Here is a 57,671-nt window from a genome sequence, read left to right on the forward strand (position 1 = left end):
TGTCTAGTTTTTTTGCAGACATTTTTAAAGGAAATTGTTTGAACGTAGGAGTATTACCCGTACAAATAAGTCCCGAGTTTGCACAAAACATTTTCAATGCTATTGAGGCAGATCCAAAAACAGAATTAGAAATTAATCTTCCCGAACAAACCATTACCCTTAAGGCTACGGGCCAAAAAGAATCTTTTGCCATCAACGGCTACAAAAAGAACAATATGTTGCATGGCTTTGATGACATTGACTATTTACAAAACATTAAAGAAGACATTGTCACTTTTGCTGAAAAGCAACTTATTTAAACCTTAAAACAAACCGCTTACTATTGACCTGTTTGCTTTGTGAATGAAATTTGAACCAAATACCTTAACCGACTTTGATTCCCTTTTTGAATTTTATGGTTTAGGAGTTGCTTATCAAAAAACAAATTCAAGAAACATTGGATGTGGTTTTGATTTTTTAGGAGGGATCACCCTGAGTTTGTTTCAAATAAAAACAGAATACTAGCCGCACGATGGCAACCATAACTATTGGCTTAGATATAAAATAATGGAGAAAAGAAAAATTGAAATAATGGACACGACGCTTCGTGATGGGGAACAAACCTCAGGAGTGTCATTTTCTGCCGCAGAAAAACTAACCATTGCACAATTATTATTAGAAGAGTTGAATGTGGACCGTATTGAAATTGCATCGGCACGAGTGAGTGAAGGCGAATTTCAAGGGGTAAAAGGAATTATGTCTTGGGCAAAAGAAAAAGGATATACAAACCGTGTTGAAGTATTAACCTTTGTTGATGGTGGTCTTTCTATAGAATGGATGAAAAAAAGTGGTGCAAAAGTTCAAAATTTATTGACAAAAGGTTCTTTAAACCACCTTACACACCAACTAAAGAAAACACCAGAACAGCATTTTTATGAAATTGCAAAAACAATTAGTCTTGCAAAAGAAAACAATATTGAAACAAACGTTTATCTTGAAGATTGGAGTAACGGCATGCGCAATTCTCCAGAATATGTATTTCAATATCTTGATTTTATTGTTACACAGCCCGTAAAAAGAGTTTTACTCCCAGATACACTAGGAGTGCTTATCCCTGAGCATACTTTTGAGTATTTATCAAAAATTACAACTAAATATCCAGGTATTCATTTTGACTTTCATGCTCATAATGATTATGACTTAAGTATTGCTAACGTAATGGAAGCGCTTAAGGCAGGAGTTCATGGTTTACACGTAACTGTAAACGGAATGGGAGAACGTGCTGGAAACGCTCCTCTTGAAAGTACCGTTGCTGTAATCAATGATTTCATGCCAGAGATCGAAATTAATGTAAAAGAACCTTCTTTATACAAAGTTAGTAAGTTGGTCGAAGCATTTACAGGATATCGAATCCCTGCTAATAAACCCATTGTAGGAGATAATGTGTTTACTCAAACAGCAGGTATTCATGCCGATGGGGACACTAAAAACAATTTGTATTTTAACGATTTATTACCAGAACGCTTTGGAAGAAAAAGGCAATATGCTTTAGGCAAGACATCTGGAAAGGCGAATATCGAAAAAAATCTTCAAGAACTTGGTTTACAACTGAATCCAGAAGATATAAAGTTAGTTACGCAAAGAATCATTGCGTTAGGAGACAAAAAAGAAACGGTAACCAAAGAAGACCTTCCTTATATTATCTCAGATGTTTTACACAGTAAAATTTTTGAAGAGAAAATTATAGTAGAATCCTATATTTTATCCCATGCCAAAGGAATGCGTCCTTCAACAACGCTATGTTTAAAAATGGATGGTGAACTAATTGAAGAGCACGCACAAGGAGACGGGCAATTTGATGCTTTTATGAATGCGTTAAGCAAAATTTACAAAAGCAAGAACTTAGAATTACCTAAATTAATAGATTATGCAGTTCGTATCCCGCCAGGAAGTAGCTCCGATGCATTATGCGAAACCGTGATCACTTGGACCAACAATGCAAAAGAATTCAAAACTAGAGGACTCGATTCAGATCAAACTGTTGCTGCCATTATTGCTACGCAAAAAATGTTGAATGTGGTATAAATAGGTCTGCTTATTTCTTAAAATTAACTTGATATCCCCATAGTGTATTCAATTTATAGTCTTTGGGGGATATCTATTTTAAAAACAAATTAAAATACCAACAACCGACATTGAAGTTTTCTTACATTTGTGTTGTTAAATTAATTATCTATATGAAGCCTCTTCTTGTTAAAATTTTATTGTTTTCGTTTTTTGTAATTCACGGACAAACTTATAAACCTTATGACACTATATCTTTTAGCAAAAGAAAAGAGGTCTTAAAAGAATTCGAAAGCAGACACGAAAAAAAAATAAAAGAAATAAAAAAGGAATTTTCTGGAAAAATAAGTAAAGACATTGTTGCAATACATACTCAACAATTTGAAGATTTTTCTAAAACAGTAAACAACAAAACCCTATATTTTGATGATAAACTACAAGAGTATGCACAAAAAATACAAAGAGAAATTGTAGCTAGCAACCCTAGTTTGGCAAACCAAAACATTAAAATTTATTTTTCTAGAAGCCCAGAACCTAATGCATACAGTATTGGCGATGGTACAATACTATTCAATCTAGAATTACTCAAATATATTGAAGATGAGGCCGAAATTGGGTTTGTTTTTTGTCATGAAATAGCACATTATTTATTAAACCATAGAGATAAAAGCATTCAAAAGAAAGTGCTTTTACAAAATACAAAAGAATATTTAAGTGCCGAAAAAGACATCAAAAGATCCAAATTCAATAGACAAGTTAAATCAGAGAAAATTGCCAAAGAACTGATTTATTCTAGGAAAAGCAAGTCTCGATCTCATGAATTTGAAGCAGACTCACTTGGCGTGCACTATTTTAAAAAAACACATTACAACAATAATTCGATTATAAAACTGCTCGACCACCTGTCTGTTTCAGACATTGAGAAGGATAGTTTGCCCAAAGCTTCTTACCCCAAAAATTTTACGACCAAAAATCAAAAATTCATCAAAGAATGGACTCATATGGAAGATTTTTCAAAATACAGTTATCTAAAAGAGAATAGCTTTAAATGGAATATTGACTCCTTAAAAACACACCCCAATTGTGACCAACGTATTGAGAGGGTTAAAAAAGAAATTAAAGGCAACGTTAAAGATTTTTATGTTGACAAAGCATTTTTTACGACTTTAAAAAAGAATATTTATTATGAGCAAGTTTTTAATAATTACTATTTAAAAAATTACGGCCTAAGTTTATATGATGCTTTAAAGTTAAAAGAGAAAGACCCAAAAAATGTTTTTTTGAAAGAAATGATTACTCATGATTTTGAAGAATTGGCAAAAGCAAAAAAGGAATTAAAATTAAATACTTACATCCCTCTGATTAATCCAAACGAACACACCCAAAGTCAGCAATACTTTTTGGGTTTTATGACAAATTTAACCCAAACAGAACTACAACAATTGGCAGCAGATTATAAAAATTAACAAACAACCAATGAAAAAAACGATTCTATTTTTGTTATTATTTACATCCCTTAGTCGAGCACAAAGCTATACTGTACTAAACAATACTGCTGGAGAGTTAGAAAGATTCTCCCCAATTTATGATCACGAAACGCTTTATGGTTATGTAGAAGTGCGTAAGATGAATGTTGACGAAAATTTGAAAAACACATTCAAATACACCGTTTTAGACAAAAACTTTAATTCCATTTGTGTGGGCGAACTTACAGACCAAGCTTCTAAGTCAAAACGATACCTAAAAGTCTTAGATGTTAATTATGCCAATGGATATTTGCTTTTTGATTTAGTAGAATATGCCAAGAGCGGTGGACAAGAATCTGTTTTTTTGCCAAAAACGTACCAAGTTGTTGATTTGAAAAACAATGTTGTAATCAATAAAGGAGTTCCTATTAATGAGGTGTATTATAATCCTATTTATTCATCTACTTATTCATTAGATAAAACAGGTTTTTTGGCGGTAAATGGAGAGCGCACTATTAAAAATTTCATGGTAAAAACCGTGCCTTTTTGTGCTCTTAGTACCAAAGGGGAGAAAATTTGGGAATATCAAAATCCTCGAAAGTATGAAAAAGCAGTGAATTATTATTCTCTAAAAAGTTATACTGAAAATTATATTGTGTTGTATAACTTTTTTAGAAACGGAAGTCGAAATGAAGTCTTACAAGCAAATGTTGTCGTTTTAGATGCTAAAACAGGTAAAGAATTAGTATACCACCCCCTTGAGAGTGAGTATACCGTTGACTGTGAATATGCCTTTACAGATGAAGATAAATTATATATTGGCGGGAAGTTTTTAAAAAAAAACAAAGATAATTACCCCCATTTTAAAGAGTCCTTAGGTATTTTTCAAAAAGTTATTGATTTGAAAACCAATGCCATTATTAGAGATTCATATAGAAAAAATGAATCCTATAAAGATATAAAAATTAGTGAAGACGGAAGAGTTAGTGGAGATGGCTTTTTAAAATATCAAAAATGCAATCTAAATCCTGATGGAACTTTTTTTGTCTTAGCAGAATCTTTTCGAATAACTCAAACAGGGAAGAATTACACTCAGTTATATACTTTTTTGATGGATAAGGATTTTAATTCGGTTAAAACAACAGAATATAATGTCAAATCAACAATGGGTTATAAATATTATTTTTCACAGCGAATAGCTAATAAAATGGGACGTGCTTATTTCTTCTTTGATAAAAATGACAATAGTAACCTCGAACTTAACATTCTAAATCACTATTATAAATCAAAAAAAGAAACAATTCAAAAAATGCCTTTAACCAATAAAGAGAGTAGTATTAATGTATTTCCAGCTAAAGAAGGTTATGTAGGAATTGCAGAATACTTCAAAGATCCTAAAAAAGAAGGAAAGTATATGGAAATACGTTTAGAAAAACTGAACTTTGAGCGCGAATAAACCTAAAAAAATTAATTCTTGAATACGTATTTATGAAAAAAACTCTTTTAATATTACTCTTTATAGTTCAATTTAGTTTTGGACAATCCTATACGATCCTCAATCAGGCTGAGGGCCGAATAATGGCTTTTCAACCTCTTTATGATAATTACGATTTATTTGGCTACATCGAATTAAGGGAAATGAATATTGACGAAAATTTTAACGTAACGTGCAAGTATACTGTTTTGGATAAGAATATGAACAGATTAACTACGGGAGAATTTAGTCTAAAAAAATTAAATGATAAACAATATAATTTACATGTGAAAGATCTAAATTATGCAAATGGAGTTATTCGAGTTGATTTCTTTCACAGATACAAATATAGCCCTCACACCATGGATATACCTATTTCAAGAGAGGTCCAAGTATATGCAATGTTTAATATAAAAACAAATGAGGTAATTTCAAGTAGAGCTACTAATCCAGACATAATTGAAACTACCTTTAAATTCTCAAAAAAAGATGTTACAACATATGATGCTTTTTCATTGGATAGCACTGGATTTTTAATTTGTGAAAACAAAAGAAAGGAAAGTAAAAAAGATCCTATCAATCAAAAATTTTATGCAATAAATGGCATTGACAAAAAAATCTGGGAATTTAACGGATCAAAAGTAGTAAAAAACCATTTTTTAAATTATGCAGTAGCTTATTATGATTCGGATTATATAATTTTAAAAGGATGGTTAAGTAAGGGAAACAAAAAAAATGATTTACACTATTTAATTCTAGACTCTAAAACCGGAAAAGAAATATATTTTTCTAAAATTCCTATTAATTATACACACAAATACAACTATGCTTTCGTACGTGAACATAAAGCCTATTTAGGAGGAAAATATTATAAAAAAGATAAAAATGAATTCACTGACTACGATGAGTCTTTAGGTATTTTTCAACATATCTTTGATTTGAAATTAAACATAGACCTTGTAAGTAAATATGTGCCCTACGATCAATTTAAAGACATATCAATTAACAAAAATGGAAAAGTGAGAGGAGAAGGGTTTATAGATTTTAAACGAACAAACATCAATCCAGACGGAACTTTTTTCATACTAGCGGAATCTTACTGGGAAAAAACGCAATATCGAGCTTATAACCAATTGTATACTTTTAGAATGGACAAAGATTTTAATCCCATAAAAACCAGCGAATACGACGTAAAAAGAACTAGAGGGTACAAGTACGATTTCTCACAGCGCTTGCCTGACAAATCAGGTAGAGCTTATTTCTTTTTTGATAAAAATGATGCTAAAGACTTAGAATTAAACATAATAAATTATTACTTCAAATCTAAAAAAGAAGTAATTCAGAAAATAGCTATCAATAATGACAAAAGTGCTATTAGTATATTTCCCGCTAAAGAAGGTTATGTAGGAATTGCAGAATACTTCAAAGATCCTAAAAAAGAAGGAAAATATATGGAAATACGTTTGGAAAAACTGAACTTTGAGCGCGAATAAACCTAAAAAATTTAATTTTTGAATACGTATTTATGAAAAAAACTCTTTTAATATTACTCTTTATAGTTCAATTTAGTTTTGGACAATCCTACTCTGTGTTAAATCAGGCAGAAGGAAAAGCAGTGGCTTTTGTGCCAATAGTTGAAAACAAAGAACTATTTGGTTATGTAGAATTACGGGAAATGAATACGGATGAAAACTTGAATGTAACCTTTAAGTATGTCATTTTAGACAAAAACATGAATCAAATTTGTACCGGTGAATTTGTCGAAAAAAAATTAAACCATTCAACGTATACTCCAGAAAAACTAGGTTTATACTATGTTGTTTATACTAAAGGCTTTCTCCGATTCAATTTCAGAATTGTAAATTCTACTACTGGCAAGAGTTCGTTCCTTACTTACAAGGTTTTGAATATAAATAGTAATAAAATAGTGAGTAGCGGTATTTATAATCCCGAAATAAAAGAGGTTTCATCTGATAACGCCAAAAAGGATAAAACCGATTATTTCAGTTGCCCTTTGCATGAGACAGGATTCTTGATTTATGGACATAAAGATGAAAAAGACAAAAGGGATGCAGATGATTATGAAATGTACGCCGTCAATACTAATAATGAAAAAATCTGGGAATATAAAAATTCAATACCTTTAAAAAAGGAAGATTCCCAAATTTATTCCATACATAATTATAATTCTAAATATATAGTATTGCGAGGAGACGTTACCAGTAAAAGTGGAATGAGAATTACTCATTTTGTTGTTTTAGACATCAAGACTGGCAAACAACTTTTTTACACTGAAATCCCAGCGCATTATACCCATTCTTTTGAAGATGTTTTAATACAAGATGATAGATTATATTTAATGGGAAGGTATTTTGAAAAAGTTAAAGGAGGTCTTTATGAATATGATAAATCATTGGGGATTTTTCAATTTGTTTTTGATCTTAAATCTCAATCAATATATAAAGAGAAGTATCTTTCTTATGATAAATTTCTGGACATAAAAATGAACAAATATGGAAAAATAAAAGGAGAAGGATTTTTAAATTTTAATGATTTTTATGTTAATCCAGATGGTTCAACTTTTATAATTTCAGAATCTTTTTTTCAAAAAGGTTTAAATCGAGACTATACACAGTTATATACCTTTACATTAGATAGCAATTTTGATCCAGTAAAAACCAATGTGTATGATGTTAAAACTAGCAAAGAGAGTAAGTTTAAATTCTCACAATATTTACCAAATAAAATAGGTAGGGCTTATTTCTTTTTTGACAAAACCGACAATAGTAATTTAGAGCTAAACATCGTTAATTATTATTTTAAATCTAAAAAAGAAGAAATTAGTAAGCTAACCTACAACACCAACAAAAGCACTATTTCAATTTTTCGAGCTAAAGAAGGCTATGTCGGAATTGCAGAATACTTCAAGGACACTAAAAAAGACGGAAAATACATGGAGATCCGTTTGGAAAAATTAAATTATGAAAGAGAGTAATACCTCTTTCTCGTAAAATTTTCTCAATAAAGATTTTCCTTAAAAAAGACAATTATACTTAAATTTAAACAGCTTACTAAACACTAAAAAACCATGAAATTAAATATAGCCCTTTTAGCAGGAGACGGAATTGGACCCGAAGTGATCCAGGAAGCCGTAAAGGTTTCAGATGCCATAGCCAAAAGATTTAACCACCAAATCACCTGGATACCAGCACTCACAGGAGCTTGCGCCATTGATGCCGTTGGTGTTCCTTATCCGGACGAAACACATGAAATATGCATGAAAGCCGATGCAGTTTTATTTGGCGCAATCGGACACCCAAAATACGACAACGATCCTGCTGCAAAAGTTAGACCTGAGCAAGGATTATTACTAATGCGTAAAAAACTAGGTTTGTTTGCCAATGTGCGCCCAACCTTTACTTTTGCGTCCTTAATTGACAATTCGCCTCTAAAAAGAGAACGTATTGAAGGAACCGATTTGGTTTTTTTGAGAGAACTAACCGGCGGAATATACTTTGGAGAAAAAGGAAGAAGAGACGGTGGAGAAACCGCCTTTGACAACTGTGTGTACACTAGAGCCGAAGTACAACGTTTGGCTAAAAAAGGGTTCGAACTAGCCATGACGCGATCCAAAAGATTGTGTTGCGTAGACAAAGCTAACGTACTAGAAACCTCTCGTTTGTGGAGAGAAACCGTTCAAGCTATGGAAAAAGACTACCCCGAAGTAGCCGTTAGTTATGAATTTGTAGATGCCGTTGCCATGCGATTAGTACAATGGCCAAACTCCTATGATGTATTAATTACAGAAAATTTATTTGGAGACATTTTGACCGATGAAGCTTCGGTAATTTCGGGATCCATGGGATTGATGCCTTCTGCCTCTGTGGGAGAACACACCTCATTATACGAACCCATTCACGGATCGTATCCGCAAGCAACCGGATTGAATATCGCCAACCCATTGGCAACAATTCTATCTGCAGCAATGATGTTTGAAGATGCTTTTGGACTAATCGAAGAAGCAAAAGCCATTAGAGCCGTAGTCAATCAATCTTTAGAACAAGCAATTGTAACCCAAGATTTGGTTGCAAAAGGAGCCACAGCCTACAGCACTAGTGCCGTTGGAGATTGGTTAGCTGCTAACTTATAATAAACAAAAAAGGGAACAATATACATTGTTCCCTTTTTTTATAGTTGTTAAAAAGAATATTAATATCCTCCTCTGTTTCCACCTCCACGGTTGTCTCCACCACGGCTGTTTCCACCACCATAACCACCACGAGAGTCTCCTCCACGGTTGTTATTAAAACTTCTTCTTTCTCCTTCTGGTTTTGGTTCAGATTTGTTAACCACAATTGCACGTCCTTGAACAGTAGCTCCGTTCAATTCGTCAATCGCTTTTTGAGCATCGTCATCATTTGGCATCTCAACAAAACCAAATCCTTTACTTCTTCCTGTAAATTTATCTGTGATAATTTTAACTGAATCAACTGCTCCGTAAGCCTCGAAAGACTCTCTTAAATCTGCTTCCTCAATACTGAATGGAAGGCTTCCAACAAAAATATTCATATGTACTTATTTATAATATGCAACAAATGTAGTCTTATTTTTTTTCTAATACACTATATATTAGCTAATTTATGATTTTATTTTGATTTAAAATCTATTTTAGAGCCTTTCCGAGCCAATACCAACCAAATTAGACCTAAATAACACCCAAAAACTTCTGCAGCCTTTCGGCAAAATTGCCCCAGAAGAAATCCTAAATTCTCAAAAACAACTCTGCTCACTCTGACAACATCTCACTTGCAAAGCCTTCGTTTTTGCGCCAAGCTACCTTTAATAGGTTTGCTATTTAAAAAAAAACTCTAAAACATCTTAAAAAGAGTCTTTTAAAACAAAAAAAGACACTTCAAAGCCTGGAAAAAAAAGCCAAATAAAATACTAAATTAGCATTAGTATTTACCAATAAAAAAAGTATCTTTGCACCCTTAATTAATCGAGGTCGAGTACCTCAAATTTAATCCTATAGATTATGTCAGTAAAAATTAGATTACAAAGACACGGTAAAAAAGGAAAACCTTTTTACTGGGTAGTAGCAGCAGATGCTCGTTCAAAAAGAGATGGTAAATACCTAGAAAAAATTGGTACCTACAACCCTAACACGAACCCAGCAACTATTGACTTAAATGTAGACTGTGCCGTAAAATGGTTAAACAACGGTGCACAACCTACCGATACTGCAAAAGCAATTCTTTCTTACAAAGGCGTTTTGTTAAAGCACCATCTTGAAGGAGGTATCCGTAAAGGAGCCTTAACTCAAGAGCAAGCGGATGCAAAATTTGCAACATGGTTAGACGCAAAAACAGGAAAAGTAGATGCTAAAAAAGACGGCTTGTCTAAAGTACAAGCAGACGCAAAAGCAAAAGCTTTTAAAGCAGAACAAGATGTGAACGCAAAACGTTTAGCAGCTGCCGCTCAAGCAGAAGCAGACGCTATTGCTGCTGCAGCTCCTGCCGCTGAAGAAGTAGAAGCTCCTGCTGCCGAAGAAAACAATGAAGAAACTCAAGCATAATTTAAAAAGCGACGATGCGTAAAGAAGATTGTTTCTATTTAGGTAAAATCGCCAAAAAATTCAGCTTCAAAGGGGAAGTACTGGCTTATTTAGACACGGACGAACCTGAGTTGTACGAAAATCTGGAATCAGTGTTTGTGGAATGCTACAAACACTTGGTTCCTTATTTTATAGAATCCAGTGCACTACACAAAAATGACTTTCTTCGCATTCAGTTTGAAGATGTTGCCTCCGAAGCAGATGCAGAAGCGCTCTTGGGTAATGATCTCTACTTACCTCTAAAAATGCTACCAAAACTCACTGGTAACAAATTTTATTTTCATGAGGTGATTGGTTTTGAGATTGAAGACAAAAGGCTCGGTATTGTGGGCGAAATTCAATCCATAAACGACACCACCGCCCAACCTTTATTTGAGGTTAACAAAGACGGTATTGAAATTTTTATTCCAATGATTGATCCTTTTCTAATTAGCATTGATAGAGAAAACAAAAAAATAATTATGGATCTTCCGGAAGGATTGATCGAGATGTATCTCTAAAAATATTCTCACTACTATCTACACAACCATTCAGGGAAGTAGTAAAACCCAAAGCTCAAATGGTAGAATTAGTTTAAAAATTAATAGTTTGGCACAATTCTGTTTTAAACAATTTTCTGTACAACAAGACCAATGCGCCATGAAAATTGGCACTGACGGCGTTTTACTTGGTGCCTGGACTCCGCTACAAAACAACCCTTTTAGTATTTTAGACATCGGTACCGGCACCGGAATAATCGCATTAATGCTTGCGCAAAGAAGCCATGCCGAACAAATTGATGCCCTAGAGATTGATGCACAAGCCTATGAACAAGCAGTGGATAATTTTGAAAACGCTCCTTGGAACGACCGCTTATTTTGCTTTCATGCTGGTTTAGATGAATTTATTGAAGAACCAGAAGAAGAATACGACTTAATAGTTTCTAACCCTCCTTTTTATAGCGAAGACTACAAAACGCAAAACCAAGCAAGAGACCTTGCCCGATTTCAGGATGCCATGCCATTGGAACAAGTAGCCGAAGCAGCTGATTTATTACTTTCAGAAAATGGTGTTTTTGCCATTATCCTTCCTTTTAAAGAAGAACAACAATTCCTTAAAATTGCCGCTCATTTTGAATTATACCCTTTTAAAATCACTCGTGTAAAAGGAACTCCCAACGCAGAAATAAAACGTAGCTTGTTGGCTTTTAGCCGAAAGGAAGCTGCAACAATTTTTGCCGACGAATTAACCATCGAAACAGCAAGACACGTCTACACCCCAGAATACATCCAATTGACCAAAGATTTTTACTTGAAGATGTAAAATTACTTTAGATGCTCGTTTTGCGGTTCCTACAAAATCCTTCGCTGCGGTATTTTTATCCAGCACAATCCAAAAATTAGCCTTAACCCTGTTTGCCATTAAATAATTAAACCAATCCTGCTGGTTTTGTTATATTTCTTTGCGTAAATTTGTTTAGCACTTAAATCCTTTTAAAGGTCTGAGCCCGCCAAGTGCCAATAACATCCAAAAAAGAAGCATTATGAAACCCGATTTATTTCAATCTCCAGACTATTACAACCTAGACAGTTTATTAACCCCCGAACATATATTAATCCGGGACACTGCGCGTGCTTGGGTCAAAAAAGAAGTATCTCCAATAATTGAAGATTTTGCTCAAAATGCCGAGTTTCCGAAACAAATCATCAAAGGATTGGGCGAAATTGGTGGCTTTGGCCCCTATATTCCTGTAGAATATGGCGGAGCTGGTCTAGATCAAATTTCTTACGGACTAATTATGCAAGAGATAGAACGTGGAGATTCTGGTATTCGTTCTACGGCATCTGTCCAATCTTCCTTAGTAATGTATCCTATATGGAAATACGGAAACGAGCAACAAAAAGCAAAATACCTTCCTAAACTAGCAACCGGAGAACTTGTCGGTTGTTTTGGATTAACCGAACCCGATCATGGATCCGATCCCGCAAGCATGGTAACCCATTTTGAAGACAAAGGAGACCATTATCTATTGAACGGTGCCAAAATGTGGATTTCCAATGCGCCATTTGCAGACCTCGCCATAGTATGGGCAAAAAACAAAGAAGGAAGAATCCACGGATTAATAGTAGAACGTGGCATGAAGGGTTTCACTACACCAGAAACCCACAACAAATGGTCCTTGCGCACCTCATCAACAGGAGAGCTAATTTTTGACAATGTAAAAGTCCCTAAAGAAAATTTGTTACCTAACAAATCTGGCCTTGGCGCACCACTTGGTTGCTTAGACTCCGCCCGATACGGCATTGCTTGGGGAGCAATTGGAGCCGCAATGGATTGTTATGACACCGCACTGAGATATGCAAAAGAACGGGTCCAATTTGGCAAACCCATAGCCGGAACCCAATTACAACAAAAAAAGCTAGCCGAGATGATTACCGAAATCACCAAAGCACAGCTCCTAACTTGGCGATTGGGCGTGCTCAAAAACGAAAACAAAGCTACAACAGCACAAATCTCCATGGCCAAAAGAAACAATGTAGCCATGGCAATTACTATTGCCCGCGAAGCGAGACAAATATTGGGTGGTATGGGGATTACGGGAGAATTTTCAATCATGCGACACATGATGAACCTGGAGTCTGTAATTACTTATGAAGGAACGCATGACATCCATTTATTAATCACGGGTATGGATATTACCGGAATTCCAGCTTTCAAATAACGGCATACCGGAAACTTGAATATGCAATTAAGCTACATCAATAGTACCAATTTAAGATAAAAAAATCAGTTTAAACAATCCTACTTTTATTCCAAAACTACATAGATTAATGTTCTTTAACAATGTTGTTCTATTTTAAACAACTTAATGAATTTAAAGACACATACTTTTTAGTAGTACCTTAAAGCAAATAAAATCTAATATCGTGAGTGAATCAACACCAAATAACAATAATTTTGTCTTATATACTGCTCCAAATGGCAGTATTAAAATAGAAGCTTATATTCAAGAGGAAACTATTTGGCTTACACAACAGAAAATAGCAGATTTATTTGAGGTAGACAGAACGGTAGTGACTAAACACTTGAAAAATATTTATCAAGAGAATGAATTACAAAAAGAGTCAACAAGTGCAAAATTTGCACAAGTTCAAACAGAAGGTAGCAGAGAAGTAAAACGTAACATTGAATACTACAATTTAGTAACAACTATTATCCTGATTTTATACTTTACACTCAAAAAAGAAATCTAGTATTAATTGAAACTAAAGGTGATTTTCTTGATAATGATGATAGTAAGGCAAAAAATGTTTTAGGCAAAAAATGGGCTGAAAAATCAGGTGAAAACTTTAAATACTTTATGGTTTTTGAAAGTAAAAATGTAGATGGTTCTTATACAGCTAAAAATGTTTTAGATATTATTGGGGCGTTGTAAACACTTAACATTAGAAACAAGAATAAGATAAAACGTAAAATCAAACTATCGCGTTGTTTTAACAAAAAACGAAAAACAAAATCGGATTTTGATTAATTATAAAACCATAAATTATTAAACATTTATTTATGGTTTGTTACATCATTTTTCATTAATATTAGTATTTTTGTAAAAATAACCTTCAATTAAAAAGGTATTATACATCTAAAAATAAATGAATTACAAAGATTTTTTTTCAAATCTAGGATTTAACTTCAAATCTGATTTGGAGAATAGCATAATGGAATTTGAAAAAAAAGAAAATTTATCTAAAAAACTGAAAAATTCTGTTCTTTTTTATAAAAGTCCTAACAATACTAATACTTCATTTTATCTCATTACAACTGAATTAAGTTCTACTGAAATTGAAGACATTAGAAAATATATTTGGAATAAAAATGATGCAGATTTAATTTTTTATTACCCAGATGAGGATGCTAAATTAGTAATGTTTTATGCTAAATATTCTCCTAAAATAAGTAATGAAGAAAGCAAATTAGATACTTTTTCAACCTCTGAAAAGGATTTAGAAAAAATTGAGCAAATAAAACTTTGGAAATTTGATAGTGGCGTATTTTGGTTAAATTATTCTAAATTCATTACTAAAGCTAAATATAAAGGAATTGATAAAGAATTAGTTAACACTTTAAATGCTTTAAGAGATCAACTTAATGTTATACTATCAAAATTAATTTTAGATAAAAGAGAATGTAATAAGACTGTTCAAGCATTAATAGACAGAACTTTATATATTAAGTATTTAGAAGATAAACACATCATAAACTCACGTTTCTATGATTATTATTTTAAAGATGCTTCACTTAATTATCAGAAAATATTAGAAAATTATTCTGACGCGGATGTAAATAAATTATTTAAAATTATTCATGAAATCTTCAATAATAATCTATTTGAACAACCTACAATTGATGATAAGTATTTAACTAATGAAATTCGTAACTTAATAGCTACTTCATTTAAAGCAAATACTAATTCAGGACAGTTAAGATTATTTGATTTTCAATTTGATGTCTTGCCTGTTGAATTTATAAGTTACATTTATGAAGTTTTCTTATCTGATAAACAAAAAGAAAACGGCATTTATTATACTCCAAAAAAATTAGCTCAATTAATTGTTGATGACGTAATAAATGAAGATAGAATAGGTTCAATTTTAGATCCTTCAAGTGGTTCAGGAATGTTTCTTATTGTTGGCTATCAAAGACTTTTAGAAATTGCAAAAAAACAAGGATTAGAACCACAAGACAGTATTGGAAAAATAAAATTTAGATCTAAACTATTAGCGGATAACATTTTTGGTATAGAAAAAGAATTAACAGCGCAACGCTTTACTATTTTTTCACTTTCATTACAAATATTTGAAGGAATAGATCCTGTAGATATAAAAGAATATATTACTAATGAATTAAGTCAAAAAGGAAAAGTAGAGTTGTTTTCAGGATTTTCTTTTTTCGAAAATATAAAACAAGCTAACAGTCTTAATATATTAGAAAAAACTTTTGAAAACAAACAATTTTCATACTTGCTAGGAAACCCTCCATTTTTTAAAATCCCAAATACTAATGAATACAGCGATGAAATCTCATTTTTAAATTCTTATGAAGTAAATCAAGTAAAAGAAGATAAAAAATTAATTGCAAAAAATATTGTTGGTACATCTCAAATATCTCAATGCTTCTTTCTGAAAATAAAAGATTGGAGTAATGAAAATACTAGGTTTGGTTTTGTCTCTAATAGTTCTAATTTTTACAATGATAGATCTGAAAGTTTTCAAGAATACTTTTATTCTAAATATGGAATTGAAAAAATTTATGAACTTTCAAGAGTGAAAAAAATTTTGTTTGAAAAAGCAAATGAAAGTGTGATAGCATTGATTTTCACTAATAACTTGAAGAATAACATAATCGAATACTATCCTGTCGATTTAGGATTGTTTTCAGAAAAACCATTTGAATTATTAATTATTCAAGAGGACAAAGTAGTAGAAATTGAGCAAAAAAAATTAATAATTAAAAAAAACAAACTTAGAGATTTTTTAGTAGGCAATTTATTTGATATAAATCTGACCGAAAAACTAGGAGACAATAAAAAACTTATTCATTCTTACTCATCAATCGGTCGTGGCTTTCAAATCTGGGGAGAAACTGCTAGAAAAAAAGAGTTTGGTATTACAAAAGAAATGTGGAGAAGTTTTGATGAGCAAATCAAAAAAACATACTTAAATAGATTTATCAAAAAATTTTTTAATGAATACGAAGACAATACATACAACAAATCTTACATAAAGCCCTCTAATCTAAAACCTTTTGTGAAATTGCCAAGTCAGAAATTCATTAGTGATTTAAGTAACTTTGAAAGACCTATTAGCAATAAAGAAACTTACTTAGGTTCAAAATTGATGTTTACTAGAATTGGAAGTAAGTTAAATTGCGTTTATTCTTCTGACAACGACTACTTTGATTTTTCAATTTACACAATTAAACTTAAAAATAAAAATCTATATTATTTATTTCAGGCGATTTTAAACTCAAATATAATTGAGTATTATTTAGATTTTTACCTTCGGAAAAGAGTATTTGATTCTTTTTCAAGAATTGGTAATGAAGATATATTAAACATTCCCATTCCAAAAAATTTAGATCAAAATTTAATTGATAAAATATCAAATATCAGTAAGGATTTAACGGAACGGAAATTTGAGTTTTCGGAAAAACGACAGGAACTAAATGAACTTATTTATGAATTATATGAATTGTCCTATTGGGAAAAACAAAGAATTAGAGATTACTTCTTACCTAAAAATAAAATAGGAAGAAAGAAAAACAAATTAGACAATTATAAAACTACTATAAATGAAGTATTAAGTTTTTATCTTAAAAATTCCATTACGATTGAAGAAACTCCAACAGATTTTAATTTAATCGTAATGAAAATATCTTTAAATAGTAATTCAGATACCCCGAAAGCAGACGCAACAAAAAGGTTTATTTTAAATGAAGTTTTTGAAAATAATCCAAATGGTAATTTTTTAGCAAGCCAAGAAAAAATATTTGGTCAAGATTGTGTGTATATAATTAAAGAAGATATAAATACAAATTGGTCAGAAACAAAGGCTTTTGAGGACGGACAAGATATTTTAAAACATATTATAACTAGTGAGGATGGAGAGAGAATACATTAAAATATCAAAACCAACCCCTTTTTCAAATCACACCTCTGTTTTGAAAGAATTAGATGATGAATTTTGGAAAAACTGGATATTCTATCATTTGCTAACTTTTTATCAAAATTATGATAGCAAAGAGTTGAAGGAAAAAATTGAAACTGAAAGAAAAAAATCACACCCAAGAGTAGAAAGAGAAATAGCAAAATATATAAGACTTAAACTAAATGCCAATAGAGAATTTGGATATAACTTTAAAGCATTCGGCGAAAACACAAATGATGAAGATGTAGAAGGTAATTATGACATTACAATCCACAGTACTAATTGGAGAAGTAAAGATTTTTATTTTGAATGCAAAAATTTAGATAATAGCCAAGATTTAGTGAATAAATATGTTTGCTATCATAAAGGTCACTCTATTTATGACGGTGGTATCTTGAGATATTTCAACGGAAAATATGCTCAAGAATTAAATTTTGGTGGGATGATTGGATTTATTCTAGAAGGAGACACATTAAATATTAAAAATAAAATAGCCAAAAAACTAACTGAAAACTTAATAACTACTCCGCAAGGCGATTTATTAAAAATTTCAGATAACTCTATTAACCAAAATAATTTTAGTTTTGACAGCTTCCATAAAAGGTTTGATAATGAATTTATTATTCATCATTTATTATTCAACTTTTCTCAATCAAGTAAAATAGTGTAAACTATTCAAAACACTTTAAAATATTAAAGGTTAGAAAAAACTAGCCACCCTTTTGACCACACTTAAAAAGCAAAAAACCTCTTAATCAGAAGATTAAGAGGTTTTTAAGTACCCGGAGCCGGAGTCGAACCGGCACGGTTTCCCACAGGTGTTTGAGACCAGCGCGTCTACCAATTCCGCCATCCGGGCTTAGCAGACAAGAAACAAAAACAATTGTTTCTACGCAATAAAGAACTATTTGGTGGTAGCCAAAGAGTTATTCCTTTAACACGGTGCAAATGTAAAAAATAAAATTAAAAATTCAACTAAAAATACTTATTTTTTTTCCTTTCATAGTGGAATAATTTTTATAAATTTGCACCTCGTTAAAGAGAGTTTACACTAACTAACTACACCCGAGGCGTCTACAATTATTTTAGCTTAAATCAAGCAATCCTTTTTGTAGCGTAGCGGAATAAAACAACAAATTAAATGTCACACCTAGAGCCAGAAGCTAAAATTTTTGCTTGTTCCCAAAGTGTTTATCTAGCCGAAAAAATTGCTGAAGAATACGGTATCCCGTTAGGTAAAGTTACTATGTCCAAATATAGTGACGGAGAGTTCCAACCTTCTTACGAAGAATCCATCCGAGGCTTACGCGTGTTTATTGTTTGTTCTACATTCCCAAACTCAGACAATTTGATGGAATTATTACTAATGATTGATGCCGCCAAAAGAGCCTCTGCAAGGCATATTACTGCAGTAATACCTTACTTTGGTTGGGCAAGACAAGACCGCAAAGACAAACCTAGAGTACCAATAGGAGCAAAATTAACTGCCAAACTACTAGAAACTGCTGGAGCAACACGAGTTATGACCATGGATTTACATGCAGATCAAATTCAAGGATTTTTTGAAAAACCAGTAGACCACCTTTTTGCATCTACCATCTTTTTACCCTACGTAAAAAGCCTAGGATTAGAAAATCTAACCATAGCCTCACCAGACATGGGAGGTTCTAAGAGAGCCTACGCCTATTCTAAATTTTTAGACTCTGACGTAGTGATCTGTTACAAACAAAGAAAAGAAGCCAACATCATTGACACCATGGAGTTAATTGGAGAGGTAAAAGGCAAAAATGTAATCTTAGTAGATGACATGATAGATACCGGAGGAACCCTAGCCAAAGCCGCAGACCTAATGATGGACAAAGGAGCCCTGAGCGTAAGAGCAATATGCACCCACGCAATCCTGTCCGGAAATGCTTACGAGAAGATAGAAAACTCCAAACTATTAGAACTAATAGTTACCGACTCTATTCCACTCAAAAGAGCCTCCAAAAAAATACGCGTATTGAGTTGTGCCCCATTATTTTCTGAAGTAATGCACATGGTACACCATAACAACTCCATTAGCGGCAAGTTCATAATGTAAGTCCCATCTTAACAAAAAAGACAGGCAAGTCACAAGAATCCCAAAAAGACCTTGAGACAATTAATCCGTAGAATATTTAATAATTATATAATTTTTACAATGAAATCGATTACAATTAAAGGATCAGAAAGAGAAAGCGTAGGAAAAGTAGCAACTAAAGCCTTACGTAATGCTGGAGCGGTTCCTTGCGTGTTATACGGAGGAGATCAACCAGTGCATTTTTCAGCAGAAGAAAAAGCGTTCAAAAACTTGATTTACACTCCAAACGCACACACAGTTGTGATTGAGTTAGCAAACGGGAAAAAATTTGACGCCATTTTACAAGACATCCAAGTTCACCCAGTAAAAGACAACATTTTACACTTAGACTTTTTTCAAATCTTTGACAACAAAGAAATCACTATTGAAGTTCCTGTAAAAGTTGTAGGAAACTCCAAAGGAGTTATGGGAGGTGGAGATTTACGTTTAAACAACCGTAAACTTAAAGTAAGAGCATTGCCTAAAAATCTTCCTGATTTTGTAGAAGCAGACATTACACCACTAGACATGGGTAACAAATTGTACGTTACACAAGTCCCAGCAGAAAACTACAAGATCATGCACCCAGACAACACCGTGATTTGTCAAGTGAAGATCTCTCGTGCAGCTATGAAAGCAGCTCAAGAAGCAGCAAAAGCAGCAAAAGCAGGACCTGTAAAAGGAAAGAAAAAATAATATTTTTTTAACCCTCAAAAAAGCATCAGTTTTAAACTGGTGCTTTTTTTTTGCTCTAAAAACACCCTTTACTTTATTTTTAGAAGCACCAACCCCCTTGCTATAAAGAGAATCCCACACCAGCTGTCCATTATATCTTTTATGCCAAACACTGGCACAAAAGGATGCCATTTCCATCTGGGCTAGACAGAAACTATTTTTTTCCAAAACAATAAATTAGCGTATAATTCTAAGCAAATAACCCTATTTTTGCAAGATGTTAAAATGGATTCAAAAACTGTTTATGTCCAGCACAAAAACAGAAAACACAGATTATATGAAGAAATTTCTGATAGTAGGACTAGGCAACATCGGCGCAGAATACGTCAATACCAGACACAACATTGGTTTTAAAGTATTGGATCACCTCAGCAAAAAAGAAGGATTGACCTTTGAAACCGCAAAACTAGGCGCCCTAGCAACCTATAAATTTAAAGGGAAAACCCTACTGCTCTTAAAACCCAATACCTACATGAATTTAAGCGGCAAAGCCGTGCAATATTGGATGGATAAAGAAAACATCCCCCTAGAAAACCTATTCGTAATCACCGACGACTTAAACCTATCCTTCGGCACCATTCGTATCAAACCAAAAGGAAGCGATGGCGGGCATAATGGCCTAAAAAACATCCAATTGGTACTTCAAACCAACCAATACAGCCGATTTAGATTTGGAATCAGCGACGAATTCAAAAAAGGCAAACAAATAGACTACGTATTAGGAGAATGGGATCCATCGGAAAAAGAAAAACTTCCGGAGAGATTAGATATTGCCGCACAAATTATCCAATCCTTTGCCACGGCTGGATTAGAGAACACCATGACGACCTACAACGGCAAATAACAAAACAAATAAAGGGAAAGCCCCAAGAGCCTTCCCTTTATTTGTTTTTGTAAAAAACCCGTCTACAAAACGCCGTAATTTACTCTAAAATGATTTTTTTAACCGTTTTTTTGTTTCCTTCCATTACAGACAACATATAAACCCCTGGAGCAATCCCCTCTAAGGCAATATTCTCTGCAAAACTATTAGCAACATTAAACTGTTTTTCAAAAACTTTTTTACCCTGTATGGTATGCAATAAAAGAGTCACTTGACTAGCCATTGTGGCTTGCATACTAACGGTAAAGTTTCCAGAATTTGGATTAGGATAAACCAATACCTCATGGTTGGATGCTGCAAAATCGTTTGTGCTAAAAACGTATTCTTTAGTACATATAGCAATCGAGGCCGTATTTAAAGTACCCTCGTCTCCAATATAGCCATCTCGAATTCTAAAAGTCCAAACTCCTTCTACTTTTTCTTGATTAAATACTGCCAAATTTTTTGTTGGTGTAATGGTCTGCAAAGTAGTCTTTTGACAATCTAAAATCCCTCCTGCATCATCAAAGGTTAACTCCAAAGTTGTATTTGCTTTACCACAGCTTCCTTCCATTAATTTTACAATAGTCCCCGAAGGACTCACAATTTCCATATCTACATCAGACAAAAAAGCATGCGTAAAATTCACATTAAAATTAACATCGGTTACTAAAGCATTTGTAGCAGGAACTGTAATGGTTACTTCTTTATAAGCTTTGGTTTCAGGTATCGCAAAAGGAGCCGTAAAAACATAATTAGCACAACTAGAAGATACTTTGTACCCTATAGAAAACGGAGCACTATTTATAGCATAATAAATATTATTAGTAGGCTCAATCAAAATCCTACAATCTTTAGCAACCGCCTGAGGCACTATAATGTTCTGGGAACCATCATTGGGGGTAGCCGATGCCAGTTCTATAGGAAAAGTCAGCCCTCCATCTAGAGATAGTTTAATATTTACATTAGACGAACCAGCCAAAGTATTGGTATTGTTGACTGTCCAGGTGATGGTTTTAGATTCTCCTTGCAACCAGCTCGTATCGGTATTGTTTTGCGAAGTTACTGCAAATGGCCCTGCTTTGTCATTTACCTTTACAATCATTTCATCAAAATTGGTTTGTGCAGTTTTGGGCGCACCATTGTCTCTAGCGGTTAAAACAAAATGCAGTGTTCTTGCTACTGTAGCCGCAGATTCCCATTTGTTGGTTAGCTTATTAGAGAGAACATTGCTGTACATTGGCAGGTATCTAACAGGACTAATTACAGGGGGCAAAGAACGAAACAGGGGGCCATCATTTTTTGTGGCAACAGCAAAACTATCCTCGCCCTTGGATGTAATGGCGGTATCGTTTTGCTCCCAACTATAGGTTAAATTGTCTGCCGAAGTAGTTGATCCGGTTCCTTTTAAAACAAAAGCAGTACCCTTAGGGATAACATAATCTGGACCAGCATTGACAATAGGCGCGTCTCTGGGTATAGAAATGGTTACTGGACAACTCTTAGAGGCTAAATTATTTTTTATTTGATAAATACTAATCTGGTTGAAATAATCGTCGGAATTTGGTTGCACATCATAGTTTGAGGTAATCCCAGCATAACCCATAATGGTAGAACCGCTACCTGGCTCTACATTGGCAACTGTACCTTCAATTTGATGCGAAAAAGTATGATTTGCGCCCAATTGATGCCCCATTTCGTGGGCTACATAATCTACATCGAACTTGTCTCCTTCGGGCTTGTTATTGGATGGAGAAGTAAAAGCGCTCCCTTTCCCGAAAGGGTCATAGATTGTTGGCGCTTCACAGACACAACCAATGCAACCTGCGTTTCCACCACCACCAGAGGCTCCAAATAAATGCCCAATATCATAACCATCATTGGTTATTACGCTGGTTAAGTTTTTTTGCAGTTGTTCACTCCAATTTGCATCCGAATTAATATCCGAACCAACAGAAACTTCAGAGTAAGGGTCCGTAGCGGCATCGGTATAAATTAGTTTTTCGTTGTCTGCAATAAGGTTTAGTTGCAAGGATAAATCTTTGTTAAAAACGCCGTTAACTCTAGTCATGGTAGCATTCATGGCTGCCAATGCTCCTGGAACAGTGCCACCAAAATAGGTTGTGTATTCTGCCGTGCAGGATAAGGCCAAACGCAGTGTTTTAAAAACCTTATTTGTAACCGCTGGCTTGGCTGCTGTTGTCTGTAATTTTTTGTTAATACCTTGATCTACCGTCTTACAAACCAAAGGCAAACTTGCATCCGATTTGGTTTTGGAGGTAATGAGGGTATATAATTTTTTGTTTCCTGGATAGGCTTCAATAAATTCAGACTCCTTACCTGCTCTTAAAATCATGGTTTGTACTCCTACTGGAGCTAAACTAAAATGTAAAGAAGCAGTAGGATCCGTAATTCCGACTCCTGCATAAGCTCTAATGTCTGGGTATTTTTCTTGTAGAGCAGGCTCAAAATTAGAAGATTCCCAAACTTTAAATTTCTCAAAAACACCTTCACTATTAGGCACCATCACGGTTGCAAAATTCTCTTTTTTACCTTGAGTGGCAGCCAAGCTATTTCTTAAAAGTATGGGATCTAATTGCAATATAAGCGCAGTATCAGAGGAGGTTTTACTGGTTTTGGTTATACCAGCGGCGTTAACAATACGCCAAGGAGATTGCTCTTGGGCTTTTGCAGCTAAAAAACAAAAAACAAAAAAGAGAAAGTACCGTTTTTTCATGTGTAAGGGTATATATACTTCAAAAGTAACGTTTTAAGCCTAAATAAACAATTGTAGCATCCGATCGGGCAAAAAATGACCCTATAAATAGCCTTTGAAGAGTTTTTTGGGGTAAAAAAAGACAAAAAAAATCAAAATCCATTCTAGATATGGTTTCATTCTAAAATAGATAGTATAAATTTGCAGTATTATAAAACAATTCCTTTGAAGATTTTTCATTCTATAGCAGATTTTAATACCACCAAAAAAACCATCCTTACCTTAGGCACTTTTGATGGTGTGCATATTGGGCATAAAAAAATTCTTGAAAAGATTACTCAAAATACCGAAAACGGAAAATACGAAAGCTTGGTGCTGACTTTTTTTCCGCATCCCAGAATGGTATTACAGCAAAAGTCCGAACTTAAACTACTGAGTACGATTGCTGAAAAAACAGCGCTTCTGGAAAAAACGGGAATTGAAAATGTAATAATCCACCCCTTTGACGAGAGTTTTTCTAGACTAACGGCCGAAGATTTTGTAAAAACAATATTGGTTGAAAAATGCAATATCCAAAAAATAATTATTGGTCATGACCACCGATTTGGCCGAAATAGAACGGCCAATATTGACGATTTAATTGATTTTGGAAAAAAATATGGGTTTGAGGTTGCACAAATTTCTGCTCAAGAAATAAACGAAGTTTCGGTTAGTTCTACCAAAATAAGAAACGCCCTTGCTCAAGGCAACATGCATTTAGCCAATGAATATCTAGGGTATTCATATACAGTACAGGGTAAGGTAATTCGAGGAAAACAGTTAGGACGCACCATTGGGTTTCCTACCGCCAACATACAAATTCCTGAAGATTATAAACTCATCCCAAAAAACGGTGCTTACATTGTGCAGAGTGTTATTCAAGAAAAAACGGTATTTGGAATCCTAAATATTGGATTTAATCCAACGGTAAAATCTGCTGAAATATCCATTGAGGTTCATTTTTTAAATTTGGATGTAGACTTATACAACCAAAATTTATCCGTAGCTTTATTGGAATACTTGCGTCCGGAACAAAAATTTGATTCTCTGGAGCTATTGATAAAACAATTAGAAATAGACAAAGCAGCAGCCATAGCATACTTCAACAAACGTTAATATTAAATGGCTAACCCCTCTATATTTCAATAATTTCCGTAGCTTTGATAGTGAGTACTTATTTTCAAATAGTTAACCTTTAATAATTTAAAATTAAACACATGAAACTAACTAAAGAACTATACAACGGGATTATTATTTGGGTGGGAATTAGCATCTATTTCCTAATCATGAAAGCTCTAAACCTTGCAGATTTGTTTTATCTACGAGCTTTGAACATCCTTTTTATTTATTATGGTGTAAACAGAGTTTTGAGAAGTAATTACAACGATGGGAAAAATAGTTTCCCAGCAAATGCAACCTCTGCCCTTGCCACAGGCCTTATAGGGGTGTTTATTAGTATTGCAGGATTAGTTGCTTATAGCTACATTAAAGGAGGCGACAACTACATTGAATCACTCTCGGCTTCGTTTTTATTTGGCGGAGACCCTACTGTCGTAACCTATGGTATTTCCTTACTTTTTGAAGGCATCGTATCCGCCGTAATAGTAACATTTACTTTAATGTTATTTTGGAAAAAACGCTATCCATCTGACTAACATACTAAAGCTTACCTATTTTAAATGAAAGTTCTGAGTCAATAATAAATCTCTGAACCGACACATAACACATTAACTTTATTCAAAATTAGCTTTTAAGGCCATTGCATTGATTCTTTAGAACTATTTGATTACTTTTGAGGCTTTAAAAATCGTATCGATGAGCATTACAAAACACAATTGGACACAAGAAGAGATTATTGCAATATATAACAAACCAATGATGGATTTGCTTTTTGAAGCAGCATCAATCCACAGAGAACACCACGATCCAAATGTGGTGCAGGTATCCACCTTGTTATCCATAAAAACAGGAGGATGCCCAGAAGACTGTGGCTATTGTCCGCAAGCGGCAAGATACCATACCTCTGTAGAAGGAAATGATTTAATGACCGTAAGCCAAGTAAAAGCACAGGCCTTGAGAGCAAAATCTGGAGGATCCTCTAGAGTATGTATGGGTGCTGCGTGGAGAAACGTAAAAGATGGCCCTGAGTTTGACCAAGTCTTAGAGATGGTTCGTACCATTAACAAGCTAGACATGGAAGTTTGTTGTACCCTAGGTATGATTACCGAAAACCAAGCACAACGACTTGCCGAGGCGGGTTTATATGCCTACAATCATAATTTAGACACCTCTGAGGAGTATTACAAAGAAGTTATTTCTACTCGCGGTTATGAAGATCGTTTGCAAACCATTGCCAATGTTCGTAAAACAAATGTAACGGTTTGTAGCGGCGGTATTATAGGCATGGGAGAAAGCATTGAAGACAGAGCAGGAATGCTTGTAGCACTTTCTACCTTAAATCCACAACCAGAATCGGTGCCAATAAACGCATTAGTTGCTGTAGAAGGCACTCCAATGGAAGAAGAAAAGCCTGTGGAAATATGGGAAATGATCCGTATGGTAGCAACGACCCGTATTGTTATGCCTGAAACACAAGTCCGCTTATCTGCGGGAAGAATGAACATGACCAGAGAAGGACAAGCTATGTGCTTTTTTGCTGGTGCAAATTCTATTTTTGCTGGTGACAAATTGCTTACCACTCCCAATCCAGATGTTAACGAAGACATGAAAATGTTTGAAATGCTAGGATTAAACCCTCAAAAACCATTTACCAAAGTTTCGCAGCCCGCTACCGTAGAGGCGCAAGACTCTCAATTTAGTACTCTCGGCGAAAAACCTAAGTGGACCAGACCTGCCCATACTATTGAGCGCAATCTAGAAGCTTCTGCCAAAGGAAAATAATCTATTTTTTTAGAGATAAAAGCAATGCCTTGTTTTGAAAATCAAAACAAGGCATTGCTTTTTTTAGTATAGTAGTTTTCCTGTTTTAAAACAGAACCTTTTTGGTTACTATTTTATGGTTTTCTAAAATTATTTTTAATACAAATACATTAGTAGTGTTCGAGAAATCTTCTATTACAAAACTAGGTGCATAAATTGCTGTATTGGCATACACTTCTTTGCCCAAAATATCGTATATTTTGATGGCTTCTATACCTTCTTTACTACTTATTTGCAATTGTTTATCTACTACACAAACTGTCGTCTCTAAATTGGATCCCACAACAAAATCAGACGTATTTAGAGTTTCTTTGTCAAAAGCAATCATAAAACGGTCCTCAAAGGTTCCTGCTTCTGTTTCAAAGCTATAATCTCCTTTTTTTAGATCGTGGGTTGTACTAGTGAGTTTGTCTATCAAATACACTTCTTGAGTAACAAACAAACCATCCCTAGTATCTGCTGCAATACTATAAGTGCCCTTTGTTTTAGCATTGTACCCCAATCCTATAGAATCGGATGCTTCAAAAGGCACTCCTTTTGCCTGAATGGTTAGCTTTTTGTCCTGACAGAGACTATAAAAATCTATATTTTCATTACTTTTAAAACTTTCACCATCTAGTGCAGCATCATAGGTATCCGTGGCTCCATCCATATATCCCAATAGCAGTTGCTTAAATACGCCTTGCTCATTGTACATATTTAACCAAATTCGGTGTTTTTCGGCAGTAATTGCTTGGGCTTTGTTTTGCAAAATAGTTGTTCTAAAAAAATGGGTGTTAGCTCCTACAATTCGCATAGAATTATCGAAGTTTACTACTCCTTGGTCGGTAATTGAAGTTACAAAAAAAGATTGCCCTGAAGCAATTTTACCATTTGGCTTGACTGTACTTGCTGTGACACTCTTGGGCGCTGTAGTACCCACGCCACCAAACAAATTGTAAACGGCATAATCATCCGTCAAGTATTTATTATGACCAATAGGTGAGGTATTATGAGACCATAAATAAATGGTTCCGTTGATGGCATTGCTATTTTTTTCTAAAAAAACATCCGCATCTATTGCTGATGGATAGGGATTCCCTACCAAATTATGGCTTGAGGTAGCGCCGAGGGCAACTGTTTTTTGTCCATTATGTGGTATTCCAATAAAATTAGCTTGGTGGATTGCTTTGGCCGTTTGCGAAAAGCTTTGCGGTCCTCTTATGATATATCCTTTTCCTGGTTCCATAGCCAATGCAGGATCGGCAACGGACCAAGAGTTGGTCTCTGGCAAAAAGGAAAAAAAGGTATCCCATGGTGTTTCCGGAGAAGTAGCTAACAATATATGATTTTGGACCGGCGAGGACCAATAGGTGTAATCTAATTGGGCAATGGGTGTTGTTTTGCGTTCTATTCTTGCTGTTGCTGTATTGACAACTGCATCCTCATCTTGGTATAAAGAGGCATTATTTTTTATTATTAAAGTACCCAAACCAGAATAATTAAATGCTAAAGAAAGTGTTGCATTGCCGTTGACGGTCACTTTCTTATCTAAAGCAATACTGCATGAACAGGCGGCAACCGAGGCAGTAAACGTATAATCTTTTTCAAAAAAGGCGTTTTTGCTAATTGTAGGCAATCCATTAGTCCAACTCGCACCATCCCAAATAGTGGTGTCTGTACACAAACGGATCCGGGCCACTCTATGGTTTGCTACTCCGGTAACAGAATTGAAATTACCCGCAATAATCAGTTTTCCATCCACGGTCAAGCTTGTTGCATAAAGGGTACTGTTTAAATCTACATAAAACGAGCTATCATAGGTTCCGTCTGCTAGCAAACGAGCCAATCTTTTGACAGGATTACCGTTGTATTTTCCGGAGAATGTTCCTCCTATCAAAATCCGTCCATCAGGCTGCACCAGTAACGAGCGTACGGTACCGTTACTCAATCCGGTACCAGATTGGAACGAAGTATCTAAACTTCCATCGGCGTTCAAACGCAATAGTCTCTTAAATGGAATACCATTATATGTTTGAAATATTCCTCCCACGACAATTTTGCCATCCAATTGTAAGGCTAGAGTATAAATGTTTTTATCAAATCCAGTGCCAATAGCAAAAGTATTGTCTATACTCCCATCTGGATGTAACCGGACCATTCTGGTGTAATTTTCGCCATTAAAACTTAAAAAATGCCCTGCCAGGACTATTTTTCCATCGGGTTGTAAAACTATAGAATCTATGGTTCCGTCTGCACCCAAGCCTACGTCAAAGCTAGCATCCACAGAACCATCTGGCAACACCCTACTAATCTTATTGGCAATTTGACCATTATACTTTGTAAAACTTCCAGCAATAACAATTTTTCCGTCTGGTTGAAGTTGCATAGCATAAATTGGGTTGTTTATAGATCCTGCGTTTACAAATGTGGGGTCTATAGATCCATCTACCAAAATCCGTACAATTTTACTTACCGTAGCCCCATTGTAATTAGTAAATCCACCTGCTATAATTAGTTTGCCATCGGGTTGTAAAATGGCTGTTCTTATGGTGTTATTAGCTCCAAGATTAGCCGTATTAAATTCTGGATCCAGACTTCCATCTTCGTTTAAACGAGCTACTTTAGAAACCGCTATACCGTTAAAGCTATTAAAATCTCCAAAAATCATGGTTTTTTTATTTGCCAAAGAAATTGTTTTATATACGCTGCTATCAAAGCCAATCTCTGCACTTAAAAAATGGGGATCCAACGCCCCTTTGGAATCCAACTTAGCTAACCTACCCCTATTTTTAGAATCAAAAACAGAAAACGAGCCTCCTACAAACCAAGATCCGTCTGGAGCATTAACAAAATCATAAACTGTAGCTGTAGCTGGCCCGGAGCCAATATCAAAAATAGGGTTAATAGTACCATCGGAATTCAGCAATACCATTTTGCGGACCTCGGTACCATTATAGTCATTGGTAAACCCACCTCCTATCATTATATTTTGGTTCTCAAGTACTTTTATAACCGAAACACTACTGTTGCTAAAACCAGTTCCAGACATAAAGGTATTATCTATGGATCCGTTGGAGTGCAAACGAACAATTCGGTTAACTGTTTTGGCATTATATGTTGTAAAACTGCCGCCTACCAAAATTTTACCATCTGCCTGCAGGTCTAAAGCAGCAACATTGGCATCAAATCCGGAACCAACATTAAAGGTGGCATCTACACTTCCATCTGGATTTAATCGGACCATTTTATTAGAAGAAATTCCATTAAAAGTATCAAAAGATCCTGCTATTAGGATTTTACCATCCGCTTGCACACAGACTTTTCTTACCAAACCACTTGCTCCAGTACCCACTACAAACGAGCTATCTAAACTGCCATCTGGATTAATCCGCACAATTCTATTGGTTGATACAGCAGCATATTTAGTAAAACTACCTACTAAAATTATTTTCTCGTCTGGTTGTTGGGCTACACCATACACTATATTGTTGCCCACTCCTAGACTAGTATCCAAGCTGGTGTCTAAAGAGCCGTCTTCATGCAACCTAGCTACTCTTCCAATACTGGATTGGTTGTAGGTTGTAAAAGAGCCCACCACAATACTTTTGCCATCTTTTTGTATAAGGATTTGCTCTATTTTTTTATTGAAACCTTCATTTAGCTCAAAGCTATCGTCCACCGATCCATCTTCATGCAACCTGCTTAGATAAGGCAAACTGTTGCCGTTAAAATTGAGATAATCTCCTGCTACAAGTAACTTTCCGTCTGTCTGCAGCGCAATGCTACGGACTACTTTATCAAAACCATCTCCTTTAAAACCTGTATCAATAGTATTAAAGGTTTTATCAATCAATCCTTGTTGTGCCGCTAGGTTTCCAATAAAAATAAAAAAGGCTACAATACAAATAACATACGTTTTTTTGTTCAAAATAAATAAGTGTTTAATTAATATATCGATGCTAAAAAATATTTTTAGCATTATCTAAATTATTTTAAACCTCATTTGGGGGAAAGGTTAAAGTCCAGACTAATTTTAAAAAAGCCTTAACAGACAACTAGTTACAAAAATATAATTGTTTATCTAATCTTACAATACCTGTTTTTAGTGATATTTATAAAAAAAACTACCCATCCATTTTTTAAACAAAAAAAGTCCGTTAGAAGTATAACGGACTTTGAAATAATTATATTAAAGAGAGCCTAATAGCGTATCTTTTGAGTGATGGTTTGCCCGTTTTGAAGCAAGACTTTTACAATTAGAACCGTATCTATAGCTGTTAAATTCAAAAGTTGTACTCGAGAGGCATCCACTTTAGTTTTGGAGTAAAGCTGTTTTCCCGAAAAATCATAGACCAACACCTTATCTATTAGCTTACCGTCTAAAGACTCAATACTAATTTCTTTGTTTTTAGAAACAATAACAACCCCAGTATTTGGCAACTCAAAAGCATCCGTTTGTAAGGTTTTGTTGGTATATCGTAAAACAAAACGCTCTTTAAAGACGCCTGCTTCGGTGGCAAAGTGATAGGGATCCTGGGTTAAATTATGGATGCTATTTAAAACTCTATCTTCCAAAAACACGGATTTGTTATCAAAAATACCATCCTTTTGATCCAAAGCAATCTGAAAATCTCCTGCAATGTTACTTTCGTAGCCAAGGCTTACTGTGTCCTTTTCGTCAAATGGCAATGCTCTACCTTGTATAGATAAGTCCAAATCGTCTTGCAAACTATAAAAATTAATAAATGCATTAGCATTAAAATTGGCTCCGTCATAAGCATTATCGTAATTGTTTGTTGCTCCAGATACATACCCCACTAAAATTTGCTTGAATGCACCTTGAGCATTAGTCAAGTTCAACCAGATTCTGTTTTTTTCTAAAGAAACTACTTTTTGAGAATTTAAAGAAGGTCTAAAAAACTGTGAATTACTTAATACAACCCCTGATTTGGTACGCATAGCATTATTAAAAATTGCATTTCCTGGCGCCGTGCTTACCGCAAAAAAAGATTGTCCTGCAGCAATTTCGCCAGTTGGTGCAGCAGTATTAATAGCGCCTGGATTTGTAGCACTAGGAGCTGCTGCTCTTGTAGCAGTACCTCCGGTCAAATTGTACGTTGCATAATCATCCGAAGAATACGCATAGGTACCCGTTCCGGGATTAGAAACTCCAATACCTATATCCGTATTGTGCGTCCAAAAGTAAATAGTCCCTTGCAAAACGGTACTATTGGCACTCAAAAATGCATTAGCATCTAGGGCAGATGGATACGGGTTTCCAATAAGGTTGTAAACAGCAGTCCCTTCAATTGCAATAGTAACGGGTCCGTTTATTGGTTCGCCTATAAACGAAGCTTCGTGTATTCCGGTTGGCGGATTCGGTGCATAGAACTCTTGTGGACCTCTTATAATGTATCCTTTAGCAGGAATCATATTGGTATTGTATGAATCTTCGTATTTCCAATTGTTTGCAGCTGCGTCAAAAGATAAAAATTTATCTCCAAGAGTCGTTGGCGAAACCGCTATTAATTTTTGATTTTTAACTGGTGAAGACCAATAGGTATAATCAAATTTGTCTATAAGATTTGTTCTGCGCTTGTAGGTTATTATTCCAGAATTAGGAGTAGACAGAAGGTCTTGTACTTGTATTAAACTAGCTTTATCCTCAAAAGTAAGCGTTCCAGTACCCAGCACTACCACTTCGTTTTGAACTCGCATATAACGCCCTCCTTTAATAGTCACAGCAACGCCGTTTGCTACCTCACAAGAGCATCCTTCAAGGTCTGTATTGATTGTATTGGGATAATTCCCAGCAAATACCATTTTTTTACTGGCTGTTGGCGTTCCATTGGACCAAGCACTCCCATTCCAGGTTGTTGCAGCAGCAGAAACCGTAAAAGTAGTTGCTGTTGGACAACCCACCCCAGCAAGACTTACTGTGAGGGTATAACTGCCAGTTGTTAAACCACTAATGTTTTTGGTAGTGCGCACAAATGCTGCATCTCCGGTTTTAGCCCACGAATAGGTGCAAGGATCTTTCCAAACAGGAGTATTTACTAAAGTAGCATTGGTTCCTGCGGGAACACTTGCTAAGGTTGTTCCAGCACCTTCATAAAGATTGTATCCAGCTATCAATCCGCTGGTTGCAGCGGTATAATTGGTAGGACTGCTTGCTAGATTTATTATTTCAGCTGGCAATAAGGCCCTATTGTATATCCCAACTTTCATGATTTGACCCGTAAAAGTATTTCCGGTAGCATTAAAAACCCCACTACCCACTTTGGTAGAAAAAGTAGAACTACCGTAATCGCTAGTGCCAACTCCCGCAGCTTGTGTTACAAGCAGTACGCCATCTGCATAAATTTTTATATTAGTACCGTCTCCCATGGCAACAATATGATGCCAATTATCGTCTCCTAATCCTGCTGGAATATTCACATAAGTATTTCCACGAGGAGTCCATAGATGAAATCTTGTACCACTAAACCCAAATTCTATGGCATCGTTTTGTCCAAACAAACTAGTTAAACCGCCTGGTATGTCACTCGATTTGTATTTTATCCAACCCTCCATGGCAAAAGCTTTTCTGCCTGAGAGAATCGGAGCATTTAAATCCACATAATCATTATCTGCTTGTAAAAACTCCAAGGCACTATTGCCATTTGTGATGCTAATAGCACCATCATTGCTAGAACAACCAGCGCCCGTTATTGCAGCAGTTAGCGCTGGCAATGGCGGTCTAACATCCATAGTAACAGCATTAGAGGTAGCCGGACTACCCGTAAGGCAAGGGCTAGCATTGGAAGTCATAACACAACTAACCACGTCTCCTTTGACCAAAGTAGCACTAGAGAAAACCGAACCTCCGCTACCAACATTGGTTGTACCTACCTTCCATTGGTAGGTTGGCGCAGTACCTCCGTTTGTAGGGGTAGCAGTAAAAGTAACCAAACCTCCTGTACAAATTGTCCCAGAAGGACTCGCGGCAATGGTTACACTCGCTGGCTTTGAAGGCGTAAACCGATATAGCTGATCGCTTGCTGGTTTTGCACCAATGGAAGTTATAAATGTACTAGAACTGGCTGCAGGAGCCACTCCAGAATTATCGAGAGTCAGATACGTATCTGCGACATCATAAATACCAATAGTTGCAGTCGCAGTACCTGAAATGGCAGATGCTCCTTGTTTGTAATTATATTCAATTACATTAGTAGTTTCGTACAACCATACCTGAAATGAAATGACATCATTATTACTTAGATAATTCCATCGCTGCTGAGACCATTCTATTTTAAATATTCTATTTGGCGCAGTGCCCGAAACCGCATACCTAGGAATTGTTCCATTTTTAAGATCATCCCATAAAGGCAATAATGCTGGCTTAATTGAAGATGCATTACCAATACTATTTGCATAATTTTGTAGATTGGTTATAGCTGGATTCACAAAGCTTAACCAACCATTACTAGATACCGCAAACTGAAAATACGTTTGTCCTGCAAAAACAAAACCAAAAGGCAGCGGGGTTAAATCCGACACTTTATCATCATCTGTAGCGCTCATACCCAGAACATTGGTTGCCGAAGTTAAAGGCACATAGGTACTAGAAGCCGCTGTAAAACAATAACTACTCGCATTTTGACCAATACTAAAAATTGGCAACAATAAAAACACAAGTAATAGGAGGATAATTCTTTTCATTATATAGGGTAATTTTTTAAAATCTCATTTATAAAAACGGCATCGTAGGTAGGTACTATTTACAAATCAGTACAATATCGCCTTTTATAGGTCTTGTATTAAAATTTATTCGATTAAAAGCGGTAAACCATCGATTAAACGTGTGTTTTTAGCCTGCTACAAACAAACCAAAACCCTTAATAACCACTATTTTAGCCTCTACTGCATGTTCTGAAAAATAGCCTTTAGAAATAAAACAACTTTATTTTTGCAAAACCTGTGCAAAAATACTAAATTTCGAGCTAAAATTAAATAATGAATTTCTTTATCTCCCTAAAAGATGCCACCAAAAAAATAGAACACTATTGCGCCTACCAAGAGCGATGCCACGAAGAAGTAATAACAAAGCTACGGAGCATGAAAATGGATGCAGACGAAATAGATCGCATTATGGCGCAGCTGATTCAGGATAATTTTTTGAACGAGGAGCGTTTTGCACGCAGTTTTGCAAGAGGAAAGCACCGCATCAAACATTGGGGAACCATTAGAATTACTAACGAATTAAAATTCAGACAAATAAACCAACGTTTAATTGCCACTGCACTAAAAGAAATCACGCCCCAAGAATATGCAGAAACCCTAGACCTATTGGCCGAAAGGACCTGGCAAAATATATCTGAAAGCAACGCTCTAAAAAAACGCAAAAAATTTTGCGACAGCTTGTTACGAAAAGGGTTTGAGAGCAATTTGGTTTACCAAAAGGCCAAAGAATTAGAAGCCTTATCCTAAAACCTTTCTAAAACACACTCAAAGAGTCAACAACACACTCACGGCATTTCCACCAAAACCAACGGCATTGACCAATACTTTTTTGATGGGTTTGGTTTGGGGTACCGCTGGCGCAAAAGGGACTCCCACAAAGGTGTTGTGTTGCATCATCAAAATTGCCAACTCCAAACTCAATAAACCCGAAGCTCCAAAAGTATGCCCGATTTTCCATTTATTAGTAGTCAACAAAGGCAGGCTTTCGCCAAAAATACTCTGGATTGCCTTATACTCGGTTATGTCTCCTTTTATGGTTCCGGGAGCATGCATCACAATGGCATCTACGTCCGAGAAGGCGGTGTCTTTTAGGGCCATTCGCATGGATTTTTGAAAACAAACGGCTTCGGCAGAAATGGAAATATTGTGTTCCAAAATTTCTGTTGCATATCCAATACCTTCAATAAAAGCAAGGGCATGGTCTTTTTTGCCTATTTCTAAACAACAAACTGCAGCACCTTCTCCAAGAACCATTGTGTTTTGTGTTTTGTGTAGATCTAATGCTTTGTTGGGGTAGGCATCTTCTTGGGCTCTTGAATAAATTTTTAAAGCACGCATTTGAGCAATTGTAAAATCGGTCAAAGGTGCCTCACTGCCGCCTACCATAAATTTAGTAAGCATGCCGGATTTTAGCCAAGCTACTCCATTTAAAACCGCATGCAACGCCGTAGAACAAGTAATGGAATGGGAGATCTCTGGCCCTGAACTTTGCAAATCATGCGCCACCCAGGAAGAAATGTTTCCGAGTGTGGTGGTTGGCGAGGATAGGGTTGGTGCTTTGCCGGTTTCTAAATATTCTTGGTGGTGTTTTTCAAATAAATCTGTGGCACCACGTGAGGAACCAATATTGATTCCGAATATATCGTTGGCGCTCCAACCTGCTTGTTTTAATGCTGCTCGAGAGGCTTGTATGGCGTATAATACGGAATTATCCAGAAATTTGTATTTGGAATCCGATTGTTTTAATTGTGCTATTTTTGCGGTTGTGGCTGCCGTTAATGGGGCTATAACGGTGGGTACATTATCTAGTGTTTTTTGTACAAAACAATGTTGGTCCTTTAGATAATGCTCCCAAATGTGTTGTGAATTATCTCCTAATGGAGAAACGGATGCCAGAGCGGTTATGGATATTATTTGTGACACAATTAAGGATTATGAGTGTTAAAATTGGAACCTACATTAGGTGTAGTATTCTTTTTTTTAGCCCTGATAGTAGTGAAAATCCTTTATTCTCTCCCGTCTTTAGGGAGAGAATAAAGATTGTAACGGATAGCAGGATTAGCTACAAAATTAAACTATTTCGAGCGCATCTTGGACTACTTGATATATTTTTTGTAGTTGGGCATCGGTGATGATGTACGGCGGCAAAATGTAAACGATATTGCCAACGGGCCTAAGTACTACGCCGTTCTGGATAAAAAAATCATAGAGTTTGTTTCTTAAACTTCCGTAGTAACTTGCCGTTGCTTGGGTTTTTATTTCTAAGGCAAAGATAGTCCCTAAAACACGGGTGGTGTGTACTTTGGGGTGCTGCTTGATTTTGCTTTGAAAGTCCAGATGGTTTTGGTGTACGCGAACTAAATTGGCTTGCATCTCTGGGCTTTGCAATAGCTCTAGGCTGGCTAATGCTGCTGCGCAACCGGTGGGGTTTGCGGTAAAGGTGTGTCCGTGAAAGAGTGCTTTGTTGATGTCTTGGTCATAAAAAGCGTCAAAAATAACTTGGGTAAAGGTGGTGATTGCCATTGGAATGGTACCGCCTGTTAGTGCTTTGGACATGCACATGATATCTGGCATTTGATGAAGGTGGTCCATGGCAAAATTTTTGCCTGTTTTGCCAAAACCGGTCATTACTTCGTCTGCAATGGTTAGCACTTGGTTTTGTTTACAAATTTCAAGTAATTGGTCTAATGCTTCGGGTTCGTGCATGACCATTCCTGCGGCTCCTTGTACTAGGGGTTCAAAGATAAAAGCGGCACAGGGGTTGTTTTGTATTTGCATCTGAAGCGCATCGTAACTTTCTTGCTCTTTTCCTTTTGTGGGTGCCGGAATGCGCACTACGTCAATAAACATGCCTTTGAAGGCTTGGGTATAAAACGAGATGCCGCTGGCAGCCATGGCGGCAAAGGTATCGCCATGAAAAGCATTTTCGAAAGCAATTATGGTGGTGCGTTTTTCGGCTTTATTAAAAAAAAACTGCAGGGCTACTTTGATGGCTACTTCTACTGCCGTGGAGCCATTGTCTGAAAAAAATACTTTTTGTTGGTTGGCTGGCAAAATTTGCATTAGTTTTTCGCTAAGCACAATGGCGGGTTCGTGGGTAAAACCGCCAAAAAGTACATGTTCTAATGTGGTAAGTTGTTTGTAGATGGCATCGGCAATAAATCGGTTGCTGTGGCCGTAAGGGTTTACCCACCAAGAGGCGATGGCATCAATATATTCTTTGTTGTTTTCGTCCCAAAGCAAGGCACCTTCTCCTTTGGTGATAGCAATTGGCAATGCAGCGGTTTTGTGTTGGGTATAGGGATGCCAAAGATGGTGTTGGTCTCTTTCTGATAATGTCATTTTTTGAGAATATGGAGATCCGAATATATAAACAAACGGATCGCAATTAGATGCAAAGATAAAATCTATTTTCTAGGTTCTATTCTGTTTTGTCTAATTCTAAAAGATTTTCTCGGAACTGATCGGCGTATTCTTGAATTACATTAGAATCAAAATATGGTTCTTGTTCTATTCTTCCTATAAAAGGTACGGCTGTTTTGGATAGTATAATAGATTCGGTTGCTTGGTTTTGGGCGCCACTAAAAATAATTCCAGCAACTTTTATATTGCGAGTTTGCAGCGCTTCTATGGTTAACAAGGTATGGTTAATGCTACCTAAATAATGCCTAGAGACTACAATTACTTTATAGTCTGGCTGTATTAAATCTACGATGGTATCTTGGCTGTTTAAAGGCACGAACAAACCTCCTGCTCCTTCTATAACCAAATGATTAGTGGTTGTAGGTGCTACAATTTTAGCAAGATCTATGGTAATATTGTCTATCTGAGCAGCAAGGTGCGGGCTAGCAGGGGTATTTAATTGGTAGCTGTTAGGATGGATCACGGTTTTAGTATTGCTAACATAGTTGCGCACTTTGTGGCTGTCCGAATTTTCTAAATCTCCCGCTTGTACGGGTTTCCAATAATCGGCTTCTAGGGCTTGCGTGAGGATAGAGGAGGCAATGGTTTTACCAACATCAGTGGATATTCCGGTGACAAATAGTTTCATTTTTTTTGTGTTTTTAGTAAGCAATAGTTACAAAACACCAGAGAGCTTTCGGCCTGTTTTTAATAGTGCTGTAGCACATATAACGGCTTGTATTGTTCTGGTTCTATTTTTTAAAAAACAAAAGTATGCAACAAACGCAAAACATCCGTGATTTCTTGCTTAGAATTGTAACTGTGTAAACAAAAACGAAGCCTTTCTTGGCCCTCTGGAACCGTTGGAGACAATATGGCTTTGACCTCAATGTTTTTTTGTTGAAACTGTAAGGCTATTTGTTTTACATTTTGGTTTCCCGGAAGGATTGCAGATTGGATCGCTGCTTTTGAGGGCACAAAAAGCGGCTTGAGCCCTAACCAATATTTCTGTTGGTTGAAGTGCGTAATATTGGCTCGCAAGGCATGCAAACTATCTGTATTGGTTGCCAAAAATTGGTAAGCACTCAAAATAGTGCCCACAGAATGAGGCGATAATCCGGTGGTATAAATAAAACTTCGGGCAAAATTAACTAAGTATTGCCGCAAAGCATCCGAACCTAAAATGGCTGCGCCATGGCAGCCTAGACCTTTGCCAAAAGTCATAATTCGGGCAAAAACATGCTCGTGCAAACCCAACATTTGAGCCAAACCCTCGCCCTTATCGCCATAAACACCAAGAGCATGGGCTTCATCAAGTACTAAATACGCATTGTGTTTTTGACACATTGCAAGTAACTCCCCTAGATCAGGAGTATCGCCATCCATAGAAAAAACACTTTCGGTAACCACATAAAGTGTAGTGCTTTTATGCTGTTGCAAAAGTTTTTCGAGCATTTCAAAGTCATTGTGGGCGTATTTATATGTTTTGGCGTTGGAGAGCCGTAAGCCGTCTCTAATGGAGGCATGACAAAGCGCATCATAAAGGATTACATCTTCTTTTTGAGGTACACAACTAAAAAAGCCTACGTTGGCATCATAACCAGAATTAAAGATCAAGGCTGCTTCGGATTGATGAAAAGCAGCAATATAACGTTCTGTAGTTGGATATAAAACATGGTTGCCCGATAGCAATCTAGAACCTGTTGCGCCATTTTGGAGCAGGTTGTGGTTTACTAAATAAGTATGGGTTGCTTCAAAAATAGCCTCAGACTTACTGAATCCTAAATAATCATTGGAACTAAAGTCAATCAAAGCAGTGCTGTTAGACAACTGTCGGAGTGCATTTTCGTTATTGCGAATCTGTAGTTTTTTAAGAAGATTTTGAGGTAACTGCATACGGTTAAATTAAGCGTTTTATTGGTACGACTAAGGTCTTTGTAACCAAAATAGCCATCAAACTATTTTTATTTACAATCAAATAACAAAAGACTATTTACTCTAGCTTTGAGTCCTAGCTGCATTTCTGAGATACACCTATAGTACACCACCAGAAAGCTACTAACAAAAAAAGCCAAACATTGCTGTCTGGCTTTTATATAAAAATTGCAATGAGCCTTAGTCAGCCAATACAATCACTTTGTTGTCTTTCATTTCGATAGTTCCGGAAGAAATAGCAAGGGTATAATTTTGATCGTTAACTTTGGTGAACAATTTTGCTGCTTCTTTTTCAAACTTAAAGTTAGGTGCCGTAATGGTTACCAATCCTTTTTGAAGTAAGGAAACTATAGGCGCGTGATTATTTAATATCTGGAAAGCACCATCCACACCGGGCACGGATATTGCACTTACTTCTGCTTTAAATAAAGACGCCTCTGGCGATACTATTTCTAAAATCATTTTTTATGTATTTTAAATTTTAAATTTTAGATTTTAAATTAATTTATAATTCAAAATTCAATATTTAAAATAGATTATGCTTCTGCCAACATTTTTTCTCCAGCTTCAATAGCTTCTTCAATGGTTCCTTTAAGGTTAAATGCAGATTCTGGCAAGTGATCTAATTCACCGTCAATAATCATATTAAATCCTTTGATGGTATCTTTGATATCTACTAAAACCCCTTTTAATCCTGTAAATTGCTCTGCAACGTGGAATGGTTGCGATAAGAAACGTTGTACACGACGTGCTCTAGAAACGGCTAATTTATCTTCTTCAGATAATTCTTCCATACCTAGAATCGCGATAATATCTTGCAATTGTTTGTATTTTTGAAGAATTTCTTTTACTCTTTGTGCACAGTCATAATGCTCATCACCAAGAATTTGTGGTGTTAAGATACGAGAAGTAGAATCTAACGGGTCAACCGCTGGATAAATACCTAACTCCGCAATCTTACGAGACAATACCGTTGTTGCATCAAGGTGGGCAAAAGTTGTTGCTGGTGCTGGATCCGTTAAATCATCCGCAGGTACGTATACCGCTTGTACAGAGGTAATAGATCCTTTATTGGTAGATGTGATACGCTCTTGCATCGCTCCCATTTCGGTGGCTAAGGTTGGTTGGTATCCTACTGCAGATGGCATACGACCTAAAAGTGCCGATACCTCAGAACCTGCTTGTGTAAAACGGAAGATATTATCCACAAAGAACAATACATCTTTACCTTGATCCGTTCCTGCTCCATCACGGAAATATTCTGCGATAGATAATCCAGAAAGTGCTACACGAGCACGAGCTCCTGGTGGCTCATTCATTTGTCCGAAAACGAAAGTAGCTTTAGACTCTCTCATTCCTGGTAAATCTACTTTAGATAAATCCCACCCTCCATTTTCCATAGAGTGCATGAATTCTTCTCCGTATTTTATAATTCCTGACTCTAACATCTCACGAAGTAAGTCATTTCCTTCACGTGTTCTTTCTCCTACTCCTGCAAATACCGAAAGTCCTCCGTGTCCTTTTGCGATATTGTTGATCAACTCTTGGATCAATACTGTTTTACCTACTCCAGCTCCACCAAACAATCCAATTTTACCTCCTTTAGAGTAAGGCTCAATTAAATCAATTACTTTGATTCCGGTGAATAAAACTTCAGAAGATGTCGACAAATCCTCAAATTTTGGTGCTTGACGGTGAATTGACATTCCGTCTTTTCCTGTTTTAGGTAATTCTGGCAAACCATCAATGGCATCACCTATTACATTAAACAAACGTCCGTAAACATCTGCTCCAATAGGCATTTGAATTGGGCTTCCTGTACCTACAACTTCATAACCTCTACTCAAACCATCTGTTGAGTCCATTGAAATGGTACGAACGGTATTTTCACCAATGTGAGATTGTACTTCAAGTACTAATAAAGTACCATCTTTTTTTGTGATTTCTAACGAATCATAAATTTTTGGAAGTTCAACATCTTTACCGTTGAAAACTACATCAACTACTGGACCAATGATTTGCGCAACTTTTCCTATTACTTTTGACATTACTTATGTATTTATTAAATAGCTATTTAGGTTTATGAAATATGACTAACCGAATGTTATCGATTGTACGATTTTTTCAGTGTGCAAATATAATTTTTTAAAATAAAAAATCAATACCTTTTTCTATAAAAAACATTAAAAAACAAAAGATTATTTAAAAATACCTCTAAATGGATTGCCTGCTTCTAAATAGACCCCTAAAAAACTCCTTTGCATCCATCAAAAAGCCCCTACACAGCACCTAACTACACCAATAGAGGATACCAAAAAAGCGAATAGATAACTCCACTCGCTTTTTTATAAAAATTGTACCAATTTCAAGTTTACTCTACCGTTACAGACTTAGCCAGGTTACGTGGCTGGTCCACATTACATCCGCGCATTACGGCAATATGGTAGGAGAGCAACTGCAATGGAATTGTAGTTATTAATGGGGATAGTGGGTCTGAAGTTTTTGGGATTTCAATAACATAATCTGCCAATCTTCGTACTTCGGTATCTCCCTTGGTTACAATAGCAATGATTTTACCACTACGGGATTTTATCTCTTGAATGTTACTAACTATTTTGTCATAATGTCCTTGTCTTGGAGCAATTACTACTACTGGCATTTGCTCATCGATCAAAGCAATTGGACCGTGTTTCATTTCTGCTGCTGGATATCCTTCGGCATGAATATACGATATTTCTTTTAACTTTAAAGCACCTTCTAGAGCTACCGGAAAATTATATCCTCTACCAAGATACAGGCAATTAGGCGCATCTACAAAGACTGCTGCAATTTCTTTGGCTACAGAATCTGTTGCTAGAGCTTCTTGTACTTTTTCAGGGATCAATTCTAGCTCTTGTAAGTACATGTGATAATCCGTATGCGATAGTGTACCTTTGGCTTTGGCTAAACGCAAAGCAATCATGGTCAATACCGTGATTTGTGTTGTAAATGCCTTGGTTGACGCTACTCCAATTTCGGGACCTGCATGGGTATACGCTCCTGCATATGTTTCTCTAGAAATAGAAGATCCAACTACGTTACATACCCCAAAAACAAAAGCACCGTTTTCTTTAGCCAGTTTTATTGCCGCCATAGTATCTGCCGTTTCTCCAGATTGAGATATTGCAATAACGACGTCTTTGCTGTTAATAATTGGATTTCGGTATCTAAACTCCGACGCGTACTCGACCTCAACGGATATACGGGCAAACTCTTCGAATATATATTCTGCAACTAATCCTGCATGCCACGAAGTACCGCAGGCCACAATAATAATTCTATCCGCGTTTAAAAATTTTTCTAAATTATCCTCGATACCTGCCATTTGAATAATTCCTTCATTGGCATGCAACCTTCCTCTATAGGTGTCTTTTATAACGCTTGGTTGTTCGTAAATTTCTTTAAGCATAAAGTGGTCATAGCCCCCTTTTTCAATTTGCTCTAAATTCATTTTCAACTCTTGAATATACGGATCCACTAAAGAGTCGTCTTTAATTTTACGTACTTTCATGTTTTTATGAAGTCGGATATTGGCCATTTCGCCATCTTCTAAATATACTGCATTAGAGGTATATTCAATAAAAGGAGATGCATCTGATGCGATAAAATATTCACCTTCTCCAATCCCAATTGCTAAAGGACTCCCTAAACGGGCCGCCACGATTTCATTTGGATTTTTTTTGTCAAAGACCGCTATTGCGTAAGCTCCAATCACTTGGTTAAGAGCTACTTGAACTGCTTTTCCTAATTTTAATTTTTCTTTTATTTGGATTTCTTCAATCAGATTGACCAATACTTCTGTATCGGTATCCGAATGAAAAACATACCCTCTTTTAATCAATTCTTCTTTTAAAGGCGCATAATTTTCAATGATTCCGTTGTGGATGATAACCAAATCACCAGAATTGGACTCATGCGGGTGGGAGTTAACATCATTAGGAACTCCGTGCGTTGCCCAACGAGTATGACCAATTCCTACAGAACCTGTAGTTGTCATCTCGGCTAATGCTTTTTGTTCTAGATCTGCAACTTTACCTTTGGTTTTACAAAGCTTAATGGCATCCCCATCATAAATCATCACTCCTGCACTGTCATAACCTCTGTATTCCAGTCTTTTTAGTCCTTTTATAACTATAGGATAAGCCTCTCTATGGCCTATATATCCAACTATTCCACACATATATTTTTAATTAGATTTTGTATAATAGATTTCCAGTTTTAATTTGTTTTTTGGATCTACCGCTCTAGAACCATGAACAATAGCTCCTTGCGGACTCATCACAGATGCTGTTGGAACTTTAGAAATTTTGGTAGTAGGGGTTTTTAAACTATTGGATGTTGCAACAGCAATAGACTCCGTAATAGCCAATCCTAACTTGACGTTGGTAGAATCCGTGTTTTTAACCAAGCTTCTGATATGGTTGGTAAGGCTTATTTTATAATAACTATCGGCTGGATTTTGTTGGTTTAAAATACCTCCAAAAAGAAATTTTGCGCTTTTACCATTTCCAGCAGCAGTAGAATTATCATAAAAATAATCTGATACTGGTTTATTGTTATTAAAATCATACAAATACACTCTGTTTGCTTTTTTGTCATTGGCAGATGCGGTAGCATCCAATCGAACTACCAAACTAGCCTCATTGATCAACCATTTATTGGCTCTAATAAGATCCAACTGATCCGCAACACCATTGGGAGCTCCAGTTTTACCATCAACACCATAGAGGTCTTTACCAAAGAGTTCTAAAATAGCCAAAGAACCATCTCCCCCTTTTAGGTATAATTTTTCGTCGCCTAAAACCGTATTAACAGCAGCGCTACTAATTGCATTAGCGTAGACTGCATTAGAGGTGTGTTCTCGCAAACTCACAGTATTGCCTATCAACTTAAGCACTATGGTTTTAGCAACTCTTGTTGGATCGGTATCCGAAGTATCTTCTTTATAATTTATGGTTATTTTTGCTTTTTTAAAATCTAACATTGCTAAACCAGATGGGTTAGCACCCGACTTTTCTACCTTAAAATACAAGCCTCTAAAATAGTCTTTAAACACATCGTTGCTAACTAATTTATTACTAGCTACAGCATCCATTATTTTAGTTTTAAAAAACCCTTTATCTAAATCCAATCGTACAGCAGGTGCCTCTCTCTTTATGGTCTCTTTGCCATCTACCATCTCGGTATATCTATATTGATCTGCACTAAACCGAAACAAATCATTTTGACCAACATCTAAAGAATTATTCAAACGCATGCTTGCTTTTACTGCCTCAAACATAGCATTTTGATCGGTGTAGTATTTTTGAGATTCTTTCAATCCAGTATCTGGATCTAAATTACGAATAAAATACCCAGACTCAAAAACACTTAGTTTTAGTTTGGCATTATCTGGACCATAAATAGAATCTAAAGTATAGGTACTATCTCCGTTGGTATCTGTAGATTTTAAAGTACTAAAGTACGGAATAGTCAACACAACGCTTTCAATAACTGGATTTTTGCCTATAACCGGATTCACTGTCTCTAGAGCTACTTGCGTAACAAAATTAGCAGTGGTAGAGCCAAAACCATCTGTATCGTAGATACCTAATGGATTCACAGCTAGATTATTAGACTGCACAGGACCTGTTTTTTGATTATACCCTATTACATCAAAGCTGCTTTTTTCTAAACCAAAATGATTGTCTCCCAACAAGCCATCACCTATAGAATTATAGTCTTTATCACAGGAGTACAAAAAAGCAACGGATGCAATTAATAGTGTTTTCTTAAAAAAAGAAGTATCGAACATATATTACTAAAAATTAAATTTACAGAATTTCATTATTACAAAAATTGCTATACGCTTCTGCGAAAGCATCTTTTGTGACGAAAGGTAAAAAAGGTTTTCCTGAAGATTCTATATATTTTGTTAAACTTGAAGAAACGTTTGCCGAAGCAACAATCACTCCATCAGAATGGTCTATAGTAGCTTTTATAATACTCTCGTAATCTGGCGTTTTTAAACCCGTAATAGCCTCAAGAGGCACTCCATCAAGTTGTATTTTATTAATCATCTCCGCATCTAAGGTGCCTTCAAAAGATTGACTATAAACCGAACTAATAATTTTTGTGTCCGAAAACAAGGCTTCGTTTTTATAATAATGTTTCATGTAAATAGGCAACATTGCTGCCATCCATCCATGAACATGAATAATATCTGGAACCCAATTTAATTTCTTTACCGTCTCTACAACTCCTTTTGCAAAAAAGATCGCACGCTCATCATTGTCTGGAAACAAAACCCCTTCTTCGTCTGCAAAAGTTGCTTTGCGCTTAAAGTATTCTTCATTATCAATAAAGTATACCTGGATGCGCTCCTTGGGGATGGACGCTACCTTAATAATCAACGGCATGTCTAAGTCATTTACTACTAAGTTCATACCAGAAAGTCTAATTACTTCATGTAACTGATGTCTTCGCTCATTTATATTCCCGTATCTTGGCATAAATATTCTAATCTGTCCACCTTGATCATTTACCATCTTTGGAACATCATAAGACATTAAAGATACTTCATTTTCAGCTAAATAAGGCACCACTTCAGATGATACGTATAATATCCTCTTATCTTTCATATTGTAATTTGCTTAGTTTATTGGTTATAAAAACCAAGCAAAATTACAAAATTTTATGCAGTTATTAACTAATATATTATGTTTGCACCTAATTTAAATAAACCACAATGCATATTTTTAATGAAAAGGCCCCTTTGATAGCACATTTAGCAAACAGCAAAAACCGAAATGCTACCATTGGTTTTGTACCAACTATGGGTGCGCTACACCAAGGACACCTTTCATTAATGCAACAATCAATCTCAGAGAACGCCATCACGGTGGTCAGTATTTTTGTCAATCCAACCCAATTCAATAACGCCGAAGATTTATTAAAATACCCCAGAACTTTAGAGCAAGATGTACAAAAAATAGCACTTTTGAATCCCGATATTATTATTTTTGCCCCTACGGTAACGGCTATTTATGACCATGAAATCAGTTCCCAAGAGTTTGATTTTGACGGACTAGAGCATCAAATGGAAGGAAAATTTAGACCTGGCCATTTTGACGGAGTAGGCACTGTGGTAAAAAAATTATTTGAAATAGTAACTCCAACCAAAGCATACTTTGGCGAAAAAGATTTTCAGCAATTACAGATTATTAAAAAAATGGTTGCCAAAAACCACCTTCCGGTAAAAGTAGTTGGTTGCGCCATTTATAGAGAACCAAGCGGCTTGGCCATGAGCTCAAGAAACGAAAGATTAACCCCAACAGAACGAGAAAAAGCCGCAAATATATACCAAATACTTCTAAAAGCTAAAGAAGCCTTTAGAACCCAAAGCCCACAAGAAGTAAGCCAATTGGTAGAACATACTTTGGCCAACCACCCAGATTTTGAATTAGAATATTTTCAGATTGCCGAAGAAGAAACCCTCTTGCCCTGCTTGACCAAGAAAGAAACCACAAAATACCGTGCTTTTATAGCCCTTTTTATAAATAAAATCAGATTGATAGATACGCTTTCATTAAATTAATTTATTTTTACACTATGTATATCGACGTTTTAAAATCCAAAATTCACCGCGTAAAAGTAACCGGAGCCGATTTAAATTATATTGGCAGCATCACCATAGACGAGACACTCTTAGAGGCTTCTAATATTATTGAAGGAGAAAAAGTAGCCATTGTTAACATCAATAATGGCGAACGCTTTGAGACTTACGCCATAAAAGGAGAAAGAAATTCCGGCGAAATAACCCTCAACGGACCCGCTGCAAGACGCGTTCAAAAGGGAGACATTATAATAATTATTGCCTATGCCTCTTTAGAATTTGAAGAAGCAAAAAAATTCCAACCCTGGATTATTTTTCCAAACGAAAAAGATAACTCCTTAACATAACGTTTTTTAAACACCAAAACCCCTATTAAAAATAGTTTTAATGGGGGTTTCTTATTACTTTTATTGCATCCCAAAATAAATAAAAACCTCTAGCACTTGCTTTTGTGATTTTTATCCAAAACCTAGCCCCATGAAACACCTTTTAGTACTCCTGTTTTTTTCGTTGAGCGTATATTCTCAAAAAAACACCGAAGCCTTTGCCTCTACTAGTTTAAACGAAACTAGAGAAATCAGCATCACGCTTCCTCCTAATTACCAAACCAATACCTCCAAAGAATACCCTTTATTAGTTTTACTCGATGGAGAATATCTTTACGACCCATTTTATGGCGCCATTAGCTACGGAACGTATTGGGATGATCTACCCGAAACTATTATAGTTGCCATAAAACAAGGCAATAGCGACCAAAGAGAAAAAGACTGTGGCTTTAACCCAATGGATGGCTTGCCAACTGCAAGAGCGACTGCTTTTTTTAATTTTATCAACTACGAACTTTTGCCATATATTGACAAAAAATACCGCACAGCGCCTTTTAGAATAATTGCAGGGCACGACACAACGGCGGGTTTCTTAAATGCCTTTTTGTATAAAGAAAGCCCTATTTTTAATGCCTATATTGCTCTAAGCCCAGAATTAGCGCCAGAGACAGAAAACTACGTGGTAGACAAACTCAAAAATTTAAAACAACCCCTCTTTTATTACCAAGCCTTAGCATCTGGAGATGTAAACAGAATAAAAGATCCCGTGATAAGATTGGATGAAAAATTAAAAAAAATAGATAGCCCGCAGTTGAATTACAAATTAGACCAATTTACTGCCTCGCATTATGCGGTTGTTTTGTATGCTATACCGAATGCCTTGTACCATATCTTTGATGTATACAAGCCTATCTCTTCTGTAGAATTTTCTGAAAAAATTGTAACCCTAGAGCAAGGCTACACCGATTATTTGGTAACCAAATACGACGTTATCACCAACAAACTTGGATTAAAAGTTCCGGTACGAGTAAATGATTTTAAAGCAATTGAAGCTGCAATACTAAAAAACAAAGCCTACGGCGAGCTGGACCAATTATCTCAAATTGCAGACAAAAACTACCCAAAGGCAATGTTAGCACGTTATGAATTAGGGTTAATGTATGAAAAAATGGGCGAACTAAAAAAAGCTGCCAAAAAATACCAATCTGCCTCACAGTTAGACCCTATTGGAGGACTAACAAAAGACATGATGATTAACAAATATTACGACCTTATAAACCAAAAGGAAAGCAATGGCAAAGATAAAAACTAGTTTTTTTTGTCAAAGTTGCGGTACCCAATATCCAAAATGGCAAGGACAATGCAATTCTTGCAAAGAGTGGAATACCATTGCTGAAGAGATCGTCCAAAAACAAGAAAAGGTGGCCTGGAAAACCCAGGGCGACACTCCGAGCAAAGCAGCTAGGCCTCTAAAAATCAATGAAATTGATTCTACCCAAGAAATCCGGATGAATACCACCGATGCCGAGCTCAATCGGGTTCTTGGAGGCGGTATTGTTCCTGGATCTTTAACCCTATTGGGAGGCGAGCCTGGTATAGGAAAAAGCACTCTATTGCTACAGGTTTCTTTAAAATTACCTTACAAAACACTCTATGTATCTGGCGAAGAAAGTCAGAAACAAATAAAAATGCGTGCCGAGAGAATCACCCCTATAAGTGATAATTGCTACATACTTACAGAAACCAAAACACAAAACATCTTCAAACAAATTGAAGCCATACAGCCCGAAATAGTTATTATTGACTCCATACAAACCTTACATACGGAATATATAGAATCTACCGCAGGAAGCATCTCTCAAATAAGAGAAACCACTGCAGAGCTAATTAAATTTGCCAAAGAAACCAACATTCCGGTAATTTTAATTGGTCACATTACCAAAGACGGCAACATAGCCGGCCCTAAAATACTAGAACACATGGTAGATACCGTATTGCAGTTTGAAGGAGACCGCAATCATGTTTACCGGATCTTACGCTCTCTCAAAAACCGTTTTGGCTCTACGGCCGAAATAGGAATTTACGAAATGTTGGGCAGTGGGCTAAGAGAAGTTTCCAACCCCTCCGAAATTTTAATTTCGCACAAAGACGAAGAGCTATCCGGCACGGCAATTGCCACCACCCTAGAAGGAATGCGCCCTCTAATGATCGAAATACAATCTTTAGTTAGCACCGCAGTCTACGGTACCCCACAACGAAGCACCACAGGATACAATGCCAAAAGACTCAACATGATATTGGCCGTGCTCGAAAAAAGAGCTGGTTTTAGGCTTGGCGCCAAAGATGTTTTTTTGAACGTAACCGGAGGAATATCCGTAGATGATCCAGCAATAGATCTAGCGGTTGTTGCTGCCATTTTATCTTCAAATGAAGACATTCCGGTAAATAAAGATTTTTGCTTTGCTGGCGAAGTAGGATTATCCGGAGAAATTCGCCCAGTAAACAGAGTAGACCAACGGATACAAGAGGCCGAGAAATTAGGGTTTTCGACCATTTTTGTTTCAAAATACAACAAAATAGCTTTAAAAAATCCAGGAATTAAAATCCAGTTGGTAACCAAAATTGAGGATGTTGCCAGCATGCTGTTTGGCTAAACCTTATTTTTTTACTAAAATTGGTCGTATCAGGCAGCCATCCTAAATCAAAACAATAATGCTCAAGACATTAAATCAACATAAAATGAAAGTTTTACCAAATAATAGCTATAGTTTCAAAATAACAGGAAACGAAACTGAAACTTTAGAACGCTTAAAAAGAAGGACTGAAATATCTGAAAAATTAATTTCTAAAAAAACAGACAAATCCTTTATTGGAATAGTTAAAGAAAATACTTTTAGAATAATTTCATCCGAAATTGGAAAAGGAGCATTTTGCGTTTTAACAGGAGAAATCAATAATCAAAAAGGAGAAGTTGGTATTGAAATAAATAAAGCATTCCGAATACTATTAAGTGTGTTTTTATGCCTCCCTTTTGTTGGCTTAATAATGCAACTGTTTTTAGGGAAATCAGAATTTTTAGCACTTTTTATTTTAGTCTTTATTGGGCAATTATTAGTCATAAGATACCTATTTATTGAATTCGTATTCCAAAGACTTTCAAGATCTAGCCTAAATAAACTGAACGACATATTAGACATCGAATATATCGAAAAAGACTAGACATAACAAACCTCTGCCGGTACGTCATTTGCAATTTAGTAAAATCACCGTTTAAGGCTTGTTTTGGTTCGGCCTAAAATACTCGTCTTGATAAGTCGAAAACGGCTAAAGGCCGAGAATTTTAGAAAACTACCAGGCCGAATTATAACGATAAAACATTTAGACCGACAAGTAATTCTAAAAACGGAGAAGCTTTAAGCGAAATAGTTTTTCATTACAAACAAGTTGACAATATTTTTACTTCAGAATATTCAGGAAGAGAAATTAAAATGGACATTTAATTAGTTTTCTTAATGAAAATACAGAAATGTGTTTTCAATCAATTAAATAATAAAAAGCAACTTATGACAGGAGTTTATAAATCAAATTTCAAAAATATTGATAATTAAAAAAATATGATTTTAGAAGTAGCAATATTAAATATCAAGAGTGGACAAGAAAAACAATTTGAAATCGACTTCGCAACAGCGGGACAATTTATTCGTTCAATAAATGGTTATGTAAGACACTCGCTACGAAAATGCTTAGAGCAAACCAATAAATACATTCTACTTGTGGACTGGGAAAATTTAGAAGACCATACAATTGGGTTTAGACAATCCGCAGAATATTTGGAATGGAAAAAGATTTTGCACCATTATTACGATCCGTTTCCAACAGTTGAACATTACGAGACAATAATTGAACACGAAAATAAAAACTAACAGCAATTTTTAGCTAGCTGGAGTTTAGTAAAATCATCGTTTAAGTCTTGTTTTGGTTCAGCCTAAAACATTAGTCTTGGTGAGTCGAAAACGGCTATAGGTGTGAGAACGTTGCTTTGAGAATATTAAACCTCCATTATCCAAAAGATAGCAATAAAAGTAGTATATTGACCCCTAATTATTTTTGTGTCAAACAAAGCATTTTAAATGATCCAAATTTTAAATAGTAGCGGCCACTAAATGTTACATCTTGAAAAATACCACCCAAATCATAAAAGTAAATGGGATGCCTTTGTTAGCGAGAGCAAAAATGGCGTCTTTCTGTTTTATAGAGAATATCTAGAATACCATCAAGAACGGTTTGTAGATCATTCTTTAATTTTTTTAAAAAAAAATAAAATAATTGCCTTATTTCCTGCAAACCAAAGCGGTATGGAGATTTTTTCTCACGCAGGACTAACCTTTGGCTCTTTGCTAATAGGAAATGCCATCAAAGCATCCGAAGTAATGGCCTTGTTTGGGCTACTTAAGGCATACTACCAAAATCTGGGTTTTACAAAAATTACCTACAAAGCAATTCCATCTATTTACCATCGCTATCCAGCCGATGAAGACTTATATGCGCTGTTTATAAACAAGGCTACACTAGTTAGAAGAGACCTCGCTTCGGTAATACAATTAGAAAACAAAATTGGTTTCTCGCAAACTAAAAAACAATCCGTAACTAAGTGTATCCAAAATCAGATTACCATTACCCAAAACAACGATTTAGAAGAATATTGGGATTTATTGACCAACGTATTGTCTAAATTTGGCGTTAAACCAGTACATTCTTACAAAGAGATCACGCATTTAAAAGCGCTCTTCCCGGATAAAATACAACTATACGAAGCCCGAAAAAATAACGTATTATTGGCCGGAATTGTAATCTACGATTACAAACAGGTTGTACACACCCAATATATGGCAAACTCAGAGGAGGGCAGAAAAATTGGTGCCCTAAACTATATCAATGCCCATTTGATATCTCAAGTTTACCAGCACCGAAAATACTATAGCCTTGGAACTTCTATGCAAGATCATGGACTGCTCAACGAAGGCTTGATCCAACAAAAAGAATTGATGGGCAGTAGAGCAATTGCCATAGACTTCTATGAACTAATTTTATAAAAAGCTGTATATATAAAATGATACCATTTTTAGATTTACAAAAAATAAACGCCACCTACAAACAGGAATTAATCCAAGCATTTGCACGTGTTTTGGATTCTGGCTGGTATGTAATGGGCACCGAATTAAATCAATTTGAAACCGATTTTGCCACTTATTGCGGCACGAAGCATGCCATAGGTGTTGCTAATGGCCTGGATGCTCTGACCCTGATACTAAAAGCCTACATCCAACTAGGAGTAATCCAAGAGGGAGATGAAATACTCGTACCATCTAATACCTATATTGCCAGTATACTGGCTGTTTCTGCAACTAATTTGGTTCCTGTTTTGGTAGAGCCAGATCCCAAAACCTTCAATATTGCTCCTGAGCTGCTACAATCAAAAATCACGCCCCGGACCAAAGCCATACTGCCAGTACATCTCTATGGGCAACTTTGTGACATGCCGGCAATTTTGGCTATTGCCAAAAAAAACCACTTATTGGTTATTGAAGATAGTGCACAAGCCCACGGTGCTATTTTAAACCATCAAAAAGCAGGAAACTGGGGAGATGCCGCAGGTTTTAGTTTTTATCCTGGCAAAAACTTAGGCGCCTTAGGCGATGCGGGAGCAATTACAACCAACAACGATGCACTTGCTAGTTGTATACGTGCTTTATTAAATTATGGTTCCCATCAAAAGTACCACAATACATACAAAGGGGTTAATAGCCGCTTGGATGAGCTGCAAGCCGCATTCCTTGGTGTGAAATTAAAAAAATTAGATTCGGAAACTGCCCTAAAACGCAGTATTGCTTTAAGGTACCAAACCGAAATAACCAACCCAAAAATACTTTTGCCCCAGGCCAACAATCCGTTAGCACACGTTTGGCATTTATTTGTAGTTCGCACCGAAGATAGAAAAGCCTTTCAGGACTATTTAAAAACAAATCAAATTGAAACCTTGATTCATTATCCCGTGCCTCCACACCAGCAAGAGGCCTACAAAGAATGGCGCGATTTGCGTTTTCCTGTTTCCGAAAAAATACATCAAACCGTGCTAAGTTTGCCTCTTAGCGCAGTACTAACTAAACCAGAAGTAGACCGAATAATTTGTGTAATTAATGCGTATTAAACCCTATTTTGAAACTAATTAAGACCACTTTATATTCTGGCATAAGCACCGTAATTCGTATTGCTTTTGGATTTATTTCTAGCAAAGTAATTGCACTATATACCGGCCCTGCAGGCGTGGCATTAATTGGCACTTTTGCAAATTTAATAACCATTGTACAGACCTTTGCCAATGGCGCCATAGCTACTGGCGTGGTCAAATATACCGCAGAATATGACGGAGATAAAGAATCCTTAAAGACCCTATTTAGTACCGCTTTAAAAATAAGTATTTATTGCTCTGCTATAATGGGCTGCTTTGTAGTGTTAGGAGCTTCTATGCTTTCTGCTTTACTATTTGCCAGCCATCAGTATAGCAACCCCATACGGATTTTAGGGTTTAGCTTGGTTTTTTATGCTTTAAACACGCTTGCTATGGCCATTTTAAACGGGCAAAAACAAATAAAAACCTATACCTTAATACATACTATAGCCAGTATGGTAGGCTTGCTATCTACGTTGTTATTGGTTTCTTATTTTCGGGTAGAGGGAGCGTTATATGCCTTGGTATTCTCACAAGTTGTGGTGTTTTTTATTGCCGTATATCTGGTTTCAAAAAGCACTTGGTTTTCGGTAGATTATTTCAAACAACGTATGGATCCTGCAACGATCAAAAAATTGGCGCACTATAGCATCATGGCCATTGTATCAGCTTTGACTCTACCGGTATCTCAAATACTTTTACGAAACAAAATCATAGCTACCCAAGGACTACAAGCAGCTGGATTATGGCAAGCTATGCTGCGCATTTCAGACGGGTATTTAATGGTTCTTACTACCGCACTTGCAACGTATTATCTACCTAAGTTAGCCTCCTTACACACCAAAAAAGAACTCCAAGCAGAAATAATCCAAGGGTACAAAATTTTAATTCCAACGGTAGCATTGGGATGCTTGGTTCTTTATTATTTGCGCTTTTTTATCATCCAAATCCTATACACTCCGGATTTTGTGGCCATGTCTGACTTATTTTTTTACCAATTATTAGGCGATTTTTTTAAAATGTGTTCTTGGATTTTGGCCTACATGATGCTGGCAAAAGCAATGACTAAATGGTATATTTTTACCGAAATCAGCTCCACGCTACTCTATTTGTTATTGGGGCATCTGGGTATCAATTATTTTGGTCTCAAAGGAATTACAATGGCCTATGCTTGCAATTATTTTATTTATTTTCTTACCATGCTGGTTCTTTTTGGGTCTTTGCTATTCCATAAAACAAAAGACTAAGAACAAATACTAGGCAACAGCTACCTATTTACGCCATAGCTGCAAGAACTTCTAAAAAAGACCCAAAACAATTTAGCCCAAAAACCTATAAAAATAACTCTAGCGCTGGCAAAAAAAATAGCCTAGACTTTATTCCAAATAAAAACCCACTAAAACAGAATTTTTTGTGGGTTTTTATAGTATTACATAATTAACACGATATACACTACGGTGCTGGATCGGGTATTTTTGCCTGAACGGCATCAATTGCTTCCAAAACTGCAGCAGAAAGCGTAACGTTTATAGTGTCTATGTTTTGTTTTAATTGTTCTAAGGTAGTTGCGCCAATTATTGTACTGGTCACAAAGGGTTGTTGCTCTATGAACGCTAATGCTAACTCGGTTAATGTCAAGCCATTTTCTACGGCAATTTTATGGTATAACTTGGTTGCCTCGGTACTTTGTGCACTACTGTAACGGGTGTATTGCGGAAACAAATTTATCCTTGCATTAGGATGGCTTTCTTGGGTTAAAAACTTACCAGACAAAACACCAAAACCCAACGGAGAGTAAGCTAAAAGTCCTACATTTTCTCTAACACAAATCTCGGAGGTATCGGTCTCAAACAAGCGGTTCAACAAAGAATACGGATTTTGTATTGTTTTTATTTTAGGCAGATTATGGTATTTATTTTCTTCTAAAAAACGCATAACGCCCCAAGCATTCTCGTTAGATAAGCCTATTTGTCGTATTTTGCCTTCTTTTACAAAACCCTCCAGGGTGGTGAGTACTTCTTGAATATTGTCTTGCCATTGGTCTTCTTGAACCGTAAACGCCCGCTGACCAAAGGTATTGGTTTTGCGTTCTGGCCAGTGCAGTTGGTACAAATCCAAATAATCCGTTTGTAATCGTTTCAGACTGTTGTCCAAAGCATGCTGGATGCTCTTTGGAGAAAAATCCATTTTCTCTCTCATGTAATAAAAATTAGGATTGGGACCAGCTATTTTAGATGCCAAAACAATTTCTTCTCTTTTCTTTGATTTTTTTAACCAAGTACCAATGATTTTCTCCGTGCTTCCATAGGTATCTTTACTGGCAGGTATTGAATACATCTCGGCAGTGTCAAAAAAATTCACACCGTGCTCTAAGGCATAATCCATCTGTGCGTGTCCTTCGGCTGCTGTATTTTGTTGTCCATAGGTCATGGTGCCTAGACAAATTTTGCTCACCTTTATATCGGTATTGGGTAAGGTCGTATATTTCATGTGCTGTGTAATGTTATTTTAGAAAGCTCTAAATTACAAAGGTTTTATACCAAAAAAGAGTCAAAAAATTACTTTGACTCTTTTTTAACGTTTGCTTAATTGCGTTTATTTGTTGAATTATTCTATTTCATTTAACATACTGGCTATGGCATCCAATCTAGGAGTCAATATGATTTCTATTCTTCTGTTTTTGGACTTACCCTCTGTGGTAGTATTGGATGCTAATGGTGCAAATTCACTTCTTCCGGCAGCAGTCAGGTTTTGTTTGTTTATCTGTGCGTTTTCTGCCAAGATAGCTACAATTGCGGTTGCTCTCTTGGTGGACAAATCCCAATTGTTGGCAATAACACCTGCGCTCGAAAAACCGTCGTTATCCGTGTGACCTTCAATCAAAACCGAAATATCTGGATTGTCAGCCAATACTTTTCCTACTTCAACAACTGCTTTTTTTCCTTCGGATCCTACAGACCAACTCCCGGAACCAAAGAGTAATTTATTTTCCATAGAAACGTATACTTTTCCGTTTTTTTGTTCCACAGTCAGCCCTTTGCCTTCAAAACCATTTAACGCGCTAGAGAGGGTTTCTTTAAGTTTTTTCATGGCTGCCTCTTTGGCTGCAATTAACGATTCAAGCTCTTCTAAACGTTGTGCATTTTTGCTTAATCGTTCTTGTTCTATGGCTAGTATTTTGGCTTTTTCGTCTAATTGTGCTAACAAATCCCGATTTTTGCTCATATTGGCCTGCATGGCCTCATTGCTATTTTTTTCTAAAGCTTGGTACGAATCTTTAAGAACATCCATTTTGTTTTTTAATCCAAAGTTGTCTGCTATTAAACGATCCCGCTCTGCTTTAATCTTATTCATCTCTCCTTTTAGGGAGTCTTGTTTAAATTCTAATTGATTTTTTTGCAACAGAAGATCGGCATTTCCATCCGCAAGAATTCTATTCTCTTTTTTTAGATCTGTAAATTTATTCTCTAAATCCGTGTATACTTTTTTAGAAACACAAGAACTAGCTAACGCTATTGCCACTAATCCCAAAGAAATTTTTTTTATCATTTTATACTTATTAATTGCTGTTATTTTATACTATTTCTACCAAAACCGGACAATGGTCGGAATGTTTGGCTTCGGGCAGAATGACTGCTCTTTGGATCTTTTCTTTCAAGGGTTCTGTGACTAAACAATAATCTATCCGCCAGCCTTTGTTATTGGCACGAGCAGTAGGCACGCGCATGGTCCACCAAGTATAATTATCGGGCTCTTTGTTTAAATACCG

The 57,671-nt window shown here is 35.9% G+C and carries 47 protein-coding genes, 1 tRNA gene and 1 pseudogene (2 of these 49 only partly in view); 32 read left to right on the plus strand and 17 right to left on the minus strand.

Annotated elements, in window-relative coordinates; genetic code table 11:
- The 8 genes from leuD to leuB form a co-directional block, all read left to right on the plus strand.
- Positions 1-299, plus strand: partial view of a 3-isopropylmalate dehydratase small subunit gene (leuD, locus tag LB076_RS02595; RefSeq protein WP_066334831.1) — the 3' portion only. The gene continues 298 nt to the left of window position 1, outside the view; only the last 299 of its 597 coding nucleotides appear in the window; the start codon falls outside the window, past its left edge; it ends in the stop codon at positions 297-299.
- Between the two features lie 43 nt (positions 300-342).
- The gene (locus tag LB076_RS13820; RefSeq protein WP_157776663.1) at positions 343-504 is read left to right on the plus strand and encodes a hypothetical protein; all 162 of its coding nucleotides are present in this window, start codon (positions 343-345) and stop codon (positions 502-504) included.
- Between the two features lie 42 nt (positions 505-546).
- Positions 547-2,064: an alpha-isopropylmalate synthase regulatory domain-containing protein gene (locus LB076_RS02600; RefSeq protein WP_066334834.1), complete on the plus strand. Its 1,518-nt coding sequence runs from the start codon at positions 547-549 to the stop codon at positions 2,062-2,064.
- A 152-nt stretch (positions 2,065-2,216) separates the two neighbouring features.
- Entirely contained in the window at positions 2,217-3,509 is a 1,293-nt protein-coding gene (locus LB076_RS02605; protein ID WP_066334836.1) for a M48 family metallopeptidase, read from the plus strand.
- Positions 3,510-3,519: 10 nt separating this feature from the next.
- Positions 3,520-4,965 (plus strand): DUF6770 family protein, encoded by a 1,446-nt coding sequence (locus LB076_RS02610; protein WP_066334837.1) that lies wholly within the window; start codon positions 3,520-3,522, stop codon positions 4,963-4,965.
- A gap of 32 nt (positions 4,966-4,997) precedes the next feature.
- On the plus strand, positions 4,998-6,476 hold the full coding sequence (locus LB076_RS02615) for a DUF6770 family protein (RefSeq protein WP_066334840.1): 1,479 nt from the start codon (positions 4,998-5,000) through the stop codon (positions 6,474-6,476).
- 32 nt (positions 6,477-6,508) lie between these two features.
- The gene (locus LB076_RS02620) at positions 6,509-7,978 is read left to right on the plus strand and encodes a DUF6770 family protein (protein WP_066334847.1); all 1,470 of its coding nucleotides are present in this window, start codon (positions 6,509-6,511) and stop codon (positions 7,976-7,978) included.
- A 93-nt stretch (positions 7,979-8,071) separates the two neighbouring features.
- Positions 8,072-9,133, plus strand: a complete 1,062-nt coding sequence (leuB, locus tag LB076_RS02625; RefSeq protein ID WP_066334849.1) for a 3-isopropylmalate dehydrogenase — start codon at positions 8,072-8,074, stop codon at positions 9,131-9,133.
- A 59-nt stretch (positions 9,134-9,192) separates the two neighbouring features.
- Here the strand turns inward: leuB and LB076_RS02630 are convergent, their stop codons facing one another.
- Positions 9,193-9,552, minus strand: coding sequence for an RNA-binding regulator (locus LB076_RS02630; protein ID WP_066334851.1), 360 nt, complete (start codon positions 9,550-9,552; stop codon positions 9,193-9,195).
- Between the two features lie 466 nt (positions 9,553-10,018).
- Between LB076_RS02630 and LB076_RS02635 the strand changes: the two genes are divergently transcribed.
- The 7 genes from LB076_RS02635 to LB076_RS02665 all read left to right on the plus strand — a co-directional run bounded on the left by LB076_RS02635 (position 10,019) and on the right by LB076_RS02665 (position 17,950).
- Complete coding sequence (locus LB076_RS02635; protein WP_066334854.1) at positions 10,019-10,558, plus strand: 30S ribosomal protein S16; 540 nt, start codon at positions 10,019-10,021, stop codon at positions 10,556-10,558.
- A 14-nt stretch (positions 10,559-10,572) separates the two neighbouring features.
- Positions 10,573-11,097 (plus strand): ribosome maturation factor RimM, encoded by a 525-nt coding sequence (gene rimM, locus LB076_RS02640; RefSeq protein WP_066334857.1) that lies wholly within the window; start codon positions 10,573-10,575, stop codon positions 11,095-11,097.
- A gap of 139 nt (positions 11,098-11,236) precedes the next feature.
- Complete coding sequence (locus LB076_RS02645; RefSeq protein WP_066334860.1) at positions 11,237-11,899, plus strand: tRNA1(Val) (adenine(37)-N6)-methyltransferase; 663 nt, start codon at positions 11,237-11,239, stop codon at positions 11,897-11,899.
- 220 nt (positions 11,900-12,119) lie between these two features.
- Positions 12,120-13,298 carry an acyl-CoA dehydrogenase family protein gene (locus LB076_RS02650; RefSeq protein WP_066334861.1) on the plus strand — a complete coding sequence of 393 codons (1,179 nt, stop codon included), beginning with the start codon at positions 12,120-12,122 and terminating at the stop codon, positions 13,296-13,298.
- A 205-nt stretch (positions 13,299-13,503) separates the two neighbouring features.
- Complete coding sequence (locus LB076_RS02655; protein ID WP_066334862.1) at positions 13,504-13,830, plus strand: virulence RhuM family protein; 327 nt, start codon at positions 13,504-13,506, stop codon at positions 13,828-13,830.
- 396 nt (positions 13,831-14,226) lie between these two features.
- A complete protein-coding gene (locus LB076_RS02660; protein WP_066334863.1) occupies positions 14,227-17,253 on the plus strand; it encodes a DNA methyltransferase in 3,027 nt (1,008 codons plus the stop codon).
- Positions 17,234-17,950, plus strand: coding sequence for a hypothetical protein (locus LB076_RS02665; protein ID WP_066334864.1), 717 nt, complete (start codon positions 17,234-17,236; stop codon positions 17,948-17,950). The genes LB076_RS02660 and LB076_RS02665 overlap by 20 nt, the downstream gene beginning before the upstream one ends.
- 109 nt (positions 17,951-18,059) lie before the next feature.
- Here LB076_RS02665 and LB076_RS02670 read toward each other — a convergent pair.
- Positions 18,060-18,139 (minus strand) — tRNA-Leu (locus LB076_RS02670).
- 282 nt (positions 18,140-18,421) lie between these two features.
- On the opposite strand from LB076_RS02670, the gene LB076_RS02675 reads away from it, so the two are divergent.
- The 3 genes from LB076_RS02675 (at position 18,422) to pth (ending at position 20,960) form a co-directional block, all read left to right on the plus strand.
- On the plus strand, positions 18,422-19,363 hold the full coding sequence (locus LB076_RS02675) for a ribose-phosphate pyrophosphokinase (RefSeq protein WP_066334865.1): 942 nt from the start codon (positions 18,422-18,424) through the stop codon (positions 19,361-19,363).
- Positions 19,364-19,462: 99 nt separating this feature from the next.
- Positions 19,463-20,077 (plus strand): 50S ribosomal protein L25/general stress protein Ctc, encoded by a 615-nt coding sequence (locus LB076_RS02680; protein WP_066334867.1) that lies wholly within the window; start codon positions 19,463-19,465, stop codon positions 20,075-20,077.
- Positions 20,078-20,333: 256 nt separating this feature from the next.
- Positions 20,334-20,960 (plus strand): aminoacyl-tRNA hydrolase, encoded by a 627-nt coding sequence (gene pth / locus LB076_RS02685; RefSeq protein WP_066334868.1) that lies wholly within the window; start codon positions 20,334-20,336, stop codon positions 20,958-20,960.
- A gap of 79 nt (positions 20,961-21,039) precedes the next feature.
- Here pth and LB076_RS02690 read toward each other — a convergent pair whose 3' ends face one another.
- Positions 21,040-23,715 carry a zinc-dependent metalloprotease gene (locus LB076_RS02690; RefSeq protein WP_066334871.1) on the minus strand — a complete coding sequence of 892 codons (2,676 nt, stop codon included), beginning with the start codon at positions 23,713-23,715 and terminating at the stop codon, positions 21,040-21,042.
- Positions 23,716-23,919: 204 nt separating this feature from the next.
- Between LB076_RS02690 and LB076_RS02695 the strand changes: the two genes are divergently transcribed.
- The 3 genes from LB076_RS02695 to bioB all read left to right on the plus strand — a co-directional run bounded on the left by LB076_RS02695 (position 23,920) and on the right by bioB (position 26,634).
- The gene (locus tag LB076_RS02695; protein ID WP_066334873.1) at positions 23,920-24,849 is read left to right on the plus strand and encodes a bifunctional riboflavin kinase/FAD synthetase; all 930 of its coding nucleotides are present in this window, start codon (positions 23,920-23,922) and stop codon (positions 24,847-24,849) included.
- Between the two features lie 101 nt (positions 24,850-24,950).
- Positions 24,951-25,388 (plus strand): hypothetical protein, encoded by a 438-nt coding sequence (locus LB076_RS02700; RefSeq protein ID WP_066334874.1) that lies wholly within the window; start codon positions 24,951-24,953, stop codon positions 25,386-25,388.
- A 160-nt stretch (positions 25,389-25,548) separates the two neighbouring features.
- Positions 25,549-26,634 (plus strand): biotin synthase BioB, encoded by a 1,086-nt coding sequence (gene bioB / locus LB076_RS02705; protein WP_066334877.1) that lies wholly within the window; start codon positions 25,549-25,551, stop codon positions 26,632-26,634.
- A gap of 85 nt (positions 26,635-26,719) precedes the next feature.
- On the opposite strand, the gene LB076_RS02710 is transcribed toward bioB, so the two are convergent.
- Entirely contained in the window at positions 26,720-30,634 is a 3,915-nt protein-coding gene (locus LB076_RS02710) for a delta-60 repeat domain-containing protein (protein WP_078055286.1), read from the minus strand.
- 221 nt (positions 30,635-30,855) lie between these two features.
- A complete protein-coding gene (locus LB076_RS02715) occupies positions 30,856-34,356 on the minus strand; it encodes a LamG-like jellyroll fold domain-containing protein (protein ID WP_066334878.1) in 3,501 nt (1,166 codons plus the stop codon).
- A gap of 294 nt (positions 34,357-34,650) precedes the next feature.
- On the opposite strand from LB076_RS02715, the gene LB076_RS02720 reads away from it, so the two are divergent.
- The gene (locus tag LB076_RS02720) at positions 34,651-35,124 is read left to right on the plus strand and encodes a regulatory protein RecX (protein ID WP_066334879.1); all 474 of its coding nucleotides are present in this window, start codon (positions 34,651-34,653) and stop codon (positions 35,122-35,124) included.
- A gap of 18 nt (positions 35,125-35,142) precedes the next feature.
- Here the strand turns inward: LB076_RS02720 and LB076_RS02725 are convergent, their stop codons facing one another.
- The 9 genes from LB076_RS02725 to LB076_RS02765 form a co-directional block, all read right to left on the minus strand.
- The gene (locus tag LB076_RS02725; protein ID WP_066334882.1) at positions 35,143-36,300 is read right to left on the minus strand and encodes a beta-ketoacyl synthase N-terminal-like domain-containing protein; all 1,158 of its coding nucleotides are present in this window, start codon (positions 36,298-36,300) and stop codon (positions 35,143-35,145) included.
- A 147-nt stretch (positions 36,301-36,447) separates the two neighbouring features.
- The gene (bioA, locus tag LB076_RS02730; RefSeq protein WP_066334883.1) at positions 36,448-37,719 is read right to left on the minus strand and encodes an adenosylmethionine--8-amino-7-oxononanoate transaminase; all 1,272 of its coding nucleotides are present in this window, start codon (positions 37,717-37,719) and stop codon (positions 36,448-36,450) included.
- A 79-nt stretch (positions 37,720-37,798) separates the two neighbouring features.
- On the minus strand, positions 37,799-38,428 hold the full coding sequence (bioD, locus tag LB076_RS02735; protein ID WP_066334884.1) for a dethiobiotin synthase: 630 nt from the start codon (positions 38,426-38,428) through the stop codon (positions 37,799-37,801).
- Between the two features lie 110 nt (positions 38,429-38,538).
- Positions 38,539-39,675: an aminotransferase class I/II-fold pyridoxal phosphate-dependent enzyme gene (locus tag LB076_RS02740; protein WP_066334885.1), complete on the minus strand. Its 1,137-nt coding sequence runs from the start codon at positions 39,673-39,675 to the stop codon at positions 38,539-38,541.
- 219 nt (positions 39,676-39,894) lie between these two features.
- Positions 39,895-40,176: a FoF1 ATP synthase subunit delta/epsilon gene (locus LB076_RS02745; RefSeq protein WP_066334886.1), complete on the minus strand. Its 282-nt coding sequence runs from the start codon at positions 40,174-40,176 to the stop codon at positions 39,895-39,897.
- A 74-nt stretch (positions 40,177-40,250) separates the two neighbouring features.
- Positions 40,251-41,762, minus strand: coding sequence for a F0F1 ATP synthase subunit beta (gene atpD, locus LB076_RS02750; protein WP_066334892.1), 1,512 nt, complete (start codon positions 41,760-41,762; stop codon positions 40,251-40,253).
- A 323-nt stretch (positions 41,763-42,085) separates the two neighbouring features.
- Complete coding sequence (gene glmS, locus LB076_RS02755) at positions 42,086-43,933, minus strand: glutamine--fructose-6-phosphate transaminase (isomerizing) (protein WP_066334901.1); 1,848 nt, start codon at positions 43,931-43,933, stop codon at positions 42,086-42,088.
- 6 nt (positions 43,934-43,939) lie between these two features.
- Positions 43,940-45,547: a BamH family beta-barrel-assembly machinery protein gene (bamH, locus tag LB076_RS02760; protein ID WP_066334903.1), complete on the minus strand. Its 1,608-nt coding sequence runs from the start codon at positions 45,545-45,547 to the stop codon at positions 43,940-43,942.
- Positions 45,548-45,566: 19 nt separating this feature from the next.
- On the minus strand, positions 45,567-46,373 hold the full coding sequence (locus LB076_RS02765; RefSeq protein WP_066334905.1) for a glycogen/starch synthase: 807 nt from the start codon (positions 46,371-46,373) through the stop codon (positions 45,567-45,569).
- Positions 46,374-46,480: 107 nt separating this feature from the next.
- Here LB076_RS02765 and panC point away from each other — a divergent pair, with 107 nt between their 5' ends.
- The 10 genes and pseudogenes from panC to LB076_RS02810 all read left to right on the plus strand — a co-directional run bounded on the left by panC (position 46,481) and on the right by LB076_RS02810 (position 55,149).
- The gene (panC, locus tag LB076_RS02770; RefSeq protein ID WP_066334906.1) at positions 46,481-47,329 is read left to right on the plus strand and encodes a pantoate--beta-alanine ligase; all 849 of its coding nucleotides are present in this window, start codon (positions 46,481-46,483) and stop codon (positions 47,327-47,329) included.
- Positions 47,330-47,343: 14 nt separating this feature from the next.
- Positions 47,344-47,694 carry an aspartate 1-decarboxylase gene (gene panD, locus LB076_RS02775; protein ID WP_066334909.1) on the plus strand — a complete coding sequence of 117 codons (351 nt, stop codon included), beginning with the start codon at positions 47,344-47,346 and terminating at the stop codon, positions 47,692-47,694.
- A 130-nt stretch (positions 47,695-47,824) separates the two neighbouring features.
- The gene (locus LB076_RS02780) at positions 47,825-48,985 is read left to right on the plus strand and encodes an alpha/beta hydrolase-fold protein (protein WP_066334912.1); all 1,161 of its coding nucleotides are present in this window, start codon (positions 47,825-47,827) and stop codon (positions 48,983-48,985) included.
- Positions 48,966-50,327, plus strand: a complete 1,362-nt coding sequence (radA, locus tag LB076_RS02785) for a DNA repair protein RadA (RefSeq protein ID WP_066334913.1) — start codon at positions 48,966-48,968, stop codon at positions 50,325-50,327. The genes LB076_RS02780 and radA overlap by 20 nt, the downstream gene beginning before the upstream one ends.
- A gap of 85 nt (positions 50,328-50,412) precedes the next feature.
- The gene (locus tag LB076_RS02790; protein WP_141672832.1) at positions 50,413-50,892 is read left to right on the plus strand and encodes a hypothetical protein; all 480 of its coding nucleotides are present in this window, start codon (positions 50,413-50,415) and stop codon (positions 50,890-50,892) included.
- Positions 50,893-51,092: 200 nt separating this feature from the next.
- A pseudogene (locus tag LB076_RS14205) lies at positions 51,093-51,173 on the plus strand (hypothetical protein); the annotation flags it as partial.
- A gap of 114 nt (positions 51,174-51,287) precedes the next feature.
- Positions 51,288-51,596 carry an antibiotic biosynthesis monooxygenase family protein gene (locus LB076_RS02795; protein ID WP_066334917.1) on the plus strand — a complete coding sequence of 103 codons (309 nt, stop codon included), beginning with the start codon at positions 51,288-51,290 and terminating at the stop codon, positions 51,594-51,596.
- Between the two features lie 240 nt (positions 51,597-51,836).
- Positions 51,837-52,766, plus strand: a complete 930-nt coding sequence (locus LB076_RS02800; protein WP_066334919.1) for a GNAT family N-acetyltransferase — start codon at positions 51,837-51,839, stop codon at positions 52,764-52,766.
- Positions 52,767-52,783: 17 nt separating this feature from the next.
- Positions 52,784-53,881, plus strand: coding sequence for a DegT/DnrJ/EryC1/StrS family aminotransferase (locus tag LB076_RS02805; protein ID WP_066334925.1), 1,098 nt, complete (start codon positions 52,784-52,786; stop codon positions 53,879-53,881).
- An 8-nt stretch (positions 53,882-53,889) separates the two neighbouring features.
- Entirely contained in the window at positions 53,890-55,149 is a 1,260-nt protein-coding gene (locus LB076_RS02810; protein WP_066334928.1) for an O-antigen translocase, read from the plus strand.
- A 205-nt stretch (positions 55,150-55,354) separates the two neighbouring features.
- Here LB076_RS02810 and LB076_RS02815 read toward each other — a convergent pair whose 3' ends face one another.
- From LB076_RS02815 to LB076_RS02825, 3 genes are all read right to left on the minus strand, one after another.
- Positions 55,355-56,392 carry an aldo/keto reductase gene (locus LB076_RS02815; protein WP_066334931.1) on the minus strand — a complete coding sequence of 346 codons (1,038 nt, stop codon included), beginning with the start codon at positions 56,390-56,392 and terminating at the stop codon, positions 55,355-55,357.
- 117 nt (positions 56,393-56,509) lie between these two features.
- Positions 56,510-57,451, minus strand: a complete 942-nt coding sequence (locus tag LB076_RS02820) for an OmpA/MotB family protein (protein ID WP_066334933.1) — start codon at positions 57,449-57,451, stop codon at positions 56,510-56,512.
- A 25-nt stretch (positions 57,452-57,476) separates the two neighbouring features.
- Positions 57,477-57,671 carry the end of an exodeoxyribonuclease III gene (locus tag LB076_RS02825; protein ID WP_066334935.1) on the minus strand. The gene runs 570 nt beyond the window's last position, so the window shows 195 of its 765 coding nt (coding positions 571-765); its start codon lies beyond the right edge, outside the window; the stop codon is at positions 57,477-57,479.

This window comes from Flavobacterium crassostreae (assembly GCF_001831475.1).
GTDB lineage: Bacteria > Bacteroidota > Bacteroidia > Flavobacteriales > Flavobacteriaceae > Flavobacterium > Flavobacterium crassostreae.

What these genes read in the sequence shown, in the direction of transcription:
- LB076_RS13820 (WP_157776663.1), top strand. Translation starts at nt 343, where the DNA reads ATGAAATTTGAACCAAATACCTTAACCGACTTTGATTCCCTTTTTGAA.
- LB076_RS02600 (WP_066334834.1), top strand. Translation starts at nt 547, where the DNA reads ATGGAGAAAAGAAAAATTGAAATAATGGACACGACGCTTCGTGATGGG.
- LB076_RS02605 (WP_066334836.1), top strand. Translation starts at nt 2,217, where the DNA reads ATGAAGCCTCTTCTTGTTAAAATTTTATTGTTTTCGTTTTTTGTAATT.
- LB076_RS02610 (WP_066334837.1), top strand. Translation starts at nt 3,520, where the DNA reads ATGAAAAAAACGATTCTATTTTTGTTATTATTTACATCCCTTAGTCGA.
- LB076_RS02615 (WP_066334840.1), top strand. Translation starts at nt 4,998, where the DNA reads ATGAAAAAAACTCTTTTAATATTACTCTTTATAGTTCAATTTAGTTTT.
- LB076_RS02620 (WP_066334847.1), top strand. Translation starts at nt 6,509, where the DNA reads ATGAAAAAAACTCTTTTAATATTACTCTTTATAGTTCAATTTAGTTTT.
- leuB (WP_066334849.1), top strand. Translation starts at nt 8,072, where the DNA reads ATGAAATTAAATATAGCCCTTTTAGCAGGAGACGGAATTGGACCCGAA.
- LB076_RS02630 (WP_066334851.1), bottom strand. Translation starts at nt 9,552, where the DNA reads ATGAATATTTTTGTTGGAAGCCTTCCATTCAGTATTGAGGAAGCAGAT.
- LB076_RS02635 (WP_066334854.1), top strand. Translation starts at nt 10,019, where the DNA reads ATGTCAGTAAAAATTAGATTACAAAGACACGGTAAAAAAGGAAAACCT.
- rimM (WP_066334857.1), top strand. Translation starts at nt 10,573, where the DNA reads ATGCGTAAAGAAGATTGTTTCTATTTAGGTAAAATCGCCAAAAAATTC.
- LB076_RS02645 (WP_066334860.1), top strand. Translation starts at nt 11,237, where the DNA reads ATGAAAATTGGCACTGACGGCGTTTTACTTGGTGCCTGGACTCCGCTA.
- LB076_RS02650 (WP_066334861.1), top strand. Translation starts at nt 12,120, where the DNA reads ATGAAACCCGATTTATTTCAATCTCCAGACTATTACAACCTAGACAGT.
- LB076_RS02660 (WP_066334863.1), top strand. Translation starts at nt 14,227, where the DNA reads ATGAATTACAAAGATTTTTTTTCAAATCTAGGATTTAACTTCAAATCT.
- LB076_RS02665 (WP_066334864.1), top strand. Translation starts at nt 17,234, where the DNA reads ATGGAGAGAGAATACATTAAAATATCAAAACCAACCCCTTTTTCAAAT.
- LB076_RS02675 (WP_066334865.1), top strand. Translation starts at nt 18,422, where the DNA reads ATGTCACACCTAGAGCCAGAAGCTAAAATTTTTGCTTGTTCCCAAAGT.
- LB076_RS02680 (WP_066334867.1), top strand. Translation starts at nt 19,463, where the DNA reads ATGAAATCGATTACAATTAAAGGATCAGAAAGAGAAAGCGTAGGAAAA.
- pth (WP_066334868.1), top strand. Translation starts at nt 20,334, where the DNA reads ATGTTAAAATGGATTCAAAAACTGTTTATGTCCAGCACAAAAACAGAA.
- LB076_RS02690 (WP_066334871.1), bottom strand. Translation starts at nt 23,715, where the DNA reads ATGAAAAAACGGTACTTTCTCTTTTTTGTTTTTTGTTTTTTAGCTGCA.
- LB076_RS02700 (WP_066334874.1), top strand. Translation starts at nt 24,951, where the DNA reads ATGAAACTAACTAAAGAACTATACAACGGGATTATTATTTGGGTGGGA.
- bioB (WP_066334877.1), top strand. Translation starts at nt 25,549, where the DNA reads ATGAGCATTACAAAACACAATTGGACACAAGAAGAGATTATTGCAATA.
- LB076_RS02710 (WP_078055286.1), bottom strand. Translation starts at nt 30,634, where the DNA reads ATGCTAAAAATATTTTTTAGCATCGATATATTAATTAAACACTTATTT.
- LB076_RS02715 (WP_066334878.1), bottom strand. Translation starts at nt 34,356, where the DNA reads ATGAAAAGAATTATCCTCCTATTACTTGTGTTTTTATTGTTGCCAATT.
- LB076_RS02720 (WP_066334879.1), top strand. Translation starts at nt 34,651, where the DNA reads ATGAATTTCTTTATCTCCCTAAAAGATGCCACCAAAAAAATAGAACAC.
- bioA (WP_066334883.1), bottom strand. Translation starts at nt 37,719, where the DNA reads ATGACATTATCAGAAAGAGACCAACACCATCTTTGGCATCCCTATACC.
- bioD (WP_066334884.1), bottom strand. Translation starts at nt 38,428, where the DNA reads ATGAAACTATTTGTCACCGGAATATCCACTGATGTTGGTAAAACCATT.
- LB076_RS02740 (WP_066334885.1), bottom strand. Translation starts at nt 39,675, where the DNA reads ATGCAGTTACCTCAAAATCTTCTTAAAAAACTACAGATTCGCAATAAC.
- LB076_RS02745 (WP_066334886.1), bottom strand. Translation starts at nt 40,176, where the DNA reads ATGATTTTAGAAATAGTATCGCCAGAGGCGTCTTTATTTAAAGCAGAA.
- atpD (WP_066334892.1), bottom strand. Translation starts at nt 41,762, where the DNA reads ATGTCAAAAGTAATAGGAAAAGTTGCGCAAATCATTGGTCCAGTAGTT.
- glmS (WP_066334901.1), bottom strand. Translation starts at nt 43,933, where the DNA reads ATGTGTGGAATAGTTGGATATATAGGCCATAGAGAGGCTTATCCTATA.
- bamH (WP_066334903.1), bottom strand. Translation starts at nt 45,547, where the DNA reads ATGTTCGATACTTCTTTTTTTAAGAAAACACTATTAATTGCATCCGTT.
- LB076_RS02765 (WP_066334905.1), bottom strand. Translation starts at nt 46,373, where the DNA reads ATGAAAGATAAGAGGATATTATACGTATCATCTGAAGTGGTGCCTTAT.
- panC (WP_066334906.1), top strand. Translation starts at nt 46,481, where the DNA reads ATGCATATTTTTAATGAAAAGGCCCCTTTGATAGCACATTTAGCAAAC.
- panD (WP_066334909.1), top strand. Translation starts at nt 47,344, where the DNA reads ATGTATATCGACGTTTTAAAATCCAAAATTCACCGCGTAAAAGTAACC.
- LB076_RS02780 (WP_066334912.1), top strand. Translation starts at nt 47,825, where the DNA reads ATGAAACACCTTTTAGTACTCCTGTTTTTTTCGTTGAGCGTATATTCT.
- radA (WP_066334913.1), top strand. Translation starts at nt 48,966, where the DNA reads ATGGCAAAGATAAAAACTAGTTTTTTTTGTCAAAGTTGCGGTACCCAA.
- LB076_RS02790 (WP_141672832.1), top strand. Translation starts at nt 50,413, where the DNA reads ATGAAAGTTTTACCAAATAATAGCTATAGTTTCAAAATAACAGGAAAC.
- LB076_RS02795 (WP_066334917.1), top strand. Translation starts at nt 51,288, where the DNA reads ATGATTTTAGAAGTAGCAATATTAAATATCAAGAGTGGACAAGAAAAA.
- LB076_RS02800 (WP_066334919.1), top strand. Translation starts at nt 51,837, where the DNA reads ATGTTACATCTTGAAAAATACCACCCAAATCATAAAAGTAAATGGGAT.
- LB076_RS02805 (WP_066334925.1), top strand. Translation starts at nt 52,784, where the DNA reads ATGATACCATTTTTAGATTTACAAAAAATAAACGCCACCTACAAACAG.
- LB076_RS02815 (WP_066334931.1), bottom strand. Translation starts at nt 56,392, where the DNA reads ATGAAATATACGACCTTACCCAATACCGATATAAAGGTGAGCAAAATT.
- LB076_RS02820 (WP_066334933.1), bottom strand. Translation starts at nt 57,451, where the DNA reads ATGATAAAAAAAATTTCTTTGGGATTAGTGGCAATAGCGTTAGCTAGT.